This is a genomic window from Kocuria sp. SL71 (assembly GCF_026672465.1).
Classification (GTDB): Bacteria; Actinomycetota; Actinomycetes; order Actinomycetales; family Micrococcaceae; genus Kocuria; species Kocuria palustris.
This window is the reverse complement of record NZ_JAPPRE010000001.1, coordinates 1,997,904-2,053,622: the sequence shown is the minus strand read 5'-3', so window position 1 is coordinate 2,053,622 and position 55,719 is coordinate 1,997,904. Positions and strand designations below refer to the sequence as shown.

At 71.5% G+C, this 55,719-nt stretch carries 51 protein-coding genes, 3 tRNA genes, 1 other RNA gene and 2 pseudogenes (2 of these 57 running past the window's edge); 15 read left to right on the top strand and 42 right to left on the bottom strand.

The annotated features are described in order from the left end of the window. The 9 genes and pseudogenes from OVA15_RS09285 to OVA15_RS09245 all read right to left on the bottom strand — a co-directional run. Positions 1-986: the 5' portion of a glycosyltransferase family 39 protein gene (locus OVA15_RS09285; RefSeq protein WP_268144505.1), read on the bottom strand. Its footprint begins 406 nt before the window's first position; the window shows 986 of its 1,392 coding nt (coding positions 1-986); its start codon is at positions 984-986; its stop codon lies beyond the left edge, outside the window. Between the two features lie 131 nt (positions 987-1,117). Continuing rightward, a complete protein-coding gene (locus OVA15_RS09280; RefSeq protein WP_058872016.1) occupies positions 1,118-1,456 on the bottom strand; it encodes a response regulator transcription factor in 339 nt (112 codons plus the stop codon). A gap of 80 nt (positions 1,457-1,536) precedes the next feature. After that, a complete protein-coding gene (locus OVA15_RS09275) occupies positions 1,537-2,058 on the bottom strand; it encodes a GNAT family N-acetyltransferase (protein WP_268144503.1) in 522 nt (173 codons plus the stop codon). Between the two features lie 176 nt (positions 2,059-2,234). Further along, positions 2,235-4,538, bottom strand: a complete 2,304-nt coding sequence (gene purL, locus OVA15_RS09270) for a phosphoribosylformylglycinamidine synthase subunit PurL (protein ID WP_268144501.1) — start codon at positions 4,536-4,538, stop codon at positions 2,235-2,237. Next, positions 4,535-5,278 (bottom strand): phosphoribosylformylglycinamidine synthase subunit PurQ, encoded by a 744-nt coding sequence (gene purQ / locus OVA15_RS09265; protein WP_082331098.1) that lies wholly within the window; start codon positions 5,276-5,278, stop codon positions 4,535-4,537. The genes purL and purQ overlap by 4 nt, the downstream gene beginning before the upstream one ends. 55 nt (positions 5,279-5,333) lie before the next feature. Continuing rightward, entirely contained in the window at positions 5,334-5,591 is a 258-nt protein-coding gene (locus OVA15_RS09260) for a phosphoribosylformylglycinamidine synthase subunit PurS (protein WP_006213974.1), read from the bottom strand. A gap of 165 nt (positions 5,592-5,756) precedes the next feature. Then, on the bottom strand, positions 5,757-5,900 hold the full coding sequence (locus OVA15_RS09255; protein WP_268144499.1) for a hypothetical protein: 144 nt from the start codon (positions 5,898-5,900) through the stop codon (positions 5,757-5,759). A gap of 244 nt (positions 5,901-6,144) precedes the next feature. Beyond that, positions 6,145-6,414: pseudogene (locus OVA15_RS09250) on the bottom strand (response regulator); the annotation flags it as partial. A 349-nt stretch (positions 6,415-6,763) separates the two neighbouring features. After that, positions 6,764-8,185 (bottom strand): Spo0B domain-containing protein, encoded by a 1,422-nt coding sequence (locus OVA15_RS09245; protein WP_268144497.1) that lies wholly within the window; start codon positions 8,183-8,185, stop codon positions 6,764-6,766. Between the two features lie 194 nt (positions 8,186-8,379). Between OVA15_RS09245 and OVA15_RS09240 the strand changes: the two genes are divergently transcribed. Together OVA15_RS09240 and OVA15_RS09235 are read left to right on the top strand one after the other, a co-directional pair. Then, positions 8,380-9,789, top strand: coding sequence for a CitMHS family transporter (locus OVA15_RS09240; RefSeq protein ID WP_006213970.1), 1,410 nt, complete (start codon positions 8,380-8,382; stop codon positions 9,787-9,789). A gap of 124 nt (positions 9,790-9,913) precedes the next feature. Continuing rightward, positions 9,914-10,381 carry a universal stress protein gene (locus OVA15_RS09235; protein WP_053447962.1) on the top strand — a complete coding sequence of 156 codons (468 nt, stop codon included), beginning with the start codon at positions 9,914-9,916 and terminating at the stop codon, positions 10,379-10,381. A 4-nt stretch (positions 10,382-10,385) separates the two neighbouring features. Here the strand turns inward: OVA15_RS09235 and OVA15_RS09230 are convergent, their stop codons facing one another. From OVA15_RS09230 to ffs, 8 genes are all read right to left on the bottom strand, one after another. After that, positions 10,386-10,742, bottom strand: coding sequence for a Rieske 2Fe-2S domain-containing protein (locus OVA15_RS09230; protein WP_268144495.1), 357 nt, complete (start codon positions 10,740-10,742; stop codon positions 10,386-10,388). Beyond that, on the bottom strand, positions 10,739-11,770 hold the full coding sequence (locus OVA15_RS09225; protein WP_268144493.1) for a 3-methyladenine DNA glycosylase: 1,032 nt from the start codon (positions 11,768-11,770) through the stop codon (positions 10,739-10,741). The genes OVA15_RS09230 and OVA15_RS09225 overlap by 4 nt, the downstream gene beginning before the upstream one ends. 52 nt (positions 11,771-11,822) lie before the next feature. Further along, positions 11,823-13,115: an aspartate kinase gene (locus OVA15_RS09220; protein WP_006213964.1), complete on the bottom strand. Its 1,293-nt coding sequence runs from the start codon at positions 13,113-13,115 to the stop codon at positions 11,823-11,825. Positions 13,116-13,196: 81 nt separating this feature from the next. Continuing rightward, entirely contained in the window at positions 13,197-13,793 is a 597-nt protein-coding gene (recR, locus tag OVA15_RS09215; RefSeq protein ID WP_006213963.1) for a recombination mediator RecR, read from the bottom strand. Between the two features lie 194 nt (positions 13,794-13,987). Then, a complete protein-coding gene (locus OVA15_RS09210) occupies positions 13,988-15,061 on the bottom strand; it encodes a hypothetical protein (protein WP_268144492.1) in 1,074 nt (357 codons plus the stop codon). 68 nt (positions 15,062-15,129) lie between these two features. Continuing rightward, entirely contained in the window at positions 15,130-15,795 is a 666-nt protein-coding gene (locus tag OVA15_RS09205) for a hypothetical protein (protein WP_268144490.1), read from the bottom strand. 40 nt (positions 15,796-15,835) lie between these two features. After that, positions 15,836-17,458: a DNA polymerase III subunit gamma and tau gene (locus OVA15_RS09200; protein ID WP_268144488.1), complete on the bottom strand. Its 1,623-nt coding sequence runs from the start codon at positions 17,456-17,458 to the stop codon at positions 15,836-15,838. An 84-nt stretch (positions 17,459-17,542) separates the two neighbouring features. Continuing rightward, positions 17,543-17,640: signal recognition particle sRNA small type (ffs, locus tag OVA15_RS09195), an RNA gene on the bottom strand. A 130-nt stretch (positions 17,641-17,770) separates the two neighbouring features. Between ffs and OVA15_RS09190 the strand changes: the two genes are divergently transcribed. The 4 genes from OVA15_RS09190 (at position 17,771) to OVA15_RS09175 (ending at position 22,436) form a co-directional block, all read left to right on the top strand. Next, positions 17,771-17,858, top strand: a tRNA-Ser gene (locus OVA15_RS09190). Positions 17,859-18,052: 194 nt separating this feature from the next. Beyond that, the gene (locus OVA15_RS09185) at positions 18,053-19,951 is read left to right on the top strand and encodes an LTA synthase family protein (protein WP_268144486.1); all 1,899 of its coding nucleotides are present in this window, start codon (positions 18,053-18,055) and stop codon (positions 19,949-19,951) included. 407 nt (positions 19,952-20,358) lie between these two features. Further along, positions 20,359-21,636, top strand: coding sequence for a hypothetical protein (locus OVA15_RS09180; RefSeq protein WP_268144484.1), 1,278 nt, complete (start codon positions 20,359-20,361; stop codon positions 21,634-21,636). 323 nt (positions 21,637-21,959) lie between these two features. Further along, positions 21,960-22,436, top strand: coding sequence for a hypothetical protein (locus OVA15_RS09175; RefSeq protein ID WP_268144482.1), 477 nt, complete (start codon positions 21,960-21,962; stop codon positions 22,434-22,436). Here the strand turns inward: OVA15_RS09175 and OVA15_RS09170 are convergent, their stop codons facing one another. From OVA15_RS09170 to OVA15_RS09155, 4 genes are all read right to left on the bottom strand, one after another. Next, on the bottom strand, positions 22,437-23,105 hold the full coding sequence (locus tag OVA15_RS09170; protein ID WP_268144481.1) for a TetR/AcrR family transcriptional regulator: 669 nt from the start codon (positions 23,103-23,105) through the stop codon (positions 22,437-22,439). A gap of 140 nt (positions 23,106-23,245) precedes the next feature. After that, positions 23,246-23,779, bottom strand: coding sequence for a type 1 glutamine amidotransferase domain-containing protein (locus tag OVA15_RS09165; protein ID WP_206390716.1), 534 nt, complete (start codon positions 23,777-23,779; stop codon positions 23,246-23,248). 54 nt (positions 23,780-23,833) lie between these two features. After that, entirely contained in the window at positions 23,834-24,463 is a 630-nt protein-coding gene (locus OVA15_RS09160) for a hypothetical protein (RefSeq protein ID WP_206390715.1), read from the bottom strand. A gap of 293 nt (positions 24,464-24,756) precedes the next feature. Beyond that, entirely contained in the window at positions 24,757-25,590 is an 834-nt protein-coding gene (locus tag OVA15_RS09155; protein WP_053447954.1) for a hydroxymethylpyrimidine/phosphomethylpyrimidine kinase, read from the bottom strand. Positions 25,591-25,830: 240 nt separating this feature from the next. On the opposite strand from OVA15_RS09155, the gene OVA15_RS09150 reads away from it, so the two are divergent. Beyond that, positions 25,831-26,532: a queuosine precursor transporter gene (locus OVA15_RS09150; protein WP_058872027.1), complete on the top strand. Its 702-nt coding sequence runs from the start codon at positions 25,831-25,833 to the stop codon at positions 26,530-26,532. Positions 26,533-26,588: 56 nt separating this feature from the next. On the opposite strand, the gene OVA15_RS09145 is transcribed toward OVA15_RS09150, so the two are convergent. From OVA15_RS09145 to tgt, 3 genes are read right to left on the bottom strand one after another with little or no spacing between them, the layout of a single operon-like run. Continuing rightward, a complete protein-coding gene (locus OVA15_RS09145; protein WP_259870391.1) occupies positions 26,589-27,386 on the bottom strand; it encodes an MBL fold metallo-hydrolase in 798 nt (265 codons plus the stop codon). Further along, positions 27,386-27,892: an SRPBCC family protein gene (locus OVA15_RS09140; RefSeq protein WP_268144473.1), complete on the bottom strand. Its 507-nt coding sequence runs from the start codon at positions 27,890-27,892 to the stop codon at positions 27,386-27,388. The genes OVA15_RS09145 and OVA15_RS09140 overlap by 1 nt, the downstream gene beginning before the upstream one ends. 49 nt (positions 27,893-27,941) lie before the next feature. Next, positions 27,942-29,264 (bottom strand): tRNA guanosine(34) transglycosylase Tgt, encoded by a 1,323-nt coding sequence (gene tgt / locus OVA15_RS09135; protein ID WP_268144472.1) that lies wholly within the window; start codon positions 29,262-29,264, stop codon positions 27,942-27,944. A 179-nt stretch (positions 29,265-29,443) separates the two neighbouring features. Here tgt and OVA15_RS09130 point away from each other — a divergent pair, with 179 nt between their 5' ends. Beyond that, positions 29,444-30,208, top strand: a complete 765-nt coding sequence (locus tag OVA15_RS09130; RefSeq protein WP_268144470.1) for a hypothetical protein — start codon at positions 29,444-29,446, stop codon at positions 30,206-30,208. Next, positions 30,178-30,378: pseudogene (locus tag OVA15_RS13460) on the top strand (FUSC family protein); the annotation flags it as partial. The gene OVA15_RS09130 and the pseudogene OVA15_RS13460, both read left to right, overlap by 31 nt. Positions 30,379-30,621: 243 nt before the next feature. Here the strand turns inward: OVA15_RS13460 and OVA15_RS09125 are convergent. From OVA15_RS09125 to OVA15_RS09115, 3 genes are all read right to left on the bottom strand, one after another. Beyond that, complete coding sequence (locus OVA15_RS09125; RefSeq protein WP_006213947.1) at positions 30,622-31,164, bottom strand: NUDIX hydrolase family protein; 543 nt, start codon at positions 31,162-31,164, stop codon at positions 30,622-30,624. Positions 31,165-31,223: 59 nt separating this feature from the next. Then, positions 31,224-32,450: a glycoside hydrolase family 76 protein gene (locus OVA15_RS09120; RefSeq protein WP_024289721.1), complete on the bottom strand. Its 1,227-nt coding sequence runs from the start codon at positions 32,448-32,450 to the stop codon at positions 31,224-31,226. Between the two features lie 119 nt (positions 32,451-32,569). Beyond that, a complete protein-coding gene (locus tag OVA15_RS09115) occupies positions 32,570-33,499 on the bottom strand; it encodes a pseudouridine synthase (RefSeq protein WP_268144467.1) in 930 nt (309 codons plus the stop codon). A gap of 53 nt (positions 33,500-33,552) precedes the next feature. Between OVA15_RS09115 and idi the strand changes: the two genes are divergently transcribed. After that, positions 33,553-34,098 (top strand): isopentenyl-diphosphate Delta-isomerase, encoded by a 546-nt coding sequence (gene idi, locus OVA15_RS09110; RefSeq protein ID WP_006213944.1) that lies wholly within the window; start codon positions 33,553-33,555, stop codon positions 34,096-34,098. 37 nt (positions 34,099-34,135) lie between these two features. Here idi and OVA15_RS09105 read toward each other — a convergent pair whose 3' ends face one another. The 8 genes from OVA15_RS09105 to tadA all read right to left on the bottom strand — a co-directional run bounded on the left by OVA15_RS09105 (position 34,136) and on the right by tadA (position 45,130). After that, positions 34,136-35,047: a DNA-formamidopyrimidine glycosylase family protein gene (locus tag OVA15_RS09105; protein ID WP_006213943.1), complete on the bottom strand. Its 912-nt coding sequence runs from the start codon at positions 35,045-35,047 to the stop codon at positions 34,136-34,138. After that, positions 35,040-40,088, bottom strand: coding sequence for an ATP-dependent helicase (locus OVA15_RS09100; RefSeq protein WP_268144465.1), 5,049 nt, complete (start codon positions 40,086-40,088; stop codon positions 35,040-35,042). Before OVA15_RS09100 ends, OVA15_RS09105 begins: the two co-directional genes overlap by 8 nt. Then, a complete protein-coding gene (locus OVA15_RS09095; protein WP_268144463.1) occupies positions 40,081-40,287 on the bottom strand; it encodes a DUF4232 domain-containing protein in 207 nt (68 codons plus the stop codon). Before OVA15_RS09095 ends, OVA15_RS09100 begins: the two co-directional genes overlap by 8 nt. Next, positions 40,284-40,934, bottom strand: coding sequence for a DUF4232 domain-containing protein (locus OVA15_RS09090; protein WP_268144461.1), 651 nt, complete (start codon positions 40,932-40,934; stop codon positions 40,284-40,286). The genes OVA15_RS09095 and OVA15_RS09090 overlap by 4 nt, the downstream gene beginning before the upstream one ends. A 155-nt stretch (positions 40,935-41,089) precedes the next feature. Then, on the bottom strand, positions 41,090-43,978 hold the full coding sequence (locus OVA15_RS09085; protein WP_268144459.1) for an FAD-binding and (Fe-S)-binding domain-containing protein: 2,889 nt from the start codon (positions 43,976-43,978) through the stop codon (positions 41,090-41,092). A 16-nt stretch (positions 43,979-43,994) separates the two neighbouring features. Beyond that, complete coding sequence (locus OVA15_RS09080; RefSeq protein WP_268144458.1) at positions 43,995-44,327, bottom strand: 2Fe-2S iron-sulfur cluster-binding protein; 333 nt, start codon at positions 44,325-44,327, stop codon at positions 43,995-43,997. A 188-nt stretch (positions 44,328-44,515) separates the two neighbouring features. Then, a tRNA-Ser gene (locus OVA15_RS09075) sits at positions 44,516-44,602 on the bottom strand. Positions 44,603-44,665: 63 nt separating this feature from the next. Next, a complete protein-coding gene (gene tadA / locus OVA15_RS09070) occupies positions 44,666-45,130 on the bottom strand; it encodes a tRNA adenosine(34) deaminase TadA (protein ID WP_040560504.1) in 465 nt (154 codons plus the stop codon). Between the two features lie 94 nt (positions 45,131-45,224). Between tadA and upp the strand changes: the two genes are divergently transcribed. From upp to OVA15_RS09055, 3 genes are all read left to right on the top strand, one after another. Beyond that, positions 45,225-45,860: a uracil phosphoribosyltransferase gene (gene upp, locus OVA15_RS09065; protein WP_006213935.1), complete on the top strand. Its 636-nt coding sequence runs from the start codon at positions 45,225-45,227 to the stop codon at positions 45,858-45,860. A 490-nt stretch (positions 45,861-46,350) separates the two neighbouring features. Beyond that, the gene (locus OVA15_RS09060; protein ID WP_268144455.1) at positions 46,351-47,139 is read left to right on the top strand and encodes a winged helix-turn-helix domain-containing protein; all 789 of its coding nucleotides are present in this window, start codon (positions 46,351-46,353) and stop codon (positions 47,137-47,139) included. Between the two features lie 117 nt (positions 47,140-47,256). Further along, a complete protein-coding gene (locus OVA15_RS09055; protein ID WP_051452677.1) occupies positions 47,257-47,799 on the top strand; it encodes a SixA phosphatase family protein in 543 nt (180 codons plus the stop codon). A gap of 6 nt (positions 47,800-47,805) precedes the next feature. On the opposite strand, the gene OVA15_RS09050 is transcribed toward OVA15_RS09055, so the two are convergent. After that, on the bottom strand, positions 47,806-48,366 hold the full coding sequence (locus OVA15_RS09050) for a DUF488 domain-containing protein (RefSeq protein ID WP_241180301.1): 561 nt from the start codon (positions 48,364-48,366) through the stop codon (positions 47,806-47,808). A 121-nt stretch (positions 48,367-48,487) separates the two neighbouring features. On the opposite strand from OVA15_RS09050, the gene OVA15_RS09045 reads away from it, so the two are divergent. Beyond that, positions 48,488-49,492, top strand: a complete 1,005-nt coding sequence (locus tag OVA15_RS09045; RefSeq protein WP_268144453.1) for an aldo/keto reductase — start codon at positions 48,488-48,490, stop codon at positions 49,490-49,492. A 153-nt stretch (positions 49,493-49,645) separates the two neighbouring features. Here OVA15_RS09045 and OVA15_RS09040 read toward each other — a convergent pair. The 6 genes from OVA15_RS09040 to OVA15_RS09015 all read right to left on the bottom strand — a co-directional run bounded on the left by OVA15_RS09040 (position 49,646) and on the right by OVA15_RS09015 (position 54,870). Beyond that, positions 49,646-49,718: transfer RNA gene (locus OVA15_RS09040), tRNA-Arg, on the bottom strand. 101 nt (positions 49,719-49,819) lie between these two features. After that, positions 49,820-50,818: a siderophore-interacting protein gene (locus OVA15_RS09035; protein WP_268144451.1), complete on the bottom strand. Its 999-nt coding sequence runs from the start codon at positions 50,816-50,818 to the stop codon at positions 49,820-49,822. 50 nt (positions 50,819-50,868) lie between these two features. Then, complete coding sequence (locus OVA15_RS09030) at positions 50,869-51,669, bottom strand: ABC transporter ATP-binding protein (RefSeq protein ID WP_268144449.1); 801 nt, start codon at positions 51,667-51,669, stop codon at positions 50,869-50,871. Next, on the bottom strand, positions 51,666-52,715 hold the full coding sequence (locus OVA15_RS09025; protein ID WP_024289738.1) for a FecCD family ABC transporter permease: 1,050 nt from the start codon (positions 52,713-52,715) through the stop codon (positions 51,666-51,668). Before OVA15_RS09025 ends, OVA15_RS09030 begins: the two co-directional genes overlap by 4 nt. Beyond that, positions 52,712-53,767: a FecCD family ABC transporter permease gene (locus tag OVA15_RS09020; protein ID WP_268144447.1), complete on the bottom strand. Its 1,056-nt coding sequence runs from the start codon at positions 53,765-53,767 to the stop codon at positions 52,712-52,714. The genes OVA15_RS09025 and OVA15_RS09020 overlap by 4 nt, the downstream gene beginning before the upstream one ends. Next, on the bottom strand, positions 53,764-54,870 hold the full coding sequence (locus tag OVA15_RS09015) for an iron-siderophore ABC transporter substrate-binding protein (protein ID WP_268144445.1): 1,107 nt from the start codon (positions 54,868-54,870) through the stop codon (positions 53,764-53,766). The genes OVA15_RS09020 and OVA15_RS09015 overlap by 4 nt, the downstream gene beginning before the upstream one ends. A gap of 320 nt (positions 54,871-55,190) precedes the next feature. Here OVA15_RS09015 and OVA15_RS09010 point away from each other — a divergent pair, with 320 nt between their 5' ends. After that, a protein-coding gene (locus OVA15_RS09010; protein ID WP_024289741.1) for a phosphoenolpyruvate carboxykinase (GTP) crosses the window boundary here: on the top strand, positions 55,191-55,719 show its 5' portion. It continues 1,331 nt past the right edge of the window; 529 of the gene's 1,860 nt are visible here — the first part of the coding sequence; it begins with the start codon at positions 55,191-55,193; its stop codon lies beyond the right edge, outside the window.

Genomic DNA, 55,719 nt, shown 5'->3' with positions numbered 1-55,719 from the left:
CCCAGCAGGCCCGCGCTCAGCACCGCCGCCGCGGGTCGCCAGCGGATCGTGGCCAGGGACGCCGTCAGGGCCAGGACCAGGAACGGGGTCGCATAGGTGAAGTAGCGCTCCTGGAACAGCTGCTTGCCCATCATCTGGGCCAGCAGAATGCAGGCCATGGGGAACAGGGGAAAGCTCAGCAGCCACAGGACGAGCCGGCGGCCGGGACCGCGCAGGAGGCCCGCGGCCAGGATCAGCGCGATCAGTCCCATGAACCACGGAGCCAGCTCGAGGGCGACGTCGTTCCACGGCTCACCCCGATTCCCAGGACTGATCGGAACGGTGCGCAGGAGAATCCTCTTGATCACACTGCTCACTGTCAGGTCGATCCAGCTGATCTGGCTGCTCTGGGACAGGGCGCTCAGCCCCAGCGGGAGCACCAGACCGGTGGTGCCTCCTGTCGCGATCAGGACCTTCAGGAACGGACGACGTCCCCAGGTCAAGGCTCGCACGAGGTAGAGCACCACCGCGGAGGCGGCGTACATGGAGAATCCGACGGCGGCGGCCTGCAGCACCGCGAAGCCCACCAGCGCCGCCGTGCCTCCGCGGTCGCGGAAGCGCTCGAAGCACCACAGCGCCGCAACGGAGGCGAGGACGGCCATGGCATAGCCGCGGGCTTCCTGGCCTGCCCAGGACAGACCGGGCAGGACGGCGAAGAGCAGACCGGCGATCAGCCCGCTCAGCAGCACCCGGTCCGGGGACCAGCGGTGGGCATAGATCATGGCCACCTGGGTGATCAGGGGGGCGGCGAGCGTCAGGGCCAGCGCCGACGGGGTCCGCATGGCCAGCTCGGAGGTCCCGAACAGCGCCACCCAGGGATGCATGAGGACGTAGTACAGGCCGTGGACGGCGTCGACGTCCTGCAGCAGGCGCAGCAGGGAGCCGAAGGGCCTGTTCGTGGCCGAGATGGTCGCGGCCTCGTCGAACCAGAACTGAGGGACGGTCATGCCCCAGAAGGCGACGGCGGCGGTGAGCACGGTCGCCAGGACGGGCGGCAGCAGCAGCGAGCGGTCTGCGGAGGTCTCGGCGGCGATCTGGGGGGTGGTCCTGCGACTTTTCGCGTTGGGGGCCGACGTGCTCAGATCCAGCCCTCCTCGCGGGCGTGCAGCGCGAGCTGGAACCTGTTGCAGGCCCCGAGCTGCGAGCCCAGCTCCATGAGCATCCGCCGCAGCTCCGCCAGCTCCAGGCCCAGGCGACGGGCCGCGAACTCGTCGTCGGCGCCCTCGGCGAGCAGGTGCAGCAGCTCCTGCTGCTGCGGGGTGGGGAAGATGTCGTCCAAGTCGTCGTGATCGACCGGAGGGTGCGCCTCCTCCTTGCGGCCGCGGTGATTCAGGGCCGAGGTGATCGAGACGACGACCTCGTCCTTCGGCGCTCTTCTCCCGTTGGAGGGATGCAGATCACGCGACAGGGGAGTCATGCCTCACATCATGGACCCGGCGGGGTCCGAATGCCATATCGATGACGACGACCCCGGGCGGACGCGCCGAGCGGCCGAGCTCATGGCTGCGACGGGACATAGCGGTACTCGGCCTCGGTGCCTGCGGATTCGACTGCTGCGAACCCGCTGCGCTCCAGGAACGGTCCCAGGCTGGCGCGGTTGTCCGGGAGGGAGGCGCGGATCGAGGTGACGCGCGGATCCTGCAGGCCCAGCTCCACCAGCTGCGGCAGGGCCTCGGTGGCATAGCCGTGTCCGGTCCGCGACGGCACCAGGAAGCCCTCGATCTCCAGGGCCTCGTCGATGGGCGGTGCGGCCCACCCGGCGATGCCGATGATCAGCCCGGTGCTGCGCTCCACGCAAGCCATAGGGGAGTACCGGGACTCCGTGAAGAAGAACTCGCCCGAATCCTGGACGGCCCGCAGGAGGTCGTGGGCGTCGGGGGTGGGGAACTCCGGATGGAACTGCGGGAGGGGCTCGGATCGGCAGGCCGCCTCGACCTCCTCGCGGGTCAGCGGGCGCAGCTCGAGCCGCTCGGTGGTGATGCTGTGCGCATCCAAGGGGCTGGTGCTCTCGACGGTCACGGCGGCTACCTCCGTTGCCTCGACGGACTCGAGATCTGTCGTCCGGCGTCCGGGACGGACGCGCTGCGACCGGACTCGGAGCGAATCCGTCTCAAGACTGTTTCCTGGGCATGAGTCTACGGCAGCGGCGCCCGGCCGCCCCTTCCCGGGGCGGCCGGGCGCCGCAGGGCACGACCTCAGCCGAAGTGGCGCGGGAGCGTGGCCTCGTGGGCCTCGCGCAGGCGCCCCAGCGGGCCCTCGGCGTGGCCCATGAGGTCCAGGGACTTCGACTGCGCGTCCACCACGCCGATGCGCGCGAACTCGTAGCCGCGCATGGTGCACATGTCCTTGAAGCGCACCTCCTCCGAGCGCGGCACGGACACGACGGCGCGGGCCTGCGACTCGGAGAACAGCATCGTGAAGGCATCCAGGCCGTCGCGCTCGCAGACCTCGCCGAGCCCGATCCGCGCACCGGTGCCGAAGCGCAGGCACATCTCGGACAGGGTCGCGGCCAGGCCGCCCTCGGAGACGTCGTGGGCGGAGTCGACCATGCCGTCGCGGGACATGTTGATCAGCAGCTCGCCCAAAAGGCGCTCGCGCTTGAGGTCGACCTGCGGGGGCTGCCCGCCCAGGTGGCCGCGCACGCGCGCCCACTCGGAGCCGTCGAGCTCATCGGCGGTGGTACCGAGCAGGTAGATCGCCTGGCCGTCTGCGGTGTCATCCCAGCCCGACGGGGTGCGCCGGCGGACGTCGTCGAGCACGCCCATCATGGCGACCACGGGGGTGGGGTGGATGGCCTCGTCGCCGGTCTGGTTGTACAGCGAGACGTTGCCGCCGGTGACCGGCACGCCGATCTCCAGGCAGCCGTCGGCCAGGCCGCGCACGGCCTCGGCGAACTGCCACATGACCTCGGGATCCTCGGGGGAGCCGAAGTTCAGGCAGTCGGAGACGGCCACCGGGCGGGCGCCTGAGGTGGAGACGTTGCGGTAGGCCTCGGCCAGGGCCAGCTGGGCGCCGCGGTACGGGTCCAAGTAGGCGTAGCGGCCGTTGCAGTCGGTGGACAGGGCCACGCCCAGCCCGGTCTGCTCGTCCACGCGGACCACGCCGGCGTCGTCGGGCATGGCCATGGCGGTGTTGCCCTGCACGTAGCGGTCGTACTGATCCGTGATCCATGCCGTGGAGGCCATATTCGGGGAGCTCATCAGCTCCAGGACGGCCTCGCCGAGGGCCTCGCCCTCCGGGCGACCGGTGTCGGCCGAGGAGCCCGTGAAGCGGTCCGCCTGCACGGCGTCCGTGCGCGCGGGGCGCTGCATGGGCCGCTCGTACACGGGGCCCTCGTGGGCCACGGTGCGCGGGTCGACGTCGACGATGACCTCGCCCTGCCAGTCGATGACCAGACGGCCGGTGTCGGTGACCTCGCCGATCCAGGAGTACTCGACCTCCCAGCGCTCGAGCACCTCCTCGAAGGCCGCAGCCTTCTCCGGGGTCACGACAGCCATCATGCGCTCCTGCGACTCCGACATCAGGATCTCGCCCGGGGTCAGCGACGGATCGCGCAGCAGCACCGAGGACAGGTCCACGTGCATGCCGCCGTCGCCGTTGGAGGCCAGCTCGGAGGTCGCGCACGAGATGCCCGCAGCGCCCAGGTCCTGGATGCCCTCGACCAGGCTGTCGCGGAACAGCTCGAGGCAGCACTCGATGAGCACCTTCTCCGCGAACGGGTCGCCCACCTGCACGGCGGGGCGCTTGGACGGCTTGGTGTCGTCGAAGGACTCGGAGGCCAGCACCGAGGCGCCGCCGATGCCGTCGCCGCCGGTGCGCGCGCCGAAGAGCACCACGCGGTTGCCCGCGCCCGAGGCGTTGGCCAGACGCAGGTCCTCGTGGCGCATGACGCCCACGGCCAGGGCGTTGACCAGCGGATTCGCCTGGTAGCAGGCGTCGAACTCGACCTCTCCGCCGATGTTCGGCAGGCCCAGCGAGTTGCCGTAGCCGCCCACGCCGGCCACGATCCCGTGCACCACGCGCTGGGTGTCCGGGTGATCGATCTCGCCGAAGCGCAGCGGATCCATCACGGCCACCGGGCGGGCGCCCATGGAGATGATGTCGCGCACGATGCCGCCCACGCCCGTGGCCGCGCCCTGGTAGGGCTCCACGTACGACGGGTGGTTGTGCGACTCGATCTTGAAGGTCACGGCCCAGCCGTCGCCGATGTCGGTCACGCCGGCGTTCTCGCCCATGCCGACCATCAGGTCCTTGGTCATCTCCTCGGAGACCTTCTCGCCGAACTGGCGCAGGTGGACCTTGGAGGACTTGTAGGAGCAGTGCTCGGACCACATGACCGAGTACATAGCCAGCTCCGCCGCGGTCGGGCGGCGCCCCAGGATCTCGACGACGCGGTCGAACTCGTCCTGCTTGAGCCCGAGCTCGGCCCAGGGCAGCTCGGTGTCGGGGGTGGATGCTGCGTGCTCGACGGTGTCGAGCTGGAACTGCTGCTCGCTCATGCGCGGGAGCCTCCGTTCACGATCGAGGTCAGCGCGGAGACGAAGATGGCCAGGCCATCGGCCCCTCCGCGCATGGGGACGGTGCCTGCGGCCGAGGAGTCCGGTCCGAAGCCGGGCTCGATCGCGTGCTCCGGGTGCGGCATGAGGCCCACGACATTGCCCGCCGCATTGCGGACACCGGCGATGTCGTGGCGCGAGCCGTTGGGATTGCCGTCGAGGTAGCGGAAGACAACGCGGCCCTCCTCCTCGAGCATGCGCAGGGTGTCGTCGTCGCAGACGTACTGGCCGTCCTGGTTCTTCAGCGGGACGACGATCTCCTCGCGGGGCTGGTACAGCGAGGTCCACGGGGTGTCGGTGGACTCCACGCGCAGGCGCTGGTCGCGGCACACGAACTTCAGGTGGTCGTTGCGGATCATGGAGCCCGGCAGCAGGTGGGCCTCGGTGAGGACCTGGAAGCCGTTGCAGATCCCGAGGACCGGCAGACCGCCGTTCGCCGCGTCGATCAGACGGGTCATCAGCGGCGCGAAGCGCGAGATCGCTCCGGCGCGCAGGTAGTCGCCGTAGGAGAAGCCGCCCGGCAGGATCACGGCGTCGACGCCCTGGAGGTCGTCGTCGGCGTGCCACAGGCGCACCGGGGTGCCGCCGGCGATCTCCACGGCGCGCATGGCGTCGCGGTCATCGAGCGTGCCGGGGAAGGTGATGACGCCCACGCGGACGTCGCGCAGGCGCTGATCGGGCATGGCCTGGCCGAGATCGGCCACCAAGGGGGTCTCGAAGGAGTTCTGGGTCACCGGCTCAGACCTCCTCGTCGATGACGGCCACGTTCACGACGTCCTCGATCACCGGGTTGGAGAGCATGGTCGCGGCGGCGTGGCGGGCTGCCTCGAGCTGGTCCTCGGTGACCTCGCCGTCGACCTCGAGCTCGAAGCGCTTGCCCTGGCGGACCCCGGTGAAGCCCTGGATCTCCTGGTGGGCGAACGCCCGGATGATCGCCTTGCCCTGGGGGTCCAGGATCTCCGGCTTGGGCATGACGTCGACAACGATGCGGGCCACGGGCACTCCTCGTGATGCGGGGCTGATGTGCGGTGCTGCCAGGCAGCGGCGGCAGCGAAGGGTGTCGGCTCGCACGGGGGCGGCGCGACGACGGCTGCCGGAACGCTTCCGAGTCTATCCGCGCTGCGCGGACGGGGCGCACGGCGGCGACCGGCGCCTCTCGGCTCAGGCGGGGGCGGCGTAGAGGTGCTCGGGGCGCCCCGCGCTGCCGTAGCGCAGCGACACCGTGACCATGTCCTGCTCGGCCAGCCTGACCAGGTGGCGCTGAGCCGTGGCCCGAGAGACCCCGATCGCCTCGCCCACCTGCACGGCGGGCAGGGGCCCCTGGGCGCGCTGCAGCGCCTCCAGGATGCGGGCGGACGTGCCGCCGGCCCGGCTCTCCGGGGAGGCGCCCGCGCCCCCCGGCGTCGTAGAACCCGCGCAGGGCCCGGTCCAGCCCGGCCTGCGAGAGGCGCTCCTGCTCCCACACCCTGCGCAGACGGGCGTAGCGGCGCAGCAGGCTCGTGAGCTGCTCGGGATCGAACGGCTTGAACAGGCAGGTCAGGGCGCCCGCCGACAGCGCCGCGCGGACCACCTGGGCATCCGTCACCGCGGTGAGCAGGGCGGCATCCACCGAGGTCTCCCGGATCAGCTGGGTCCCGGTGCCGTCGGGCAGGACCTCGTCCGCCAGCAGCAGGTCCACGCCGCCGGCGGCGAGCACCTTCCGGGCGCTGCGCAGATCGCGCACCGGCTCGAGCGCGCGGAACCCGGGGGTCTGCTCGACGTACCGGCAGTGCAGCCGCCCGACGTAGACGTCGTCATCGAGGACCAGGACATCGATCATGGCTGCTCTCCTGTGCTGGTCGATCGGCTCTCGGACTCGCCCGCCGACGGACGCAGCACGCCCGGCAGCAGCAGCCCGAAGGCGGCTCCGCCGAGCTCCGCGTCGCGGGCGGCGGCGACCCACAGCTCCCCCCCGCGGCGCCGGGCGGCCCGGCGGCACAGGGCCAGGCCGATGCCATGGCCGTGGGCCTCGTCCGGCTCCTGTGCTCCGGCCCCGGGGTCTGCGGGGGCGGGTTCCTGTGCCCCCGGGCGGCCGGTGACCCCTTCGGCGAACAGGATGCCGGTGTCCGCCGCCGCGTCCAGGCCCGGGCCCGAGTCGGCGACGGTCGCGTGGAGGTCCCTGCCCCGCGCTACAGGTGGACCTCGACGATGCCCTGCAGCTGCTCGGGGAGGTCCTCGGAGGCGGTCGTGGAGCGCGGAGCGTCCACCACGGCCCGCACGGCGTTGTCGATGAGGTTGCCCAGGATCATCGTGACATCCTCCGGCTCGGCCAGCGGGCTGAGCACGAGCGACTCCGGCGAGACCCGCAGCAGGACGCCGGCCTCCGCGCTGAGCGTCCCCTTGGCCTCCAGCAGCGCTCGCAGATAGGGGTCCTCGAGGGCCTCGATGCCCTCGACCGGGGCGGCGATCGGCCCGGAGCGCAGGATGCGGCGCAGGTAGTCGCCGGCCTCCTCGCCGGCCCCCGTGCCCACCAGCCCCAGCACGGTGTGCAGGCGATTGGCGAACTCGTGGCGCTGGGTCCGCAGCGCCTGGGCCATGGCCGTGACCGACTCCAGCTGCCGGCCCATGGTGAGGATCTGCGTCTCGTCCTGCAGCGTCACCACGGCCCCCATCTCCACCGCTCCGCGGCGCACGGGCACCGTGGTGATCAGCAGGATGCGATCGCCCACGCGGTGCCGCCCGCGCACGGGGCTCAGATCCCCGGCATGGGCTGCGTCGATGGCCCGATGCGCGCCCCGGGCGATCGGCTCGGGGACCGGCCCGTCCTGCTCCGCCCACCCGAGCATGCTGCGAGCGCGCGCATTGGACAGCGTCACGGCCCCGGAGGGCGAGAAGCCGAGCACGCCGTCGTCGAGCCCCTGGAGCACGGCCTCCTGGTGGCGGGCCATGTCCGCGAGCTCCTCGGGGCCCACGCCCAGGGTCGCCCGCTCGAGCCGCCGCACCAGCGCCAGGGAGACCGCAGCGCCGATGCCCAGGGCCGCAGCGGCCACGAGTCCCGCCGCGAGGATCTCGCGGCGGATGTCGGCGCCCTGCACCGAGGAGCTGATCCCCACGGAGACCAGGCCGACCACGCTGCCCTCGTCCTCGCTCGAGTAGACCGGCACCTTGGCACGCACCGTGGAGCCGAGCGTGCCCGTCTGCTGGTACACGTCCTCCTCGCCGGCCAGCGCGCGATCGGGGGAGGTGGACAGGTGCTGGCCGATCTCGGCGGGGTCCGGATGGGAGAGGCGGGTTCCGTGGATGTCGGCGACCACCACGAACTCGACCTGGGCGCGGCGGCGCACCTGCTCGGCCTGGGCCTGCACGGGGCCCTCGCGCAGCACCTCGACGTCCAGACGGTCCTGGGCGGAGGCCTCCGTGACCTCCTGGCGCAGCTGGGGGTCCTCGGCCAGGGTGCGTGCTGTGGACAGCGCATGCGTGGCATTGGTCTGGGCCACGGCGCGCGATCCCAGCCAGGCCGAGGTGGTCGCGGACAGTGCCAGGACCAGCACGATCACGCCCAGCTGCGAGACGAGCACCCGTCGCGCGAAGGATCGGGGCTGTCGCGGCATGGGCCCAGCGTAGTGCGCAGCACACCTGCGAGCACAATGCGCAGAAGGCGGGCAATGAGAAGAACGCGGTCTGTGCGCACAACCGCGCCAGGTCGCCGCGGCGATCCCTACGGTGCAACGAGCATCACATCCGACCCCACTGGGTCGGGCCACACCGAGCGCTGCGCAGCACGCCAGCAGAAGGAGGAGCCCCGGTGACCGTCATCCTCGGCTTCGCCATGATCGTCGTTTTCATGACGCTGATCATGACCAAGAAGCTCTCGCCCATCCTGGCGCTGATCCTGGTCCCCACGATCTTCGGCCTCTTCGCCGGAGCGGGCCTGGGCATCGGCGACATGGTCATGGAGGCCATCGCCTCGATGTCCTCCACGGCGGCGCTGCTGCTGTTCGCCATCATCTACTTCGGCATCATGATCGACGTGGGCCTGTTCGACAGGCTCGTGGACGTCATCCTGCGGCTGGCCGGCCATGACCCGCTGCGCGTGGTCATGGGCACGGCCCTGCTCACCGGCGCGGTCTCCCTGGACGGCGACGGCTCCACGACGTTCATCGTGGTGACCGCTGCCATGCTGCCGATCTACCGCCGGCTCGAGATGTCGCCGGTGGTGCTGACCTGCGTGGCCGGCCTGATCAACGGCACGCTGAACATCGTGCCGTGGGGCGGGCCGACCGCCCGTGCGGCCTCGGCGCTGCAGCTGGACCCCAACGAGATCTTCGCGCCCATGGTCCCATCGCTGATCGTCGGCCTGCTGCTGGCGCTGGGCTTCGCCTGGTTCATGGGGCTCTCCGAGCGGCGCCGCCTCACCGCCGCCGGCGTGCAGTGGGCCCGCGGGGCCGGCGGCTCGGTCGCCGCCGCCTCCGCCGGGTCGACGGGCGGTCCGGCCACCCGCGCCCTCGTCATCAACCAGACGAGCGAGGAGCCCCAGGCAAGCTCGACCGGCACGTCGCTGGCGGAGACCGCCCTGGACCCGAACCGCCCCACGCTGCGTCCGCACCTGCTGTGGTTCAACCTGGCGCTGACCGTCGTGATCATGGTCCTGCTGGTGATCGACATCATGCCCCTGGCCTACCTGTTCATGCTCGGCACCGTCGTGGCCCTGATGGTCAACTTCCGCACGGTGCGCGAGCAGCACGAGGAGCTGGCCTCGCATGCGTCGTCGGTCATCACCGTGGTCGCCATGGTCATGGCCGCCGGCGTGCTGACCGGCGTCATGAGCGGCACCGGCATGGTCGATGACATGGCGCAGTGGCTCGTGGACGTCATCCCCGCCGCCTGGGGGCCGTACCTGGCGGGCATCACGGGAGTGCTGTCGATCCCCATGACGTTCTTCATGAGCAACGACGCCTTCTACTACGGCATCCTCCCGGTGCTCACCGAGACCGCCTCGCACTACGGCATCTCCTCGGCCGACATGGCGCGGGCCTCCATCACGGGCCAGCCCGTGCACCTGCAGTCCCCGCTCGTCCCGGCCATCCTGCTGCTGGTCTCCCTGGCAGGCGTGGAGCTGGGCGATCACCACAAGAAGGTGCTGTGGCGGGCTCTTTGCGTCTCGCTGGCGATGCTCGCGGTGGGCATCCTCGTGGGCGTCATCGCCTTCGGCTGAGCCGCAGCATGGCTCCGGGGCCGCCGCCCGGCCCGAGTCCCATGCTGCGCCCGAGCCCGTGCGGGTCTCGGACGCAGCGTCTTCGCAGGCCCTTCAGGCACATCGCACGAACAGGAGCAGGTCCATGGCAGATCTCTACTCGCGCAGCGCACCGGATGCGCCGCAGCCCTCGCTGAGAGTGTCCTCCTCCGAGGGCATCGACCGGGCCGAGCGCACGGTCGTGCTGGCTCACCGGTCGGACTCCTCCCCGGCGGTCCTGCAGGCGGGCATCGATGCCGCGCAGCATCTGGGGGCCGCGCTGCGAGTGGTGCACTACGCCCACGACATGACGGCGGGGCCGACTGCCGAGCCGGAGATGATCCAGCGCATCAAGGAGCTCTCCCGCCCGATCCTGGAGGCTGGGATCGAGTTCGAGATCCAGCGCGCCGGCGACGGCGTGGCCGATCAGGTGCTCGAGCTCGCTGAGGACCACGCCGCCGCGCTGATCGTGCTGGCGGTGCGGCGCCGCTCGCCGCTGATGAAGCTCTTCCTGGGCTCGAGCGCCCAGCGCATCCTGCTCGAGGCCTCCTGCCCGGTGCTGACGCTGCGCTGAGCGCTCAGCCTCCGGAGGGGTCCTCGATCTCGATCCAGCCCTCGACCAGCTGGTGCGGCACCCGCCGCAGGTCCTTGGCCGGATCCGGAGGGGCCTGCCGCCCGAGAGCCAGGGCCAGGCGGGATCCCTCGAACGTGCCGTCGGGGGAGAAGACCCAGTAGTGATTGGGGCACTCGAAGCTCTCGGCCTGGCCCGAGGCGGCGCGGCAGACGGTCGCGCCCTGGTGCGGGCAGATGTTGTGCAGGACGTGCAGCCCCTGATCGTCGCGCGCCACGAGCAGCGCTGCGCCGCCGGCGCGCAGGGTCACGAAGTCCCCGGGCCGGGCCACGGCGGAGGCCTCGAGCAGGCGGATCGTGGTCATGCGAGCTCTCCTGGGGCGGCGGGCCCGGGGCCGCCGGGTGCGTCGGCGCGGTGCGTGCTGGGCCCCTGCGCCTGCGGAGCCGGCACGTGCTCGCGTGCCGCCAGCAGCCAGGAGGTGGTCTCCAGGAGGCGCTCCCGCAGCGGGGACGCGCGCTGGGCGAAGGAGCGCTGACGGCGCACGTACTCCGCCTTGCCCTCCGGGGTCTCCACGGCGACCACGCCGTAGCCCCATTCCAAGAGGTCGTACGGGGAGGCCTCCATGTCCGTGGCCCGGACCTCCAGCGCGAGCTCGAAGCAGTCGGCGATCAGCTCGGAGGCCACCGCTGGGGCCAGCTTGTACGCCCACTTGTAGAGGTCCATGGTCGCGTGCAGGCAGCCGGGCTGCTCCAGGTCCCGCTGGGTCTCGCGGGTGGGCTGCAGCTCGTTGAGCGGGGCGGCCTCCGGGACGAAGAAGCGGAAGGCGTCGATGTGGGTGCACCGCAGCCGTTCGGCCTGCACCACGGCGTCGGTGCCCTCCGCGCCCAGTCGCAGCGGCAGCTGCTCGTGGCGCACTCCGTGCACGCGGGCGTTGTAGGCCATGGCCCATTCATGCATCCCGAAGCACCCGAACTGCCCGGCTCTCGAGGCCGTGCGCCGCACGAGCATGTCCACGAACTCGACCGCGCGTCCGCGCGATTCCAGGAATGCGGCGACGTCGACGGTCGCAGCACCGTCGTCGGCGCTCAGGCCGAGGGCCTCGGCCTCCGTCGCGGTCACGGTGCGCCAGTAGCGCTGCTCGGCCATCTCCGCGGCGTCCAGCAGCACGACGCCCGGGCCAGGATGCCAGCGCTCCAGGCGGCCGGGGGAGTGCGAATAGTAGGTGAACAGGAAGTCGCCCACCGGGTGCTTGAGCTGCTGGCTGCGGCGCTCGCGGAAAGGCTCCGTCCAGGGGCTGACCCGCTGCAGGTGAGCGGCCTGTCGGGCGTGCCACTGCTGGGGCTCGAGCACCTCCACGGCGCCCAGCAGCCGGCCACGGGCATCAGCGGGCATTCTGGTCCCCGGGGTGCGAGGGCCCGTCGCGGTCACTGCGCAGATGCTGGGCTCAGCGCCCGGTGCCGCCGTAGACGGCGGCGTCCTGCTGGGAGTCCAGACCGAAGGCTGAGTGGACGGCGCGCACGGCCTCGTCCAGGCGGTCGGCGGCGGTCACCACGGAGATCCGCACCTCAGAGGTGGAGATCATGTCGATGTTGATGTCGTGCTCGGCCAGGGCGTCGAAGAACGTGAAGGACACTCCCGGGTTGGACTTCATGCCCGCGCCGACCAGGGAGAGCTTGCCGACCTGGTCGTTGTACTCGAGGCTCGCGTAGCCGATCTTCTCCTCGGCCGCGCGCAGCATGGACATGGCCAGATCGCCCTGGGTCTCCGGGATCGTCACGGACAGGTCCGTGGTCTTCTCGTCCGAGACGGAGACGTTCTGCACGATCATGTCCACGTTGACCTTGGCATCGGCCAGGAGCCGGAAGATGCCGGAGGCGATCCCGGGGCGGTCGGGGACGCCGACGACGGTGATCTTGGCCTGGGTGCGGTCGTGGGCGATTCCTGCGATCAGCGGCTGTTCCAAGGGGATCTCCTGGGTGTGCACAGAGACGGTCGTGTCATCGGGGCTGGGGATGACCCAGGTGCCCTCGTGGTGGGTGAAGGATGAGCGGACGTGCAGCTTCACGCCGAAGCGGCGGGCGTACTCGACGCAGCGCAGGTGCAGGATCTTGGCGCCGTTGGCCGCCATCTCCAGCATCTCCTCGGAGGAGATCTCCTCGAGCTTGTGCGCCTTGGGCGCGATGCGCGGATCCGCGGTGAAGACGCCGTCCACGTCCGAGTAGATCTCGCAGACGTCGGCGTCGAGCGCGGCCGCCAGGGCCACGGCCGTGGTGTCCGAGCCGCCGCGGCCCAGCGTGGTGATGTCCTTGGTGGCCCGGTGCACGCCCTGGAAGCCGGCGACGATCGCGATGTTGCCCTGGTCCAGGGACTCGCGGATGCGCTCGGGATTGACCTCCACGAGCGAGGCCGCCCCGTGGTCGCCGTCCGTGATCATGCCGGCCTGCGAGCCCGTGAAGGACTGGGCCGGTGCGCCGTAGGCGCTCACCGCCATGGCCAGCAGGGACATGGAGATCCGCTCGCCGGAGGTCAGGAGCATGTCCATCTCACGGGCGGGCGGCTTGGGCGCCACCTCGTTGGCCAGGTCGATCAGCTCGTCGGTGGTGTCGCCCATGGCGGAGACCACCACGACGACGTCGTTGCCGGCATCTCGGGTCTCCACCACGCGACGTGCCACTCGACGGATGCTGGCCGCGTCTGCGACCGACGATCCGCCGAACTTCTGCACGATCAGGCTCATATGTTCTGGCACCCCCGGCTGGTTCTGGCTGCTTGTCTGCCGAGGCTCCTCGGCGGCATTCGTCCCAGTCTATCGGCCAGCTCAGCTGACCGCGGTACGGCCCTCGAACGCCCGGCCCAGCGTGACCTCGTCCGCGTACTCCAGGTCTCCGCCCACGGGCAGCCCCGAGGCCAGGCGGGTCACCGTGATGCCCAGGGTCCGCAGCATGCGCGCCAGGTAGGTGGCGGTCGCCTCGCCCTCGAGGTTCGGGTCGGTGGCCAGGACGATCTCCTGGACGGTCTCGTCCGAGAGCCGGGTCATGAGCTCGCGGATCCGCAGCTGATCAGGGCCGACGCCGCCGATCGGATTGATGGAGCCGCCGAGCACGTGGTACAGCCCGCGGAACGCTCGGGTGCGCTCGATGGCCATGACGTCCTTGGACTCCTCGACAACGCAGATGACGGTGCGGTCGCGACGCGGATCGCGGCAGATGCTGCACTGCTCCTGCTCGGAGACGTTGCCGCAGGTTTCGCAGTGCTGGACCCGCTCCTTGACCGCGATCAGGGCATCGGCCAGCGACTGGACGTCCGAGCGCTCGGCATCGAGCAGGAAGAAGGCGATGCGCTGGGCGGACTTGGGGCCCACCCCGGGCAGGCGACCGAGCTCATCGATCAGGTCCTGGACTGCGCCTTCGTACACGGATCACTCATTTCGACGGTTTCGATGGGGCGGGTGCGCTCCAGGAGGGACGACGGAAGCTCAGATGCCGCTCTGATGCGGGATCTCCTCCAGCAGCCGCCCGCCGAGGATGCGCTCGATCAGCGCCCGCGTGCTCTGGTCCGTGTTCTCCACGGCCTCGTCATCCTCGCTGGGCGAGAACGTCGCCTCCGAGTCTAGGTCCGGGGCCGACGACGCAGCCCGGCTCGGCTCGGCGCTGCGCTCAGCGGCGGCGAAATGTGCCGCGTGGCGCTCCCGGAAGCTCTGCTTGCGCGGCGCAGCGGGCGCTGCCGATCCCGATGAAGGCGCTGCGGCTCCGCCTGCTGCGGTGCCCGAGGGAGCGGACGCCGAGCGTGCTCCTGCAGAGGGCGCCACTGCTCCGGCGGGGCATCCTCCTGGGGCGGCTGCTGCGGGGACTGCTCCTCCGATGGAAGGTCCTGCGGCGGCTGCTCCGAGACGGGCTCTGCGGAGTGGCCCGGGGTCTGTGCCGGCGTGCGGAAGGACCCGGGGCGGGCGGAGTCCTGCTGGGAGGTCGGCTCGCCCCGCTCGACGGACGGCGCGAGCGTCTGCGCTGCCGGTCCGCCGGAGGTGTGCTGCGGATCCGTGTCCGCGCCGTGCCCCGCGCCGGAGCCGGCCGCCGCGCGCGACGGTGCCCCGCGGTAGCCGGGGTCCTCGAAGGGCGGCTCCTCTTCGGGGGGAGCCTCATCCGGCCAGGGGATGTCGTCGTACGGGCTGGCGGGCACGATCGGATCCGGCGACGGGTCCTCGCCGCGCCGACGCTGAGCCGACCTCTGTGGCTGCCGCCGGGGTGCAGCCTGGTCCCGGTTCTCGGCCGGCTGGTGGGGAGGGGCCTGTTCGCGCGGTGCTGCCTGCTCCCGGGCCGCTGGCGGCGGCTGGGAGGCTGACGGCTCCTGGGGGTCCTGCGAGGGCGAGAACGGCTCGACGGATTCCGCCCACGCGGCGCGGGCGTCCTGCGTGGACAGCGGTGCGCTCTCGGGCTCCGGCCGAGTCTGCTCCGGGGACTGCGCCGACGGCGGGGCTGAGGCCGCCTCCTGCGACGCCTCAGAGGCCGAGTCCTGGCGGGTGCTCTCCTCCGGTCCGGCCGGTGTCGGGGCAGCTCCCGTGGGAGCCGGATCTGCCGGGGCCTCGGGAACCTCGGGCTCGGTGCCCTGGGCGGGACCATCGGGTCCGGCAGGGGCGGCCTCCACCGGATCCGAGGTGGGGATCGACGCCACAGCCCAGGTCGTCACCTCGGCGGAGTCGTCCTGCTGAGGGGCCGACTGCTCGGCCTCCTCCTGAGGGGCCTCGTCCTGCGGGGTCAGGCTGCCGGGCTGCCGTCGGGGTTCAGCGCGCTGAGACGGCTGCTCGCGCTGGGGCGGTCGCTGACCCTGGGCGGGGAACGGCCGAGGGCCGGTCGCCCGGCCCCCGTCATGCTGCGCTTCCTCCCGGTCATCGCTGGGTCTGCCCCGCGGCTCGCCGCCGTGCTGTGCTGGAGTGCTTCGTCCCGAGCCGCGCTGCTCGGGGCCCTGCTGCCGGACTCGGTCTGCGCGTTCGCGCTCGGGCGGCCCGGACCACCGGGCCCGTTCGAGCTCGGTCCGCCGGGTCCTGCGCCGCGGGGCCCGGCGGAGCCCGGAGCGCCGGGGGCGGATCCGCCCGGACCGGCAGTGCTGGGGCCGACGCCGCCCGGCCCGCTCGAGCCGGACCCCTGCGGAGCTGCGCCTCGAGGTCCGCCGGAGTCATGCCGGGTCCCCCCTCCGGGACCGACGGCCTCCACGCGGCAGGTCACGCCGATGACCTGCTGGATCGCCTGGACCAGGTTCGGCTCGAAGCGCGGGAAGTTCTTGCGGTCGCCCTCGGCATCGAACATCAGCTGCAGGACGGAGCCGTCGAAGGCGATGGGGGTTCCGCGCATGGTGGTCATCCACGAGACGCGATGGATCTCCGCCAGGGCCGAGATGATCTCGGTCCAGGAGCTGCGGATCATGTCGATCTCGCCGCCGCTGGCGGGGCCGCGGGAGGCGGACTCATCCGCGTGCGGCGGACGCTGAGGCGTCTGATCCGGGGCGCCGGCAGGCTGCTGGGGAGCCTGTGGCTGCGCCTCGGCGCGCCGTGGCCCCCGACTGCTGAGACCCTGACAGCTGGGACACCGACTGGGGGCCATCCTGCGCGGGCGCAGAGTTCCCCGAGGATCCGGACGACTCGCCGCGAGTCTCCGGCTGGCGACCGCGGAACTTCCCGAAGCCGCCTTCGGCCGCAGCGAGCGGATCCGATTCCTGCACCTCGGGCTGGGCCGGGGCAGGAGCCTCGGAGGCAGTGTCATGCTCCCCTGCGGGGGTGGAGCCGCTGTGCGCGTCGGTGTCCTCGGCAGCGGGCTGGACAGGCCGGGACGGCTCGGGCTGAGGAGCCGGTGCCTGCTGCGGGGCGCCGGAGGAGGCCTGCTCCTGCGGCACATCCACCAGGGGCCCGGTGGGAGCGCCCGTGCGCCCGATGTTCAGGCGTCGCTCGAGGCGATCCACGCGCACGCCGACTCCGCGGGTGGTGTTCTCCGCCGAGGGCAGCAGCAGCCGGGCGCACAGCAGCTCCAGGTGCAGCTGCGGGGAGGTGGCCCCCACCATCTCGGTCAGCGCCTCGTTGGTGATGTCCGCGCAGCGCGAGAGCTCCGAGGCGCCCATCTGATGCGCCTGATTGCGCAGGCGGGCGATCTGGTCCTCCGGGGTCCCGTGGAGGATGTTGCCCGCGTTCTCCGGCACGGCGTCCACGATCACGAGGTCGCGGAAGCGCTCGAGCAGATCCTCCACGAACCGCCGCGGATCCTGTCCTGTCTGGATCACGCGGTCGACGGCGCGGAACACCGTGGCGGCGTCGCCGGAGGCGAAGGCGTCGACGACGTCGTCGAGAAGGGCCCCATGGGTGTAGCCGAGCAGCGAGCTGGCCAGGTCGTAGCTGATCTGATCCTGGTCGGTGCCGGCCATGAGCTGATCCAGCACGGAGAGGGAGTCGCGCACGGAGCCGCCGCCGGCGCGGACCACCATGGCCTGCACGCCGGGCTCCACGCCCACGCCCTCCTGCTCGCACAGGGCGCTGAGGTAGTCCATGAGCGGCTCGGGCGGGACCAGGCGGAACGGGTAGTGGTGCGTGCGGGAGCGGATGGTCGGCAGGACCTTGTTCGGCTCCGTGGTGGCGAAGATGAACTTGATGTGCTCCGGCGGCTCCTCGACGATCTTCAGCAGCGCGTTGAAGCCGTCGCGCGTGACCATGTGGGCCTCGTCGATGATGAAGATCTTGTACCGGTCCCGGACCGGGGCGAACGTGGCGCGCTCGCGCAGCTGGCGGGCGTCGTCCACGCCGCCGTGGGAGGCGGCGTCCATCTCGATGACGTCCAGGGAGCCGGCGCCGTCGCGGGCCAGATCGCGGCAGGACTCGCACTGCCCGCAGGGCGTGGGCGTGGGGCCCTGAGCGCAGTTGAGGCAGCGCGCCAGGATGCGCGCCGAGGTGGTCTTGCCGCAGCCTCTCGGACCGGAGAACAGGTAGGCGTGGTTCACCTTGTTCTTGCGCAGCGCGGTCATCAGCGGCTCGGTCACATGGGACTGACCGATGACGTCCTCGAACGTCTCAGGGCGGTAGCGGCGGTACAGGGCGGTCGTCACACGGACACTGTAGCGACGGGCTCCGACGTCCTGAGCGGCGGAGTCGGTGCGGTGGATGACTGAGTTCCGGGTGCGATCCGGGCATGAGAAGACCCCTCGCGCACCCGTCAGAGCTCAAGTGCCCTTGCTGCCTTCCGGCCCTGGGGGGAGTTCCTCAAGATGACGCCGCACGAGGGGCTGTCGAAGAGTGTATCGGACCGGTGCGGGCGCTGTGAAACCCTGCCTCCCATCCCGAGGATTTCCGCCGTCGGGTGCGCATGGTCTACGATGGTCCCTGCATGTTCGCGCCCTGCGGTGCGACCGTGCAGCCGAGGAGGATTCGCCTAGCGGCCTATGGCGCACGCCTGGAACGCGTGTTGGGTTAACGCCCTCGGGGGTTCAAATCCCCCATCCTCCGCCACGCGGAAGCCCCTTCGATCAGCACAAGCGCTGACCGAAGGGGCTTTTTCTTCATGCTCGATTCCAGCCGGGCTGACCGCCAGGCCCTGAGCTGCCGAGAAAGCATGTGCGAACGCTCAGATGTGATCCACGCCGTCATCGGGTGTGACGAATCCGGTGAAGATGAACGGAGTCTTTACAGATACCGTGTCCTGCATGAACAGCACGACACCCCCCGAAGACGCCCCCGCCCCCCGCCCTCGCTGGACCGGGATCGTCGGCGGAGCGGTCGTGATGCTCGTGCTGTCGGCGATCTGCGCGTTCATGCTGCAGAGCTCGGCGCGTGTGGAGGACGACACCTTCGGGCACCTCGTGGAGCTGACGTCGCCGTTCGACGTCCTGGTGATCTTCGTGCTGATGTCCTTCGTCTGGCTGCTGATCGGACGGTTCTGGTGGTCGGTCGGCATCGTCACCGCGGCCCTGGCGATCCTGGCGGTGGCCAGCAAGCAGAAGCTGATGATCCGGCAGGAGCCCGTGTTCCCCAGCGACATGGAGTTCGTGGGACAAGCGGGCTTCCTGCTGTCGATGGTCACGGGCCAGATGATCGCGGCGGTGGTGATCGGGCTCGTCGTGCTGGTCCTGGTGATCGTCGTGATCGGGAAGCTGATGTCCCGGTGGTTCCCGCGCCCGCGCCTGCGCCGCTCGGAAGGCGGAGTCCACAAGCGCTACTTGGGGCTGCGCATCCTGGGAGTGATCGTGACCGGTGCCCTGCTGATCCACACGGTGAGCTTCAATTCCGAATCCAACATGTGGCGTGCGCTCTACGACACGAATGGAGAGGACTGGGGCAACTCGAGCCAGCTGTACAACTACCGCGTCCACGGCTTCGTGGGCGGGTTCCTCTACAACATGCCGACCGATCCCATGGATGAGCCCGAGGGCTACGACGAGGCCGCCATGTCCGATCTCTCCGAGCGCTACGAGGGCCGTGCGGAGCAGATCAACGCCGACCGCGACGGCTCGCTCGAGGACACCAACGTGGTGGTCATCCTCTCCGAGTCGTTCTCCGATCCCACGCGCATGGACGGCGTCGAGCTCGACGAGGACCCGATCCCGCAGACCCGCGAGACCATGGAGGAGACCCTGTCCGGGACCATGTACTCCAACTCCTACGGCGGAGGCACCTCCACCATGGAGTTCGAGTCGATGACCGGTGAGCCCGTGGGGCTGTTCCGCCAGCAGGCGAACTCGCCGTACCAGAACTTCGTCAGCGACCTGGACGGATACCCGTCGGCTGCGGGCGCCTTCGAGGAGATGGGCCACGTCTCCGTGGCGATCCACCCCTACAACCTGCACATGTACAAGCGCCCGGCGGTCTACGAGAACTTCGGCTTCGACCGGGTGATCAACGAGGACAATATCCAGGAGGAAGACCACCTGGGGCGCAGCCCGTACATCAGCGACGCCTCGGCCTTCGACGAGGTGCTCCACCAGATGGACACCACCGACGAGCCCGTGTTCACGAACCTGGTGACCATGCAGAACCACGGTCCGTACTTCGACTTCTACGACGACCCGATCGGAGTCGAGGTCGCCGACGGCTCGGACACCGGTCAGCTGAGCCAGTACGCCCGCGGCCTGCACAACACCGACGACGCGATGGCCGAGTTCCTGCAGCAGCTGCGCGAGGGTGACGAGGAGACGATCGTGGTCTTCTACGGCGATCACCTGCCCGGCGTCTACTCGGATGAGCTGCGCGCGCAGAACGACCCGGAGACCAGCCTGCAGACCCCGTACTACGTGTGGAACAGCGAGACGGATCAGACCTCCGAGGGCACCGTGACCACTCCGGCCATGTTCCTGCCCAAGATCTACGAGGTCGCCGACGCTCCCGTCACGCCCTACCTGGCACTGCTCGACGACGTGAACGGGTCCATGCCGGTGATCCAGCGCGAGCGCATGCTGGATCCGCAGGGCGAGGAGCTGGATCCCGAGAACCTGGACGAGACGCGGGCGGATCTGCTCCAGGACCTGAAGCTCGTGCAGTACGACTTCTCGATCGGCGAGAGGTACGTGGTGGATGAGATGTGGCCGGGGGCAGTCCAGCGGCAGTGAGGGGCCGTCCCGGCGGCGGATGATTCGGCATCGGGGTGGGGCCACTTCGGGTCACATCGCAGCCGGGTGGAGTGAGGGGCCTGTTTCCCCTGGTCAGAGGCTTGCAGGGTCCGTCGGGGCTCTGTCCAGCCCATTCCCAGCCACTGGCCAGCGTCCCTGCCCGGACGCGGAAGGGGACCTCTCCCATGCCCACGAACCGATCTCGCGCCCGCCATCGGGCCGCACCTCGAAACCGTCCGCTGCTCCCGGGGGCGCGCAGACTCGCAGCGCTCGCCGCGGCGGCGAGCGTGGCCGTGACCGGCGCGATCGTCGCCGCCCCGGCTGCCACAGCCCAGACCGTCCGCACCGGAGACACCTCCGGGCCCGGCAAGGTCGCCTACCTGCACGGCAATCAGTAGTCCCAGATCATGTGCCGCGGCGGCGCCCTCGTAGGCGCGGTCGACTCCGTCGTGGTGGACCCGATCACCGCCTCCGGCAACCTCCCTGCCGGCTCCTGCAACCTGGCCGACATGCGCGCGGCCAATCCCGGGGTGAAGTTCTACGCCTACCTGGACATCGGCGGCATCTCAGACGCCTCGTCGTGGACTCGGGATCCGTTCCACAGCACCTGCCTGTCCCTGAACCGCGACGGCGCGAACTACACGGTGCGGCCCAACAACTCGCGGGTCGCCGTGGACTCCAATGGCCGCGCGGTCTATCCCGGGTTCTCCCACCTGCGCATCGCGAGCCTCTCGAGCTCCTACAACGCCTCGTGCGCCGACCGGGCCGCGGACATCGTGACCACAGACTCCGTGCGCGGCACCACCGGCGCCGCTCCCACGCAGTTCGACGGGGTCTTCCTGGATGACATGGCGATGTCTCCGGCCCAGGGCCAGAACATGCGCGACATCGGAACGTGGGGCCCGTGGGGCTCCGACGACGGCTACGGCCAGGCGATGCTGCGCACCGTGGCGGCGATCGACGACGAGGTCGCCCGTCGCGACGGCGGCGCCAAGATCGCAGGCAACCTCGGGGTCTACGCGGACTACCCGAACCAGCAGGCGCTGGCCAAGCAGCTCGGCTCATCGCGGGATCTGGACTGGATCTTCCGGGAGTCCACCATCGGCGGCGCGAACGGCTCGTCCATGGGCGCCTGGCACGTGACCCAGCAGAACGGCGCCCTGATGGGGCAGGTCGCGGCCCTGGGCACGCCCGTGGTGATGCACAACTTCGCGGTCAACGCCACGACGACTCCTGCAGCCAGCGGGGGCGTCGGGGGAAGCTGCCTGCTCGACTCCACACCGAACGCCGGCGCGCTGCAGGCCGCGGTGGACACCCGACGGGCTCGCGACATGTCGATGGTCCTGGCGACCACGCTGATGTCGCGCACGGGCCCCGGCCAGCTGCAGACGGCCGTCGCCGAGGCGCAGACGACCTGCCGAGAGACCCGGGATTCCGGCAAGCAGTTCCGGGAGAGCATCTTCTGGTACTCCCTCGACGAGGACCGCTCGGAGACCGCCGATCTGCGCTATGCCGTGAACTGGAAGGGCCTGTATGCCGTGGGCGACACACAATTTGCCTACGACCGGCACGTGCACTCCCGCAAGCTCAACGACGGCCGCTGGGTGCGGATCAACTTCCTGAACTACGGCGTCACGGTCAATGGGCACTACATCCCGCCGCGCACCGGTGTGCTGACGCGCTGAGCCGCGTCGTCCGTCCACGGCCTGAGCCGGCCTTCTGGCGGCAGATCCCGGTCCTGGGCATCGAACTCGGTGCCCAGGACCGGGATCTGCTGCTGTTCGGGAACTGATCGGGCTTCGCCGCAGGCCTCCAAGCGGCGGTGCTGCGCTCGCAGCCTCCCGTGAGTCGGGGCCTCGTGAAGAGCCGAGGCGACGGGAGACGAGCAGAGGGAACGGCGAGCGCTTTGGAGTGGAAGTCACTGGTCAGCGGAAAGCTGGACAGCCTGGATCTGCAGCTGCGGCTGCCTCACGACGGGGATGTCGTGGTGAGGAGGGGAGCTTCTGGCATGCCCTCCGTCGTGGTCGCCTCGCCCGCGCTGGCAGACGGGTGCCAGCTCGTGGGGCACATCCAGGCAGAGGCCCGCGGAGACGTCAATCCTCCGGAGCTCGGGCACTTCCTGGGGGTCTGCGCTGCGGCCGACGAGGCGAACTCCCCGGAGCCGTCGGAGGCGCAGGTCGCCCCGGAGTGGGTCGTGCATCTGAAGCGGCTCTACCACGGGGTGCTGAAGGGCCATGAGGAGCGCCTGCTGGTGAGCACAAGCCACCCGCAGCCCGGAAGGACCGAGCTCGGCGCGCGGAAGCTGCCGCTGGCTGAGAAGTTCCTGCCAGATGACCAGCAGTGGCTGGCCAAGGGCTATACGGATGGCTGGGGCCTGGGCATCCGCTCGCAGAAGCGCGAACTGGACCGCGCCGAGGACATGGCGGCGCCCTTCGTCAGGATCCTGAGCGAGTGGTACCGGGTCGAGACCGTCCAGGTGAGCTGATCAGCTGGCCAGGCTCAGAGCGGGGGCCGGCTCGCTCAGGCGGACGGGGGAGCCCTCGTCGTCGAAGCGGGCACCCAGCCCGCGCAGGATGAAGGTGACCGTGGCGCGGACGTGGCGCTCGTGGGCGGCGCGGTCCTCCTCCGAGTTGGCCTCCCGGTCGGCCGTGGAGGCCAGGGAGCCGTGGACCAGGCGGCCCATCTCCGGGAGGTCGCCGTCCGGCAGCCAGCCGTCGGCGACGGCCTCGCGGAGGATGTCGATGAGCACGAGTCGCAGAGAGCCCACGTGGGCGCCGAGCTTCTGGAAGTCCTCCGGGGAGAGCACCGTGCGCATGGCCGGCCCCGGGGGGATGTGACGGCGCGAGAGGTCGTCGAGCTGGGCGCGGACGTACACGCCGAGCTTGTCCACGGGATTCTCGACCAGGGCGAGCTCGGCGTGCAGCTCGCGCATGAAGCGATCGGTCTCGTCCATGGTGAAGGCGATGAGCAGCTCGCCCATGTCCGCGAAGTAGTTGTAGACGGCCGTGCGGCCGATGCCGGCGTTGCGGGCCACATGGGTCATGGTGAGCCCGGTCAGGCCCTGCTGGTACAGCAGCTGGCCGAAGGACTCGAGGATGGCGTGCTTGGTGTGCTCGCGCTGCTCGGCGTTGGTGGCCGCTTGGATCTTGGGCATGCTGACACCTTACTACCAGATGTCGCCAAAAGACCCCTGAGTGAGGCGAGACTTACTTGGAATCTCCTGGGCATGAGCTGACAGGGAGGCGCCCCGCCTGCTCCGAGCGGAGCGGGCGGGGCGCAGTACTGCGCGAAGGCTCAGGACAGGGCCTGGGCGATCTCGCGGTTGAAGGCCTCCAGGTCGCCGGGATCGCGCGAGGTGATCAGGTTGCCGTCGACGACGACCTCCTCGTCGACCCAGTCGGCCCCGGCGTTCTTGAGGTCCACCTCGGTGGATGCGAACGAGGTCAGGCGGCGGCCCTTGGCCAGGCCCGCCTGGGCCAGGATCCACGGGGCGTGGCAGATCGCGGCCACGGGCTTGTCCGCGGCGAAGAACGCCTTGACCAGCTCCACCGAGTCCTCGTCCAGACGGAGGGCGTCGGCGTTGAGGGTGCCGCCGGGCAGCACCAGCATGTCGAAGTCCTCGACCCGCGCCTGGCCGACCGGGAGGTCGACGTCGAAGGTGTCGGCGTGGTCCCAGTCGCTCTGCATGGCCTGGAGGGTGCCCTCCGAGGGCGAGATGAGCGTGGTGGTCGCACCGGCCTCGTCGAGGGCCTGGCGGGGGCTGGTCAGCTCGACCTGCTCCACGCCGCGAGTCAGCAGGAAGGCCACCTTCTTATCGGAGACTGCCATGTCGTGCTCCTCTCATTCAGGTTCGTGTACGGCGACGGATTCTTCCGTGCCGCGTCATCCCCCATAACCCGCAGTCTGCGGAGCGTATTCCTTGTGAGAAGTGCCGGGCTGCATCGTCTCGGCAGTGGTCGGCTGTTCGGGCCGGGCTGCGGGCAGGAGGGTCACGGCCGCCAGTGCGATCACCCCGGAGATCAGCTTGTCCGCCACGAAGGTGAAGAGGTTGCCCGTCAGCGCTGCACCGAGGGTCGGCAGGCCCCGGGCCGGGGTACGCGTCATCCCCCAGCGGCGGGCGCCGTATCCCCAGACCAGTGCGCCCGCGATGTTCACCGGCATGAGGGCCAGTGACGTCTCCGGGCCCACGAGCATGATCGGCACGACCCATCGGCGGCGCACCTGCGGGCTGCTGGGTGCCGCAGCAGGCGGAGTCTGCGCAGCGGAGGCCTGCTCCGAGTTCTCGTCGGACGACAGCGGGGAGGTGGCCTGCTCTGGGCCTGAATCGGCGGCGGCAGGGACCTCTGGCGGCGGGGCCGGCTGCTGGGTCTCGCTGCTCGGCGGCAGCTCGGACTCCTGGCGGGGTCGTGCCCTCCGGGCCCGACGAGCCCACGCGGCACCCTGGTGCTCATCCTCTTCCAGGGCCGCGGCGATCTCCCCGACCAGCGACGCGTCCAGCCGGGTGCGGCCCATGCGGAAGGCGTCGTACGCGGTCGTGCGCGCGACTCGGGCGGACGACGTCGTCGATCGACTCGCGAGGCGCGGGGCCTGTTGTCGGATCCATTGCGCCTCCTCGCCTCGATCTGCGTCCGCCGTCCAGGACCTTCTGATCCTCAGTCGGGTTCGCATCGGGATTCCGGAGCTCATGACCCCGCGGAAGTGTCCGGGAGCTGCTCGGAGGCGAAAGCCGGCCCCGCACTGCATCGACTGCAGTGCGGGGCCGCGATTGTCATATGCCCTGAATGGAATGTGTAGGGCGCTGCTGCTCAGGCGCGCTCGGCGGCCAGCCCGCCCTGCCATAGGGAGTCGAACGGGGCGTGGGAGCTCACGCGCTGGCGGATGCCGGCCGAGACGAACTCCTTGGCGGCCTGGGCCGCCTCCAGCGGGGACACGCCCTTGGCCAGCTCGGCGGTGATCGCCGCGGCCAGGGTGCAGCCGGCTCCGGCGACGGCGACGTCGCCGACCTTCGGCGAGGACAGGACCTCGGTCGTGGTGCCGTCGTAGAACACGTCCACGGCGTCCGGACCCTCCAGGCGCACGCCGCCCTTGGCGAGCACGGCGGCCCCGGAACGCTCGTGGATGCGCTTGGCGGCCTCCTCCAGCTGCTCGACGGTCGTGATGTCGTCCATTCCGGACAGCGAGATCGACTCGAAGTGGTTGGGCGTCACGAACGTGGCCTTCGGCAGGATCTGGGCGGTCAGCGCCTTGTCCGTGTCGAGTGCGGCACCGGGCTCCTGGCCCTTGCAGATCAGCACCGGGTCCAGGACCAGGTGCGGGGTCTTCAGGGACTCGAGGGCCTGGGCGACGACGTCGATGGTCTGCGGCGAGCCGAGCATGCCGATCTTGACGGCGCTGAGGTCGTAGGCCGAGGAGGCGGCGTCGAGCTGATCGGCGATCACCTGCGGATCCACCGGGGAGAAGCGGTGGCCCCAGTCGTTGCGGGGGTCGAAGGACACGATGCAGGTCAGCGCCAGCGAGCCGAAGACGCCAAGCTCCTGGAAGGTCTTGAGATCCGCCTGGGCGCCGGCGCCGCCGGTGGCCTCGTTGCCGGCGATCGTGAGCGCGAACGGGGGAGTCTGAGCAGCGGGTGCAGAAGTCATGGCTCGATTCTGCTCCTGCTGGGCGGGTGGCACCAACATGGCCGTCGTGGGCGGTCATCGCGGCCTGTATCCTGGCGCGGTCGAGACGGTTCGACGCGCTGGGTGGCAGGCAGCGCGTCCGTCGGCCCTGCGCAGCCCCAGGCTCCTGCAGGTCGTGCCGCGCTCGGATCCACGCGCGACGGAGACGGCATCAGCCCGCTCCGCTCGGCGCTGACAACCCCTCCCCAGGAGCCCTGCCGCATGACCAGCGACCCCCGCACGCCGTCGTCGTCCCCGATGACCGCGGCCCAGTACGCCCGCCGCCCCCGCAGCCTGTTCGACCTGTTCGTGGCCGCGACCGCCGTGATCCTGGTGCTGTCCAACATCGGCGCCACCAAGGGCGTGCAGATAGGCCCCATCATCACCGACGGCGGCTTCTTCCTCTTCCCGCTGGCCTACGTGGTGGGCGATGTGGTCTCCGAGGTCTGGGGCTTCCGCGCAGCGCGGCGCTCCACGCTGATGGCCTTCGCCGCCGGCGCCTTCGCGAGCCTGTGCTTCTGGATCATCATCGCGCTGCCGGCCGCACCGTTCTACGAGGGCCAGGGGGCCTTCGCGCAGACCCTGGGCCCGGTGCCGCTGATCGTCCTTGCCTCCCTGCTGGGCTTCCTGGTGGGGCAGCTGCTCAACGCGTACGTGCTGGTCAAGGTCAAGCAGCGCACCCGGGAGCGGCACCTGTGGGCGCGGCTGATGGCCTCCACGCTGGTCGGCGAGCTCGTGGACACGATCATCTTCTGCGCGATCGCCGCCCCCGTGATCGGCATCGAGACGCCGGGGCAGTTCCTGAACTACGTGCTCGTCGGCTACGTCTGGAAGTGCCTGATCGAGGTCGTCATGCTCCCGGTCACCTACGCCGTGGTGGCGCGCGTCAAGAAGATCGAGGACTACGGCGCCGTGACCGCCTGAGGCCTGCTGGCTCCTCGCCATCGCACGCAGAGGCCGCTCGACGACGACGGCGGGGTTCAGTCCCGCTGCAGATGCGCCAGCTGAGCCTCGATCGAGCGGCGGGCCGCGGGGCGGACCTGGGCGGGGACCTCCGGGTAGATGCGCTCGGCGAGCTCGTCGGCGGAGACCCCCTGGGCTGTCGCGCTCATGGACTCGAGGGCTGCGCGGACCTCGTCCAGGCGCTCCAGCCGATGGTCGCGCAGCTCCCGGCAGGTCTTGGCCAGATCCGGCAGCGGCTCACCATGGGCGGGAAGACCCAAGCCACCGGCGGCCTCGAGCCGATCGAGCGAGGCCAGGTAGTCGCCCAGCGTCCCGTCCGGATGATCGAGCATGGTGGTGCCGCGGCCCAGGACGGTGTCGCCCGTGAGGATGGGGGCGATCGCGGCACCATCGGTCAGCGCGGCGTCGTCGAGGATCCGGAAGCTCAGGGAGTCGGAGGTGTGCCCCGGCGTGGCCAGCACCTCGATCGAGACCCCGGCGGCGGTGAGACGCTCGCCGTCGCGCAGCGGCTGCCCATGGCGGCAGTGCTCCGGCAGCGCGGCCCGCACGGGCGCTGCGGTCAGCTTGCGCAGGGAATCGATCGCCTCGGTGTGATCATCGTGGCGGTGCGTGATCAGCACCAGCTCCACGGGCCCCGCCGCGGCGAGAGCCTGCACGTGCTCCGGTAGGTCGGGGCCGGGATCCACCACGACGACGCCGTCGGAGCCCGGCGCGCGCAGCAGCAGGCTGTTCGTGCCCTCGAGCGTCATGGGCCCGGGGTTCTCGGCGCGCAGCACGGAGACCAGGCGGGTCAGCCGACGGATCTGAGGGCTCATCAGGACTCCCGGGAATCCAGCAGCGCGCGCAGTCGATCGAGCGAGGAGTCCCAGGCGCCCTTGGCGGTCGCGTGGACCTCCTTCGGCAGCGGCCCCTGCAGCAGCTCGATCCGGGTCCCGCCGTCGACGGGCACGAGCTCGATGCGCAGCAGGATCAGATGCTCGGTGGGCTCGCCATCGGGCCCCGGCAGCGCCTCCTGGATCTCGAGCATCTCCTCCGGCACGATCGCCGCGTGCCGGCCGTGGGAGGGGGCGCCCATCTGGGGGTCGTCGTCCATGACCATGGCGAAGCGGCGGATGCCGCCCGGCCGCGGATCCAGCTCGAGGGACTCGGGGTGGACGCTCCAGCCCTGCGGCCCGTACCAGCGCGGCAGCAGCTCGGGGTCCATGAGGGCCTGGTAGATCCGCGACGACGGGTGCGGCAGGACCCTATGCAGGCGCCAGCGCTGCTCGGCGGGGACGCGATCCAGGTCGGAGCTGGGGCGGTCGCTGGGGTTCTCGGTCATCTGTGCCTCCTTGTGGCTCACGTGCTCGGGTCGCAGGCGTGGGCGCGGCTCACGGGTGGTCGCCGCTGTAGTAGTCGGCCAGGGTCGCGTCCCGGTAGGCCAGGTACGACCCGTCCTCCATCGCCTCGCGGGCGCGGTCCACCAGCCGGATGGTGAAGCGCTCATTGTGGATCGAGGCCAGCGTGGCCGCCACCCGCTCCTTGGCCTTGAACAGGTGGTGCACGTAGGCGCGGGTGTAGTGCGTGCAGGTGTAGCAGTCGCAGTCCTCGTCGATGGGGCGGAAGTCCCGCTTGAAGCGCGCCGCCGGGAGGTTGAACCGGCCCTTGGGGTGGTAGCAGGCCCCGGTGCGGGCCACGCGGGTGGGGGAGACGCAGTCGAACGTGTCCGCCCCTGCCTCCAGCGCCACGAAGATGTCGTCCGGCTCGGAGATGCCCAGCAGGTGCCGCGGTCGGTCCTCGGGCAGCTCCTCGGCGCACCAGCCCACGATCGTGCCGAGGTTCTTCTTCTCCAGCGCCCCGCCGATGCCGTAGCCGTCGAAGTCCATGGCTCCCAGGTCGCGGCTGGCCTGTCGGCGCAGGTCCTCGTACTGGGCGCCCTGGATCACGCCGAACAGCGCCTGGTACGGCCGGTGCTGCCGAGCCTGCGTGAGCCGTTCGTGCTCCTCGAGGCAGCGCAGGGCCCACAGCCGGGTCCGCTCGAGGGCGCGCTCCTGGTAGCCACGGGAATTGTGCAGGGTGGTCAGCTCGTCGAAGGCGAACATGATGTCCGCGCCGATCCCGTGCTGGACCTGCATGGAGACCTCAGGGGTGAACCGGTGCTTGTCGCCGTTGAGGTGCGAGATGAACGTGACGCCGTCGTCGTCCACGTTCGCCAGGCGCTCCTTGCCCTCGGCCACGTCGTCATCGCCCACGGGGCCCTTGGGGGAGGGGCCATCCATGTCGATCACCTTCTTGAACCCGGAGCCCAGGGACATGACCTGGAAGCCGCCGGAGTCGGTGAAGGTGGGGCCGTCCCAGTTCATGAAGCGGCCGAGCCCGCCGGCCTCGTCGAGCAGATCGTGACCGGGGCGCAGGTACAGGTGGTAGGCATTGGCCAGCAGCGCCTGCGCGCCGAGCTCCTTCATGGCCTCCGGCAGCACGGCCTTGACGGTCGCGGCGGTGGCCACGGGGATGAAGGCGGGCGTGCGGATGGTGCCGTGTGGTGTGGTGATCTCCCCGGTGCGGCCCAGCCACGGGGGCTCGGGGTCGCCGTGCGGATCGGTCCGCGGGGGCTGGGCGACGGTCTCGGTCAGCCGAGTGCGCACCCGGAAGGAGAAGCTGTCCCGCCCGGAGAGCGGGTGGGGCTTGGGCGCGGGGGTCTGCTCGGAGTCCATCCGTCCATTGTCCCCGATGCAGCGGCCCGAGCCGGTCCGCCCGGGGCGGGGCTAGCATCGACTGCGGCCCTCGAGCCTCATCGCATCCCCTCCCGCCGCTCGAGCGCGGATGCCCCAGTCCCTCATCGGAGCGCTTCCCGCCCAGGGCAGCCCCGACTCTTCCGCAGGAAGGAGCCCGCGTGTCCGGATCGTCCACCGTCCGCCAGCTGTTCGAGGTGGGCCCCTCCCGCCGGGACCACGTGCCTGCGGTGCGCATCGCCCTGGCCGTGGGGATCCCTCTCGTGCTGCTGATGCTCCTGGGGCGCCCGGACCTGACGATCTACGCGGCCTTCGGCGCCTTCACCTCGATCTACGCCCGGCACGAGCCGCTGCGCCAGCGCCTGGGCCATGAGCTGCAGGCGGGCGCGCTGGTCACGGTCTCGGTGGCCATCGGCGCGCTGCTGTCCTGGTTCGGCGCGCCGGAGCCCCTGGTCCTGGGCATCACCTCCGTGGTCGCCGCGATCGGCGCGGTGCTGGCGGCGGCCTGGAACCTGAAGCCCGCCGGGTCGGTGTTCTTCATCTTCGCCACCGGCGCGATCGGCTCCCTGGGGCCCGATGCCGTGGCGCACCCGCTGCTGGCGATCGCGATCGCAGCCGGCTCCGCCGCCTTCTCCGTCCTGCTGGCGTGGATCTGGTCCCTGGTGGGCGAGGGGCGCGAGGGGAAGTCACCGCCCCCGGCGCCGGTGGTGCGCTTGACCCGCGGCCAGCTGGCCGCGCACGGCGGGCGCTTCCTGGTGGCCACGGGACTGGCCGCCGTGGTGGCCCTGATCGTCTCCCAGGCCGCCGGGCTCAGCCACGTCTACTGGGCGCAGGTTGCCGCCGCCCGATCGCGGCGCCCACGCACCTGGCGCGGCTGCAGCGCGGCGTCCACCGCATGGTCGGCACGCTGGGCGGCGTGGGCGTGACCGCGTTCGTGCTGGCCTTCGATCTGGGCCCGTGGCAGATGCTGGTCCTGGTGATCCTCTTCCAGCTGCTCGCCGAGCTGTTCGTGGGCCGCAACTACTCGCTGGCACTGCTGTTCATCACGCCGCTGGCGCTGCTGATGACGCAGCTGGCGCATCCGGTCCCGGCCGCGCCGCTGCTGCAGGCCCGCGCGGTGGAGACCGTGCTGGGCGCGCTGTGCGGCATGGTCGTGATCTACTTCTGGCGCAACAGCGAGGAGCGCCGAGCAGACACGCAGGCCATGCCGCGGATCATCGCCGCCTCGCAGGCGGACCGCCGCGGCGGCCCGGCGGACGCGGACCTCGACGGCGCGGCCGCGGGTGAGGACGACGACGGGCGCAGCGCTCCTCGCAGGACCGCTCGCGCTGAAGGCCGCTCAGCGGCCCCAGCCGACGTGCGCCAGGGCCTGCTCGATCAGCCGGCCCCGGCCGCCGGCGAACTCCGCCTGGATGTCGGCGCTGAGCGCCTCCTCGGGGGTGACCCAGGACAGCTGCAGCGCGTCCTCGCGCGGCTGGCACTCGCCGCGCACGGGCACCACGTAGTTCAGCGCGACCGCGTGCTGGCGGTTGTCCGTGAAGCCCGTCTCCGACGGATGCGGGAAGTACTCAGTGACCGCGAAGGGGACAGTCGAGGGCGGGACCATGGGCATGACCAGCGGCCCGAGATCCTTCTCCAGGTGCCGCAGCAGCGCCCCGCGGATCGTCTCGCGGTACAGGACGCGCCCCGAGACCACGGCGCGCTCCAGCTCGCCGACGTCATTGGGCTGCAGCAGCAGGCCCACCTCCGAGACGCAGCCCACGGGATCCAGCTGCACGGGGATCGCCTGGACGTAGACGATCGGCAGGCGGGCACGGGCCTCGCGGAGGTCTTCCTCGGACAGCCAGCCGGGATTCGGGTCCGGTGTGCGTATGGAGCTCATGGGATCTGTCTACCTCAGCCGTCGGGTCTCGTGGTGGGTCGGTGCCGGGGTTTCCGCGATCAGCGGAGGCTGCGCTCCAGGCGGGCCGCGGCCTCCAGGATCATCCAGGACTGGATCTGCGTGGACAGATCCACCGGGGCGCCCACGCGCTGGGTCTGATCCGCGTCCTTGAGGGGGTCGGAGGAGAAGATCGCGCGCACGCGCCGGGGCTCCGGGCGGGCGTTGGGGTCGTGGGGGTCCATGCCGGGATCGAACTCGCGACGGCCGTCCCAGAGGGCGTCGGCGGTGTCGAGGACCAGGCGCCGTGCGGTGAGGCGGGAAGCCTCGGGCAGCTGGGGGTCCTCGGCGGCCTCCGCCAGGTTCCGCACCAGGATGCCGGTGAACAGCCCGCCGTCGCCGGTGCCGTGCGTGGACAGGCTCCGACGCCGCCGACCGGAAGCACTGGTGGAGTCGCGCCCGAAGTGCGATTCGGCGCCGGCGATGATCTGTCCCGCCCACTCCAGCCAGGACCGAGCCCGATCCCGGGGCACGACGGCGGCATGCTCCAGGCATGCCGCCAGCACGGGGCCGGAGTTGTAGGAGTAGACGGCGTCGTCGCGCTGCGTGGTCTCCTTGCCGGAGCCGGCGGCCAGCAGCTTGATCCCGTCCCAGAACACGCCGCGCTGGGCGTCCCAGAGGTTCTCACGCAGCCAGCTCAGCAGCCGTTCGGCGGAGTCGTCGGAGGCGGTGCGCGCAGCGATCAGGGCCGCCGGGCCCGTGGTCGCGGCATTCTTGTAGGTGCGCTCGCGGCTCCAGAACATGCCGCCGCCGAGGTCGTCGGTGTGCGCCGAGCGGATCTGGGACAGCAGGAGGCTCCCGGCCCGCAGGACGTCGCCGGAGGAGGCGCCGCAGACCTGATCGAGCTGGCGCAGGCGGCCCAGGGCCAGCATGAGCCAGGACATGTCGTCGAAGAAGCTGTTGATCACGACCGACCCGCCCGAGCGCACGGCGATGCCGCGCAGCAGCTGATGCGCGCGCTTGCGCAGCGGCTCCGGGTCCCCTCCCGAGGAGGCCTCCCGCAGGGCGGCATCCACGAGGGCGTCGAGCAGGTGCGCCTGCCACCAGTAGTGCCAGGTCAGGTTGGTCCGCGACGGCCCCGGGAAGGTGATCGCAGCCAGCCAGGTCCCGGGGATGCCGAGGGCCCGCTGCCCGAACAGCTCCTGCACCGAGCGGGCGGCCAGAGCTGCGCGCACGGCGCGGTCGTCGACGGCATCGGCGAGGATCGAGGCGGCGGGGTCGTGGCTCATGGCTCTCCTGTGCGTGGGGGTCGTGCGCTGCCGTCGAAAGTGCTGCGGGCTGTCGCGGACGGCTGGCCCTCAGCCTAGCGATCCGCCCCGACGCCCCCCCCGCGATCTCCGAGGCGGCATCAGCGGGGGAGGGTCTTCAGGCGGCGACGGCTCCTCAGCTCCAGGGCCTGCCCGGTCACCGGGTGGGTGAGTCGCAGGGTGCGCGCGAGCAGCTGGAGCGGACGCGAGACGTCGCCCGGCTCCCGGGGAAGCACCTGCGGGTAGAGCGGATCCCAGCGGATGGGCGTCCCGAGCGCTGCCAGGTGGACCCGCAGCTGGTGGGTCTGCCCGGTCAAGGGGTGCAGGCGCAGGTGGGCCCAGCGGCCGTCGTCGTCCTCGAAGGCGCTCAGCGGATCGAGGTGCGTCACGGCATTGGGCTCGCCGGGGACCTCGGCGGCCTGCAGGACCCCGCGCTGCTTGAGCAGCCGGCTGCTGCGCCGATCCGGCAGGTCCTCGAGCACCAGACCGCCCAGGCGGGCTACCGCTTCGTACGACTTCTCGGTGCGACGGTCCTGGAACTGGCGCTGCACGGCCCCGCGCGCCCGGGGATCGCGGATCAGCAGCAGCACGCCGGCGGTGTCCCGGTCCAGGCGATGCGCCGGAACCAGGTCGTCCTCGCCGCGGCGGCGACGCAGCACGCTCAGCGCCGTCTGCGCGATGAACCCTCCCCGCGGTGTGGACGGCAGCCCGTGCGGCTTGTCGACCGCCAGCAGCCATTCGTCCTCGTAGAGGACCGGCATGTCATGGGGCAGCTCGGGCTCCACCGGAAGCTCGCGGTGGTACCAGACCCGCTGACCGGCGCACGGGGCGTCGGCGGGCAGCGGGGCGCCGCGGTCGTCGACGATCTCGCCGCCCGACAGCAGCCGCTCGAGCTGCGCACGCGAGGCGGGGAAGCGCAGCAGCAGGTGCTCGCCGGCCGTGCAGCTGCGGTCGTCCGGGAGCCGGACCGAGACCGGATCGATGCCATCGCGCGGGGAGAGCGGTCTGGGACGTGCGCGGCGGCGGGACATGGGGGCATCCTGGCAGACTCGGGGCAACGACGACGTGAGGAAGTGCGATCACCATGACCACCCCCAGGCGGCCCGAGCAGGTCGTGCTGCTGGACACCGCGCGCCTGCCGATCGGCACGGCGCTGAAATCCGAGGTCCACACCGCGGACACCCCTCTGCACCTGGCCTTCTCCTGCTGGGTCCTGGACGACGACGGGCGGGTGCTGCTCACCCGTCGTGCCCTGAGCAAGCGGACCTGGCCGGGCGTGTGGACGAACAGCTTCTGCGGCCACCCGGGACCGGGCGAATCCATGGCTGCGGCGCTGCGCCGCCGGGCCGAGCAGGAGCTGGGACTCGAGCTGACCGAGCTGCGGGAGGTCGTGCCGGAGTTCGCCTACTGGGCGCGCGATGCCTCGGGCGTGGTCGAGAACGAGTTCTGCCCGGTGTGGACCGCCCGGGCCGAGTCCTCGCCCGTGCCGAATCCCGAGGAGGTCGCGGAGTCCCTCTGGGTCGATCCCGCCGAGCTGCTGCGGGCCAGCCGGGCCGTGCCGCAGCTGCTGAGCCCCTGGCTCAACGAGGAGCTCTCCCAGCCCGGGCTGCTCGCCGCCCTCGACTGCTGAGGAGCCCAGCCCGGGATGGATCTCGGCTGTCCGGGTCTCAGCGCTGGCAGCGCGGGCAGAGGTAGAAGGGGCGCTCGCGGGCCGGCGCCTGCAGGCCGGTGCGGGGATCGCGCTGACCGGCGGCATCGTCCCAGGTCCGCTTGAGGATCGGCGTCCCGCAGCGTCGGCACGGCCGGCGCTCACGGCCGTAGACCCACAGCTGCCTGCCGGGCCGCGGATCGCCCGTGGTGACTCGGGGGCCGCTGTCGCGGTTGCGCAGCAGCAGCTCGTGCGCATCCTCGACGATCGCCTGCAGATCCGGAACATCGGCCACGGGCGTCTGCGGAGCCAGGCGGTGCAGGAACAGCAGCTCGCAGCGGTAGATGCTGCCGATCCCTGCCAGCCTCGACTGATCCATGAGCGCTGCGGCGATCGGGCGATCGGGGCGCTCCAGCAGACGGCGCACCGCCTCCTGCAGGTGCTGCGCGGACCACTGCGGTGCCAGGAGGTCCGGGCCCAGGTGCCCCACGAGCCGGTCCTCCTGCTCCCGGGCCACGATCACGAGCTGCTGGACGGAGGACGCGGTGGCCCGGGTCCCCGCGGTCTCGAGCACGGCACGGATCGTGTGCTTCGGCCGGGCGCGGCGCTGCGATCGCGCGCTCGAGGCGCCGGGCCGACGACGGCCGGGGGAGTCCGATCCCGCCGCGAGAGGGTCGAGGTCCTCGATCTCCCATCGGCCCTCCATCATCAGATGCGAGTGCAGCGTGACCGCGCGGGCACCGGTGCTCGGATCGGGCCCGATGCGGATCAGCAGGTGCTTGCCGCGCGAGACCGCCTCCTGGACGGTGCGCCCGGACAGATCGACGGTGGCCAGCGCGGGGACCCGGAGGTCGCTGCGCAGCAGCTGCCGCCCCGCCAGCCCGGAATGCAGGGCAGCGGCCGCGCGCCAGACGGAATCCCCCTCAGGCACGGCGGATCCGCAGGCCCTTGGGCGTGGTCGAGAACCCGGCGGCGACCAGGGACTCGCGCACCGCGGTCTCCAGCGCGCCGTGCCCGAGGGCGGGCATGCCGTTGACGCGCTCGACCGTGAGCTTCTCGGCGGCCCCTGCGCGCACCACGTCGGCGATCGGCGGGCCGATCATCCGCAGCCGCTCGGGGTCGTCGTCGAAGACCAGGGCGGTGCGCCCGCCGCGCTCCAGGTAGAGCACCGGATCGCCGTCCACGAGCGCGAGGATCGACCCCGCCTTGCGTCCCGGCCGGTGCCGCGCCGCCGTGGTGGACTCGGTGCTGTCGTGCGAGTCGATCGTCTCCGGCCAGGGCAGCGTGGCGCCGAACGGGTTCGCAGGGTCGGTCGCGGCCAGCGCCAGCACGACGGGCTCGCGAGGCTCGGTGCGCGCCTGCTCGTCGTCGGCGAAGCCGCGCAGCCGATCCACGGTGCCCGACTGCGCGAACTGCGCGGCCCCCAGACCCTCGATGAAGTAGCCGCGCCGTGCGTGACCGGCCTCTTCGACGGCAGCCAGGACCTTGTACACGGCGGAGAACCCGCCTGCGATGTCCTCGGCCTCCACCGCCCCGCGGGTCACCACGCCGTAGCGGTCCAGCAGCAGCTCGGCCGAGGCGCTCGCGCGCAGCGTGGGCTCGAGCGGCTCGGGGTCCAGCAGCGACCACCGCCCGGACAGCCCGGTGGGATCGCCCGCCTCCGCGGGCCCTGGGGTGCGCTCGGATGACGGCCGCGACAGCCCCGCGTCCCGGGCCCGCAGTCGGGCTGCTCCGCGTCTGCCTGCGGTGCGTCCTCGTGGGGTGCGCGGCTTCTGCCGGTGAGCGGCGGAGCCGCCCGCGACCAGGGAGCGCACCGGGGCGAACGTGTCATTGGTGACCAGCCCGGCCCACACGAGCTCCCACAGGGCGCGGGTGAGGGCAGGCATGTCCAGCCCGGGGATCTGCGAACGATCGTTCTGCTCGAGCACGGCGCTGCGCAGCTGGTGGCCGAACCGCGCGCCGCCATCGCCCATGACGGCCAGCAGCGCGGCCTGGACGGCGTCGTCGATCCCGGCGGCGCGGGCGCGCAGATCCGCTCGCGGAGGCAGGCTGAGCTGCTGCGACTCGGCCAGGTGGAGACTGATCCAGCCGTCGTCGCCGGCCAGCGAGCCCGCCCCGGACCACACGATCTCCCCGGAGGCCAGCAGCTCGTCGAGCAGCTCGGGCCGGTAGTCCTCGAGGCGCTGACGGAGCACGAGCGGCTCCAGCGCCGAGGCCGGCACCGCCACCCCCGCGAGCTGATCCACGACGCTGAGCAGGCCGTCCGCCCCGCGCAGGCGATGCCCCGGCCCGACCGACTGCCACGAGGGCAGGAAGCGGGCGTAGACCTCCGGGGCCACCGGCTCGACCTGCTGGCGCAGCGCGGCCAGCGAGCGTCGCCGGATCCGGTGCAGCACGTCCTTGTCGCACCATTCTGAGCGCGGCCCGCGGTGGTGTTCCTCCTGCCGGTCGGGGCGGAACTCGCCCTCCAGGACGCGGCGCGCAGCGCCCAGGCGCTCGAGGGTCCCGGCGACGACGGCCGGGCCCAGGCCGGTGCCCCGGGAGGCCTCGGCCACGGTGAACGGCCCGTGAGTGCGGGCGAAGCGCGCCACGAGGTCCTCGACCGGATTCTCGACCGGCTCCAGGAAGCTGAGCGGCACCCCGTGCGGGATCGGTGTGCCCAGTGCGTCGCGCAGCCGGGCGGCATCCTCGACCGCGGCGAGCACCTGCTGGCCCTCGCGCAGCAGCCAGAAGGCGCGACGCCTGCGCACCAGCTCCTCCGCCCACGCAGAGGCCTGCTCGGGGCTGACGGAGGGCTCGGAGGAGTCGTCCGAGTCCTCGACGGAGGCGTCCGCTCCGGTCGAAGCGGCCGGCCCGCCCGACTCCGGGCGCAGCCGAGCCGCGGCCTCCTCGAGGCTCAGCGGCCCGAGCAGCCGCAGCAGATCGGCCAGCCCCTCCATGCCCCGCAGTCGCCGGGAGGGGGTCAGGTGCTGCAGCTGGGCCTCGGTCTGGGCGATGACCTCGGCGTCGAGCAGCTCGCGCAGCTGGGCCCGGCCCAGCAGCTCGGAGAGCAGGGCGGTGTCCAGGGACAGGATCGCGGCCTTGCGCTCGGCCAGCGGGGAGTCGCCCTCGTAGATGAACTGCCCCAGGTAGCCGAAGAGCAGGGTGCGGGCGAACGGCGAGGGCGTCTCGGTGGTCACCTCGACCATGCGCAGGCTGCGCCGGTCGATCTGGCGGTGCAGCTCCTGCAGGGCGGGGACGTCGTAGACATCCTGGAGGCACTCGCGCACCGTCTCCAGCACGATCGGGAACTGGGGGTGCTTGCGGGCGACGTCGAGCAGCTGGGCCGAGCGCTGGCGCTGCTGCCACAGGGGCGTGCGTCGTCCGGGATCCCGGCGCGGCAGCAGCAGCGCGCGGGCCGCGCACTCGCGGAAGCGGGAGGCGAACAGCGCCGAGGACCCCACCCGCTCGGTCACGATCTGCTCGAGCTCCTCCGGGTCGAAGAGGAACAGCTCGGCGCCCGGCGGCTGGTCGTCGGTGGCCGGCAGTCGCAGGACGATGCCGTCGTCGGAGGCCTGCGCGGAGCTGTCCAGACCCCAGCGCTCCTCGAGCCGCGCCCCGACGGCCAGCGCCCACGGCGCGTGCACGGGCAGCCCGTAGGGGGAGTGCAGGACCACGCGCCAGTCCCCGAGCTCGTCGTGGAATCGCTCGATGACCAGCGTGCGGTCTGAGGGCACGTGCCCGACGGCCTCGCGCATCTCCGTGAGGTAGCGGTGGAGGTTGTCCTGCGCCCAGGTGTCCAAGCCGTCGGCGGCCAGCCGCTCGCGCAGCGCGGCCTCCGCAGCACCCGAGGCCTCGCGCAGGAAGCGGCCCTGCGCTCGACCGAGCTCGACGGGCCGCCCGATGCCGTCGCCGTGCCAGAACGGCAGCTTGCCCGCCTGCCCCGGTGCCGGGGTGACGAGCACTCGGTCATGGGTGATCTCCGCGATCCGCCACGACGAGGCGCCCAGGGCGATCACATCGCCGGTGCGGGACTCGTAGACCATCTCCTCGTCGAGCTCGCCCACCCGCTTGGGCGAGGAATCGTCCTGCCCGGCCAGGTGCACGGGGAACAGCCCGCGGTCGGGGATCGTGCCACCGGAGGTCACGGCCAGGCGCTGGGCCCCGGGGCGGCCGGTGAGCGTGCCCTCGTCCCGGTCCCAGACCACGCGCGGGCGCAGCTCCGCGAACTCGTCCGACGGGTAGCGCCCGGAGACCAGGTCCAGCACCGAGTCGAACGCGCTGCGCGGCAGTCCCAGGAACGGCGCGGCCCGGCGCACGGTGTCCCACCAGTCCTCGACGGGCACGGTCTCGGTGGCGCACACCGCGATCGTCTGCTGAGCCAGGATGTCCAGCGGATTCGACGGGATGTGCAGCGGCTCGACCCGCCCGGCCAGCATCTGCTCCACGGTCACGGCCGCGTCCAGCAGATCGCCGCGGTGCTTGGGGAACATCCGCCCGATCGAGATCTCGCCGACCTGGTGGCCGGCGCGGCCCACGCGCTGCAGCCCCGAGGCCGCGGACGGCGGGGACTCGATCTGCACCACCAGGTCCACGAGCCCCATGTCGATGCCGAGCTCGAGCGAGCTGGTGGCCACCACGCAGCGCAGGACACCGGACTTGAGGTCCTCCTCGATCAGGGCGCGCTGATCCTTGGAGACCGAGCCGTGGTGGGCTCGGGCCAGCAGGGGCGCTGCGCCTTCGTAGCGGTTGTGCTGCCGCTCGATCCCGCTGGGGTGGGTCGCCTGGCCGTCATCATCCGGTGCGTGCTCCAGCCGGAACGCGTGGATCTCGTTGAGGCGGGCGGTGAGCTTCTCGGCCAGGCCTCGGGAGTTGGCGAAGACGATCGTGGAGCGATGCGCCTCGACCAGATCGACCACCCGCTCCTCCACGTGCGGCCAGATGGAGGCGACGTTCGCCGGCTCGTCGGCGTCGTAGTTGGACTCCAGCAGCGAGCTCGATGCGGCGGGACCGCCCAGCACCGTCATGTCCGGGATGGGCACGCTGATCTCCAGGTCCCAGCGCTTGGTCGACTCCGGGCGCACGACGGCCACCGGCTCCCGCCCGCCCAGGAAGCGCGTGACCGTCTCGACCGGGTCGACGGTGGCCGAGAGCCCGATGCGCTGGGCCGGGCGCTCGAGAAGGTCGTCCAGGCGCTCGAGCGACACCGACAGATGCGCGCCGCGCTTGGTGCCTGCCACGGCGTGGACCTCATCCAGGATCACGGTCTCCACACCGCGCAGGGACTCGCGGGCCTTGGAGGTGAGCATCAGGTACAGCGATTCGGGCGTGGTGATCAGGATATCCGGCGGGGAGGCCAGCAGCGCGCGCCGCACGGCCTGAGGGGTGTCCCCGGAGCGCACGCCGGTGGAGATCTCGGGCGGCTCCAGCCCCATCCGGCGGGCGGTCTGCGTGATCCCGATCAGGGGCGAGCGCAGGTTGCGCTCCACGTCCACGCCGAGCGCCTTGAGCGGGGAGATGTACAGGACGCGCGTGGTGGCCCTTCGCTTGGACGAGGCGCTCGAGGCCTTCCTGCGCAGGTCGGATCCGGAACGATCGTTCGCAGCAGCAGCTTCGGAGGACGCTTCGGCTGAGGCGGCTGAGGCGGCTGAGGCAGCCGGCGCACCTGGGGCGGCTGAGCCGGAGCGGGGCCCAGCGGGCTGCGGCACGGCCGCTTGCGTGATCAGCCGGTCGATCGCCCAGAGGAAGGCGGCCAGGGTCTTGCCGGAACCGGTGGGAGCGACCACGAGGGCGTGCTCGCCTCCGGCGATCGCCTTCCACGCGCCTTCCTGGGCGGCGGTGGGCGTGGAGAAGGCGCCCGTGAACCAGTCGCGGGCAGCCGGCGAGAACGCCTCGAGCGACGAGCCCGGCGCGGGGCGTCCGTCCGAGGGCTCCTCGTCTGCGGGGAGCCCTCGGACCTGGGCAGGTGCTGCGCGCTCGGAGGGCTCAGGCACCGAAGCCCTTCACCTGCAGCTGCCCGATCTTGGGGTTGCCGCAGGCCTGGGTCGAATGGGCGATGCTCAGCGCCTCCGTGCTGCCCGGCGGGTAGACGATCAGCGCGGAGGTCTCGTGCGGGTTGCAGACCTGGCCGTAGGAGCCGGCTCCCGTCTCCTGCAGGCCCGCCGAGGCGGACAGGCCCGGCTCCACGGTCACGGGGGCCCGGCCTCCGGCGCGCGCGAGGCCGGGATGCCGATGGGCTGTCCCGCGGCGTCCGCGTAGGAGACGCCCGGATAGCCGGACAGGACGCACGGCTGCGAGCCGGTGTTGGTGAGCACAAGTTGGTAATGCACGGCGCCCATCCCGGCATCCACCGGCTGCAGCGATCCCGACAGGGAGGAGGCGTCGCACGCACCGGCGGCAGCGGGCTGTGCGGCGGCGCTGCCCTGCTCGGCCTGGGCGCCCTGTCCGGTGTCCTGCTGCCCGGTCGCCTGCTCGGCGCCCTGCTGCGCCGAGGATCCGTCGGCCTCTGCCGAATCCTCCGCGGCAGGGGCCTCCTGCGCGGTCTCCTCCCCGGCAGCGGTCTGCTCGGCGGAGTCGCTGGCTGCGGCCGAATCGTCTGCTGACGGCTCGGAGGGCTCCGTCGAGGGGGAGGCCGAGGGGTCCGCGGCGGACTCGGAGGACGTGGACTGCGAGGCGGAGGAGGAGGAGGCAGAGGGCTGCGCCGAAGCGCTCTGCGAGGCCGAGCCGGACGGGCTGTCGGCGGCGTCCTGGTCGTCGCCCGAGCCGCCGCAGGCGCTCAGGGCGAGCAGCGCGGCCAGGGAGAGCGCGCTGAGCGCGAGGGGGCGGGTGCGAGTCGACATGAGGAGCCTCCTGCTGAGGTGTCGCGGGTCCGAGCCGACGTGGTTCGGGCCTCTATGGAGCCATCGTAGGCCGGGCCCCGACAGCACAGCGGGCGGCCCCGGCAATCGCGACCATGCCGGTGCGGCTCCCGAGGCGCAGGTGCGCCGCAGGGGCGTCAGCGCGCCTCGGGCAGCGCCGAGCGCATGACCTCGGCCAGGGTCCGGCCGGAGGCGTCGGTCCCCTCGCGGATCTGGGTACGGCAGGAGAAGCCGTCGGCCACCACCAGGGGGTCGGGCCCCGCCGCGCGGATCTTGGGGAACAGCTCGCGCTCGCCCAGGGTTCGGGAGACCTCCAAGTGGCCGGGTTCGAAGCCGTAGTTCCCGGCCAGACCGCAGCAGCCGCCGCCGACCATGTCCACGTCCACGCCCAGGCGCTGCAGGACCTCGAGCTCGGCGTCGTAGCCGATCATCGACTTCTGGTGGCAGTGCACCTGGCACACGGCGTCGCGGGGGCCGTCGTCGTCGAGGGTCCCGAACGGCCAGTCCCCTCCCTCGGCGAGGTGGCGCGCGGTGAACTGCCCCAGGGTGAGCGTGCGCTGGGCGAGCAGGGCGGCGCGGGGGTCGTCGGGCAGCAGCTCCGTGATCTCGTCCTGAAGCATCACCGTGCAGGAGGGCTCGAGCCCGATCACGGGGTATCCGGCCTCCAGCAGCGGCTCCATGACACCCAGGGTGCGGGTGACCTCTCGCTTGAGGGCCTCGAGCTGGCCGGTCGAGTGCCAGGTCATGCCGCAGCAGACGTTGCCGCCGGGCATGAGCACGCGGTAGCCCATGGCCTCGAGGACCTCCACGGCGGCCTTGCCGGGCCCGTCGTCCATGAAGTTGGTCCAGGAGTCCGGCCACAGCACCACCGACGGCCGCCCGTCCGGCGCGTCGCCGGGCCGGGTCGAGAACCACTTGGTCAGCGGCTGGTCGGCGAAGCGGATCATGTCCCGCTGCGCCTCCACGCCGCCCAGGCGCATGACAGTCTTCTGCAGCGGCCGCACCCGCATGGCCGTGTTGACCAGCGACGGAGCGCCGGGCACCAGGTTCATCAGGCGCACGAGCACGGGCAGCCAGCCCATGGTCAGATGGGCCATGGGGCGTCGCCTGCGGCCCACGAAGCTGCGGATGCCCTCGCCGTAGTGGTGGTGCAGGAACTCGGACTTGTAGGTGGCCACGTCCACGTTGACCGGGCACTCGGCCACGCAGGCCTTGCAGGACAGGCAGCCGTCGAGGGCCTCGAGGGTCTCCTCGGCCTTCCAGCCGTCCTTGAGGTGCTCCCCGCGCAGCATCTCCGCCAGGGAGCGCATGCGCCCGCGGGTCGAGTGGACCTCGTCCCGGGTGGCCTGGAACGACGGGCACATGGCGCCGACATCCGAGCGGCAGGCGCCCACGCCCACGCATCGATTGACCGCGCCTGCGAACGAGCCGTTGTCGTGGCTGAAGGCGTGCACGGGCTTCAGGTCGAAGGTGCGCGCCCCGGGGCCGGGGCGGATGCCCTGGTCGATCGGCTCGGGGTCCACGAGCACGCCGGGGTTGAAGAATCCTGCGGGATCGAACGCGCGCTTGAAGGCGGCGAAGGCCCGCAGGGCCTCGGGGGAGTAGATGATGCCCAGCAGCTCGGAGCGGGCCCGGCCGTCGCCGTGCTCGCCGGAGACCGAGCCGCCGTAGTGCCGCACGAGCTGCGAGGCCCGCTCGATGAACTCGCGGTAGCGGGCCACCCCGGCCTCGGTGCCGAAGTCGAACGAGATGCGGATGTGCACGCAGCCCTCGCCGAAGTGCCCGAACGGGATGCCGCGCAGCTCGAGCTCGTCGAGCAGCGCATAGAGATCGCGCAGGTAGTCGCCGAGGTTCTCGGGCGGCACGGCGGAGTCCTCCCAGCCGGGCCAGGCCTCGCCGCCGTCCGGCAGGCGGGTGACGATCCCTGCCGAGGCCTCGCGGATCCGCCACAGGCTGCGGGTGCGCGCAGGATCCACCACGACGACGGCCCCCTGGACCTCGGCGCGGCCCGAGGACTCCACGATCCCCTCGAGCTGCTGGGCTCGGGCCTGGGCCGCCTCCACGGTCTCGCCGCCGACCTCGCAGTACAGCCAGCCCCCGCCCGGGGGCAGCTCGGACCCGGCGGTCTCGTTGCCGGGGCGCGAGCGCAGGGCGTCCAGCAGGTCCCCGCCCATGCCCTCGATCGTGGTCACCCCGCGCACGCGCAGCGCCGGGGCTGCGTGGGCCGCGGCGATCGCGTCCGCGAAGCTGAGCACCGCCAGGGCGGTGGCCGCCGGCTTGCGCACGAGCTTCACGGTCATCCGCGTGATGAGCCCGCAGGTGCCCTCGGTGCCGGCGAAGGCCTTGGCGACGTCGAAGCCGTTCTCCTCGAGCAGGTAGTGCAGGCCGTAGCCCGAGACCTGGCGGGGGAACTGGCCGAGCTCGGTGCGCAGCATGGCCCGGTGCTCATCGCGCAGCGCGCTCAGGGTACGGGTCAGGGCGGGCCCTGAGGTCCCGCCGGCGCGCAGCTCGACTTCTCTGCCGTCGGCCAGCATGACGGTCACCGCCACGAGGTTCTCGGCCGCCGTGCCCCATGCCACCGAATGCGATCCGCAGGCGTTGTTGCCGACCATCCCGCCCACGGTGCAGCGCGCGTGCGTGGAGGGGTCCGGCCCGTAGGTCAGCCCGTGCTCGGCAGCCGCGGCGCGGAGGTCGTCGCAGATCACACCGGGCTCGATGTCCGCGGTCTCGGCCTGCGGATCGATCGACAGGACCCGGTTGAAATGCCGCGAGGTGTCGATGACCAGGCCGTCGCCGATCGAGTTGCCGGCCACGGAGGTGCCGCCGCCGCGGCTGATCACGGACCAGCCGCGCTCATGGGCCAGCGCCAGCAGGTCGCGGATCTGGCCGACCGTGCGCGGCTCCGCCACGGCGGCGGGGAGGCGACGGTAGATCGAGGCGTCCGAGACGTAGGCGGCGCGGGTCGTGAGGTCCTCGCGCAGCAGGCTCGCCGCGCGAGCCAGCTGATCCTCCGGGGCAGTGGTCATAGTGAGGGTCTCCCGCTCACCACTCCGGGGCGATGGTGATCTCGGCACCCTCGAGCGACTCGGACCACTCGACCTGGCAGGTCAGGCGGGAGTCGTCGTGGCGGGTGTCGTCGAGCATGTCCAGCAGGTCCTCCTCCTCATCTCCGATGGGGGAGTTCTCCTGCGTGGTCGCGAACGCGCCGTCCAGGTAGCAGTGGCACGTGGAGCACGAGGCGTTGCCGCCGCAGGTGGCGAGGATGGGGAACTTGTGGCGCGTGAGCGCCTCCATCAAGGACTCGTGGGACTTCCACTCGACGCCCTCGGTGCGGGCGCCCTCGCGGTCGGTCACGTTCACGGTGATGCTGCTCAAGGCTCTTCTCCTGGCGGCACGACGGGCCGCGTCGATCTCTGGGACTGTCCTCCAGTCTAGGCCCGGGGCCGACATCTCGGAGGCCGCGGGCCGGTGCGGGCAGGATGTGGGCGCAGGTGCGGCCCGAAAATGCCTGAAGGGCCCTGCTTCCCCGAGACCTCGGGGAAGCAGGGCCCTTCAGCTCTGCGCGGTGGCGGAGGGATTTGAACCCTCGTTGGCTTTTACACCAAACATCATTTCGAGTGATGCACCTTCGGCCGCTCGGACACGCCACCAGGCCCAAGATCATACTGGCGGGTGGGCGGTGCGCAAAATCGGCGGGGCCGGGTCGGGGCCGCTCAGTCGCGATGGGCCCGGAAGAACTCGGTGAGCAGTGCGGAGCACTCGCGGGCGAGCACGCCGCCGTGGACCTCGCTCCAGTGGTTGAGCTGCCGGTGGCGCACCACATCCAGGACCGAGCCGCAGGCGCCGGCCTTGGGGTCCCAGGCCCCGAGCACGATCCGCGGGATGCGTGCGAGCACCGCCGCCCCGGCGCACATGGTGCACGGCTCGAGCGTGACCACCAGGGTGCAGTCGTCCAGTCGCCAGCGCCCCAGCTCCTCGGCGGCCTCGCGCATGGCCAGGACCTCGGCGTGGGCCGTGGGGTCGTGGTGGGCCTCGCGCTCATTGCGTCCGCGCCCGATGGCGCGGCCGTCGGGATCCAGCACGACGGCTCCGATGGGGACGTCGCCCGTGGACAGCGCCAGGCGCGCCTGCTCGAGGGCCTGGCGCATCCAGGCCTCGTGGACTCGAGTGCTGTGCATCGGGGGCAGTGCCACGGGCGGGACTCCTCCTCGGGTGCGCTCCGGCGCCTTCTGCGTCTGCGCCGCGGACGCGGCTGAATGCTAATTTTGCGTCATGCGCCTCACAGTTCTCGACCATCCGCTGGTCTCGCACAAGCTCACCGTTCTGCGCGATCGGGAGACCTCGTCCCCCGTGTTCCGCCAGCTCGTGGAGGAGCTCGTCACGCTGATCGCCTACGAGGCCACGCGCGAGGTGCGGGTGGAGCCCATCGAGGTCCGCACCCCCGTGAGCACCACGACCGGCACGGCGCTGAGTACGCCGCGACCGCTCGTGGTCCCGATCCTGCGCGCCGGTCTGGGCATGCTCGAGGGCATGACCCGTCTGGTGCCCACGGCGGAGGTCGGCTTCCTGGGCATGGCCCGCAATGAGCAGACCCTGGACATCGTCACGTATGCCGAGCGGCTGCCGGATGATCTCACCGGCCGACAGGTCTACGTCCTCGATCCCATGCTCGCCACCGGAGGCACTCTGATCGAGGCCATCCGCTTCCTGCGCCGGCGCGGGGCTCAGGACATCACCTGCCTGTGCCTTCTCGCGGCGCCCGAGGGGCTTGCCGCCATGGAGCAGGAGCTGGGCGACGACGACGTCCACGTGGTCCTCGCGACCGTCGACGAGCGCCTGGATGAGAACTCCTACATCGTCCCCGGTCTGGGGGATGCCGGCGATCGCCTGTACGGCGTCGTCGACTGATTCCCTGCGCCCGCCGCCCGGCGGCACCTGGGGTGATGCCCCAAACGCCCCTCGATGCCGAGCATCGAGGGGCGTCTCATTATCTGAGACTCGGTTGCCGATGTGGCAATAGGTCTTGACAGAGAGGGGTGGGTGAAAACACGAATACCGGTGAGTAAGTTGGCGCGAATGTCTCCCCCGGTCGCGCCGGAAGGCTGAAGTTGCTCCAGGAAACGCGCCAGACGGGGGTTGCGGGCGCACATAGGTGCGTTTACAAGTTATTAATCTCGGATAGTGAGACACAAGTCGGTATGTGTCTTGCGCAGAAGCTTGGAGCTGGCTGAGTATGGAGCCATTGCAGGAGCGCGCGACGCCGCCTGCCGGTCTCTCCGGCAGGTCAGCCGGGTCAGGGGAGAGAGCCTCTCGGTGCGGCGTCGGGCGTGCAGGCCCGGTCGAGACTCGGCCCGGCAGCGGCCCGTGGCAGGGTCGTTTCACAGCATGAGGAGCAGTCATGGCCGGAGCACCCGGGTATGTCCACATCTCGCAGCGAGCACGCACCGCCGCCGCGAGCCAGATGGCCGCCGGAGCAGGGGGCGCGGCGCCCAGGCGCCGTCGCCCCGGCGCCGTGGAGGCGGGCGGTGCGCCCCAACAGGTGCGCGCCGATCGACGGCTGAACCCCCAGGATCCGGGCGTGAGCTCGGAGGCCCGCGGCTTCGTCCTGTACGTCGGCCTGGGCGAGGCCAAGGCGGCCGCCAACGGCACCACGCTGGTGGAGATCGTGCAGCAGCTGCGTCGGTCGGTGGCCCAGATCGCCCCGGAGGCGGAAAGCTACGCGGCCGTGGCGCTGGCCCAGGCCGGTGCCCCGGGCGGGGACCTGCAGGTCGTGCGCAACGCCCTCGGCGATCCGACCGCGGTCGAGCCCGCCGCGGAGGCTGCCACGGCCCCGGTCTCGGCTCGCGACACCCGCACCACCCAGTCGGTCGGCGTGCTGATCGACCTCTCGCGCCGCGAGGTCATGCTGGACGGGTCGGTGCTGAACCTGACCTACAAGGAGTTCGAGCTGCTGAACTACCTCGTGGAGAACGGCAGCCGCACCGTGGGGCGCACCGAGCTGATCTCGAGCCTCTGGTCGGATGCCGACGAGACCCCCAACGAGCGCACCATCGACGTCCACATCCGGCGCCTGCGCTCCAAGCTGGGTCGCCTGGCCAACACGGTGCGCACGGTCCGCGGCCAGGGCTACCGGTTCTACGACCACCCCGAGGTCATCGTCTGGGCCGCGCCCGAGTACTCCATCTGAGTCGCGGCCGCATCCCTCGAGCCCCCTCGAGCCCCCTCGAGCCCCGTCCTGCCGGATCAGGACGGGGCTCGACTTCTGCCCGAGGCCTCCTCCCGCGGTGCGTGAGACCATGAGCCCATGACGAGCACCTCGGAGACCACGGGCCCGGACGAGCGCACTCTGATCCTCATGCGCCATGCTCAGGCGGACGCCGGGTGGGGCGTGGCGGACTTCGACCGCCCGCTGGGCAAGCAGGGTCAGGCTGAGGCGCCGGAGGCGGGGCAGTGGCTGCTCGACAGCGGCGAGCTGCCGGAGATGGTCCTGTGCTCGTCCGCGCTGCGCACCAGGCAGACCTGCACCTGGGTCTCGAGCGTGCTGGGCGATCGGGCGCCCACCGCGAGCCTGTCCGACCGGCTCTACGAGGCCTCCGATCGGCAGGTCCTCGCGGAGATCTGCGCGACTCCCGAGCGGGTCCGCAGCCTCCTGGTGATCTGCCACCAGCCCGCGGTGCAGGAGGTCGCCATGCGCCTGGCCGCCCCGGATTCGGACATGGATTCGGTCATGGACCTCTCGGCGGGCTTCCCCACCGCGGGGCTGGCCGTCTTCCGGCTGCAGAAGCCGTGGGCCGAGCTCGACGGCGCCGACGCCCGCCTGGTCGGCTTCCGCTCGCCCCGCGGCTGATTGGCCTCAGTCGCAGTCCTCGGCGATCGGCGGGTAGGTGACCACGCCGTCGTCGGAGACCTCCGCGTGAGCGCCCCACATCCCCAGCTCGTGCAGCCGCGGCTCGGCCGTGGTGGACAGATGGCGCACGGTCCAGCCCCGCGCTGTGAGCGTGTTGGCGATCAGGGTCCGATGGCAGCGCCACGGCATCGGCTCTGCGCACATGATCGCCGTGGGGAGCCTGCGCGCGATCTCCACGAGCTGGGCGATGCCGTCCTCGTAGTCGTCGGTGAGCGTGTAGTCCGCGTAGTTCTTGAAGCTGCGGTTCTGCCAGCCGGCATTGAGCTCCTGAGGGATCTCGGGCTGCTTGCGCCGCCGGCCGGTCAGCTCCTGGAGGTGGTGGTACTCGATGCCCGCCTCGCCCAGCCACTCGGGCATCGCGTCCCTGCTGAACTGCGGGCTGCGCCGCGAGCCGGGCTGCGCCCTCACATCTGCGATCGCGCCGATGCCTGCGCTGTCCAGTGCCTCCAGGAAGACCCCCTGCTCGCAGACCCAGTGCCCGATGGTCCAGATCTCGTCGCAGCTCATGGGCCCACTGTAGGAGCCGCCGCTGCGCTGCAGCGGCGGCTCGGTCGTCGGGGACGTAGCGTGGGTCTTCGAGCAGCGGCGCACGACGACGGCTCCGCTTCCTGCACGGATGAGAAAGAGGATGAGCATGCGACAGGTGAGCTTCCCCGCGACCGGCGATCAGGTGGGGGTCGTGGGCTTCGGCGCCATGGGCCTGAGCTGGGCCTATGACCGGCAGGAGCTGTCCGAGGCGGCCAAGAGGGACGTCCTGCGCGCTGCCGTGGACGGCGGCATGGACTTCATCGACACGGCCACGCTCTACGGCGGCGGCGCCAACGAGGAGATCGTGGGGGCCGCGCTGCACGACCGGCGGGATGAGATCTTCCTGTGCTCCAAGGCCGTGCTGCTCGCCGAGCAGCTGGAGCCGCCCAGGACCGGACGCTGCGGGCGCCCGGACTACCTCCGCCAGGCGATCGACGACAGCCTGCGACGTCTGCGCACCGACGTCCTCGACCTGTACTACGTCCACCGCCTGGACCCGGAGGTCCCGCTCGAGGACACCTGGGGCGCGATGGCCGAGATGGTCCACGCCGGCAAGGTGCGCTCGATCGGGATGTCGGAGGTGACCGTCGAGCAGCTCGAGCGAGCCCAGCCGATCCATCCGGTGGCCGCCGTGCAGTCCGAGTACTCGCTGTGGACCCGCGACCCGGACGGCTCCGGAGTCGTCTCCGACGGCGATCCCGCCGGGGATGTCATCTCCTGGTGCCGCGACCACGATGCCGCCTTCGTGCCGTTCTCGCCGGTGGGGCGCGGCTACTTCTCCGGTGCGCTGACCGGCAGGACGTTCTCGGACAACGACTTCCGCGCCCGCAACTCCCGGTTCACGCCGGAGGCGCGCGCCGCCAACGATCAGCTGATCCTGCCGGTGCTCGAGGAGATCGCCCGCAAGCACGGCGTCTCGAAGACCGCGGTGTCGATCGCCTGGTCGCTGCTGCCCGAGCGGCAGGGAGGCTCGGTCATCACCATTCCGGGCACCACGAACCTGGAGCACCTGGCCGAGAACGCGCGCGCCGCCGAGATCGAGTTCGACGACGAGGACGTGGCAGCCCTCAACGGCATGCCCGCTCCCGCGCAGCCCCGCTACTGAGCGTCGCGCACCGAGGGGACGCATCCGACGCGTTTCGAGGCCTAGAAGCCGTCGGACGCGTCCCCTCGGCGGGGAGGGCGCAACGACGGGCGGGTCGGGATGCGAAAAGGCCCCGCCGGGCGTGCTGCCTGGCGGGGCCTCTGTCTCGTGAAGTGCGCCACGAGGGATTCGAACCCCCAACCTTCTGATCCGTAGTCAGATGCTCTATCCGTTGAGCTAGTGGCGCCCGGCCCTTGCGAGCCGTGTCCTGCTGAACGGTCTCCCGTCCTGCGAACGAAGTAAGACTGTACTCGCCCGCTGCGCTCGCGCGCAAATCGGCAGCGGCTCTCAGGACTCGGCGCGGCCCTGCCGCCAGTAGCCCATGAAGGACAGGGCGGAGCGGTCGATCCCGGCGCCGTCCACGCACATGCGGCGCCAGGCCTTGATGCTGGCAGCCTCGCCTGCCAGGAACACATAGGTGCCCTCGGAGGAGGCCTCGGCCAGGGACCACTCGCGCTCGGCCGGCTCGGGCGTCTCGGCGTGCTGCGGCCGGCTCGGGCGCTGCCCGGCCAGGGCCTCGTCGACGATGCTCGTCTCGAGCCCCAGCAGCTCGCCCAGTGCGCGGGCGCCGGGCTCCCTGAGCCGTGTCTCGGGATCGCGCGTCAGCATGTGCAGGCTCAGTCCGTGCTGTCCATCGGGCGGGGTGCGGGGGAGGGACCTGTCGGGGTAGGAGGAGACGTCGTGGTCGTCCGGGACCTCGATGATCACGTCGGCGCGCAGGTCGGGACGGTCGCGGTGGAGCTGCTCGGCGATCGACAGCAGCGCCGGCGCGGCGGTCTCGTCACCGACCGCGATGACCCGCTCGGCCTGCCCCGGGGCCCAGGAGCTCCACAGCGGCTCCTCGGGACCGGGGACCAGCAGGCACGCCGTGGAGCCGATCGAGGCGCGCGAGAACCACAGGCCACCGGGGCCGGCGTCGTGATCATGGAGGGCCACGTCGATCGCGATCTCGGGCACCCGCTGTCCGTCCAGGTCGATCCAGCGGCAGCTGCGTGCGGTGTACGTGCGCAGCCAGCCGCGCTGCTCGGCGGGAAGGGCGAACCACTCGGGAAGGCCCTGGCTCAGGTCGGGGTGCTCGGCCTCGCGCCCGGGCGGCGGGATCAGCAGCTTGAGGTAGGCATCGGCGCAGGTGATCTCGGGACCCTCGCCGATCAGCGCGGGCGAGGCGCCGAGCAGGTCCGCTCCGGCCATCCGGACGCGGCGGAAGGTCGGGGAGAGGTCCTCCACCGAGGTCACGGACACCAGCGCGGAGATGGTCTGGGGGCCTTGTGCGGACGTGCGGGTCATGGGGCCTCCTGGGGGCGGTGTGCGGTGCGAACGGGTGCCGGGCGGGCCGATCAGACGACGACCTGGGCCCGCGGCAGGATCACGGGATGGCCCTCCATAGGATCGGGCATGACATCGGCATGCAGGCCGAAGACGTCGTGCAGCCGCTGCTGGGTGAAGACCTCCTCCGGCGTTCCCGCGGCCACGATCCGTCCGCCGGCCATGGCGATGACGCGGTCGGCCACGCGCGCGGCCAGGTTCAGCTCGTGCAGCACGGCGATCACGGTGGTGCGGGTGCCGTCCGGTCGGCGCAGGCCGTGCAGCAGATCCAGCAGTTCGACCTGATGGGCCAGGTCGAGGGCGGCGGTCGGCTCATCGAGCAGCACCACGGGAGTGTCCTGCGCCAGCACCAGTGCGATCCAGGCGCGCTGGCGCTGACCTCCCGACAGCTCGTCCACCCGGCGGTCGGCGAAGTCCTGCAGGCTGAGCATGGACAGGGCCCGGGCCACGGCCTCGTCGTCGCCGGCTGCCGGGGAGCCCCACCACTGCCGGTGGGGATGGCGGCCGCGGGCCACCAGCTCGGCCACGGTCAGGCCCTCGGGCACCACGGGAGTCTGCGGCAGCAGTGCCACATCGCGGGCGTAGCCCTTGGAGCGGACCTGGGAGAGCTCGGTGCCCTGGAAGGAGATCGTCCCGGAGCTGGGGGCCAGCTGACGGGACAGCCCCTTGAGCAGGGTGGACTTGCCGCAGCCGTTCGAGCCGATCAGCACCGTGGTCTCGTGCGGGCGGATCTGCAGATCCACGTCCTGCACGGCCAAGCGCTGGCCGTAGGCCAGGCTGAGCCCGCGGATGTCGAAGACCGGTTCGCTCATGAGCGCGCTCCTCTCCTCTGCTGGACCAGCAGCCACAGCATGACGGGGGCGCCCACGGCGCCCGTGATGACACCGGCGGGGAGCCGGGCGTCGCCGAAGGCTTCGGCGCCGATCATGTCCGCTGCGACCACGATCAGCGCGCCGACGGCCCCGCTGACGAGCAGCGAGACCCGCCCGCGATGCAGGGCCGCGGCGATCGGGGTGGACAGCAGGGCCACGAACGCCAGCGGGCCGCTGGTCGCGGTGGCGACGGCGGCGAGCAGGACTCCCAGTCCGAGTGCGGCGGCGCTCGTGAGGGCTGGGCGGGCGCCGAGGGCCGAGGCCAGCTCGCTGCCCAGCTCCGCGGGCTCCATGGCGCGGTGGAGGGCCAGCGCGGCCGGGATGCCGACCGCGAGCACGATGGCCACGACGAGGATGCGGTCCCAGGTCGCGAGGTTCAGCGAGCCCGTGGTCCAGGTGGCGGCGTCCTGCGCGCTCTGCAGCGACAGCCGCGCCATCACGAACGAGACGACCGCCCCGCCCAGAGCGGCGATGCCGATGCCCGCGAGCAGGAATCGCTCGCCCACGATGCCCACGGCCCCGCCGCCTCCGCGACCGCCCAGAGAGGTCGACACGAGGGCGATCAGCGCGGCGGCGGCGAACGCGCCGAGCAGCGCGGTCACGATCATGCTGGCTCCGCGCATGCCCAGGAACGCCATGCCCATCACGGCACCGGCGGCAGCGCCCTGCGAGATGCCGAGGATGTCCGGGCTGGCCAGGGGATTGCGCAGCACGCGGCGGAACAGTGCTCCGGCGAAGCCGAAGCAGATGCCCACGCCGGCGCCCAGCAGGGCCCGCGGCAGCTTGTCCTGCATCACGATGAACGTGGCGCCGGGGATGCGCTCACCGCCCAGGATCCGGAAGAAGTCCGGGATGGTGACGGTGTAGCCGCCGAGCAGCACGCGCACGGCCAGCATGATGAGCACCGCGAGGTACATGATCGCGATCAGGCGGCCCGTGCGGCGGGACTCGCGGCGGCGCATGGCGGTGATCTCCGAGGCGTTCACAGCGACACCCCCTTGCCGCGGCGCAGCAGCACCAGCAGGACGGGCACGCCCAGGACGACGGTCATGATGCCCACGTAGACCTCCTGGGGCGGTGCGATGACGCGGCCGATGACATCGGCCAGCAGCAGCAGCGCAGGGCCCAGCAGCAGGGACAGGACCACGATCCAGCGGTAGTCCCCGCCCACCAGACGGCGGATCGCATGCGGGATCAGCAGGCCCACGAAGGAGATGGGGCCGGCGGCTGCGGTGGCGGATCCGGCCAGGAGGACGACGCCGAGGAAGACGATCAGGCGCTGCAGGCGCAGGTCCACGCCGAGCCCGTGGGCGAAGTCGTCGCCCAGCGCCATGGCGTTGAGCCCTGAGGAGCCGAAGATCACCAGGGCCAGGCCCACCGCGATCAGCGGCAGCGCCGCGGAGAGGTCGGCGGCATCGGCGCGCGAGACGGAGCCGATGTTCCAGTAGCGGAAGCGGTCGAGGATGTCCGAGTGCGTCAGGACGATCGCTGAGGTCAGCGCGATGAATCCGGCGTTCACGGCGGCCCCGGACAGGGTCAGGCCCACCGGTGTGGGGGATGTGCCGCCGATCTGGCTCAGTCCGAAGACGAGCGCGGCGGCGACGAGGGTGCCCGCCAGGGAGGCGGCGCCCATCTCCCAGCTGGTGGCGGCGCCGAACCAGCCGAGGCCGATCACGATGCCCGCCGAGGCGCCGGCGTTCAGGCCCAGGAGGCCGGGGTCGCCCAGCGGGTTGCGGCTCACGCCCTGCAGCCCGGCGCCGGCGACGGCCAGCGCCGCTCCGACGAGGATCGCGGTCAGCGTCCGCGGGACCCGGCTCAGGACGACGGCGGTCTCGATGTCCGCGGTCGCACCGGAGTCCTGGCCCATGACCATTCCCGGAATGCGCAGGAGGACCTCCGACACGACCGCCGGGTCGACGGAGCGGCTGCCCAGGAACAGGGAGGCCAGCCCGGCCCCCGCCACGAGGACGAGGGCCGCGACCAGCGCGGTCCAGGGAGCCGCCCCGGCGACCCGGGGGCTCGTGCCGGCATGGCTCATGCGCTCGGGGATGCCTCTGCGTCCGCGCTGCCGCCCTCGAGGGTGGCGACGATCTGGGGCAGGACGGTCTCCAGGGCCCAGGGGAGGCTCAGCGGGGAGATCGCCGAGACGGACAGCGTCTCCTGCGCGTCGACCTGCAGCATGAGCTTGCCGTCGGCGACGGCCGGGATCTTGTTGAGCAGGTCATCGGACTCGATGGCCTGACGCACGTCCTCGGACATGGCCCACGAGATCAGGATGTCGGAGTCCAGCTCATCGGCGCGCTCCGGCGACCAGGTGATGAAGAACGACTCCGGGTCCTCGCCCTCCTCCTCGGCGACGACGGGGGCCTGCTCCATCTCGAGCGAGGACAGGAAGCGGGGGCGGTTGTCGATCGAGGTGTAGATCGAGATCTCGTCCTCGGCCTCCGGATCGACGGTGCCGTAGATGAAGGTCTTGCCCGAGAGCACCGAGTTGGCCTCGACGGCGTCGGCCAGCTGCCCCTCGAGGTCCGAGACGAGGTCGTCGGCCTGATCGTCCAGGCCCAGGGCCTCGCCCACGCCGCGGGTGGTGTCCTGCCAGGAGGTGCCGAAGGGCTGGGTGCCCTCCGGGTAGGCCACCGTGGGGGCGATCTCCGAGAGCTTGTCGTAGTCCTCCTGCGTCAGCCCGGAGTAGACGCCGAGGATGACATCCGGGTTCAGCGCCGCGATGGCGTCGAAGTCGATGCCGTCGGTCTCGGAGTACTGCTCGGGAGCCTCGCCGCCGACCTCCTCGAGCTTGTCGTCGAACCAGTCGGTCGAGCCGTTCTCGTTGCCGCCGAAGTCGATGGTCGGCATGCCGACCGGGACCACGCCCAGCGCCAGCGCGGCATCCTGGTTGGCCCAGGACACGGTGGCCACGCGCTCGGGGGCCGACTCGATCTCGGTCTCGCCGAAGGCGTGCTTGATGGTGCGGGGGAACTCGCCGCGCTCGTCGGAGCCGCCGGACGAGGAGTCGTCCGAGGAGCCGCCGTCGCCGGTCTGGCAGCCGGCGAGGGCGACGGCGCCGAGGCCGGTCAGGCCGGCGAGTGCCGAGCGCCGGCTGAAGCTGAGGCGGGAGAGCGCGGAGGGATTCGAATCGGACACGTGGAGCTCCTGTGGTGTGGAAGGCGGAAAGGGCGAATCCGACCGCCCGTTCAGCGCCGCATCGACGGCGGCAGGGCGCTGACCTCGTCCAGTTAAGGTAAGGCTTAGCTACCGGCGCTCGAGCATATGCCGCGCCGGTCGAGGCGGCAAGGCGGCGGTGATCTGTCACACGGCGCGTCGTGCAGTGCGTTGCGTAGACTGGGAGCACACCCGCAAGCGGCTGCTTCCGCGCGGACGCCAATGACGGCGCTCGCGCATCTCGACGATGAGATCCCCGGGGGCAGTGCGCGCAGCACCGGCCTCAACGAGGAGACACGTCCATGGCTCAGCAGCCCACCGACAACACCGCCGGACTGACGGCCGAGACCCGGGCCGCCCTGGATTCGCCGCCCACCACCCACGAGGGCCTGATCTCGTGGGTCCGCGAGATCGCCGAGCTCACCACCCCTGATCGCATCCACTGGGCCGACGGCTCGGAGCAGGAGTGGAAGCAGCTCACGGACGAGATGGTCGATCACGGCACTCTCGTGCGCCTGGACGAGTCCCAGTTCCCCAACTCCTTCGCCGCCTTCTCCGACCCGGACGACGTCGCCCGCGTGGAGGAGCGGACCTTCATCTGCACCAAGTCCGAGTCCGGGGCCGGACCCACGAACAACTGGCGCGACCCCTTGGAGATGAAGGAGACCCTGCGCGGTCGCTTCGCCGGCTCCATGAAGGGCCGCACCCTCTACGTCATCCCGTTCGTCATGGGCCACCTCGATGCGAAGCAGCCCATGTTCGGCGTCGAGATCACCGACTCCGCCTACGTGGTGTGCTCCATGCGCATCATGGCGACCATCGGCGACGACG

Bases quoted from the DNA above. Each gene is read 5' to 3' on its own strand.
- OVA15_RS09280 (WP_058872016.1), bottom strand. From the start codon at position 1,456: ATGACTCCCCTGTCGCGTGATCTGCATCCCTCCAACGGGAGAAGAGCG.
- purL (WP_268144501.1), bottom strand. From the start codon at position 4,538: ATGAGCGAGCAGCAGTTCCAGCTCGACACCGTCGAGCACGCAGCATCC.
- purQ (WP_082331098.1), bottom strand. From the start codon at position 5,278: ATGCCCGATCAGCGCCTGCGCGACGTCCGCGTGGGCGTCATCACCTTC.
- OVA15_RS09245 (WP_268144497.1), bottom strand. From the start codon at position 8,185: ATGCCGCGACAGCCCCGATCCTTCGCGCGACGGGTGCTCGTCTCGCAG.
- OVA15_RS09235 (WP_053447962.1), top strand. From the start codon at position 9,914: ATGGCAGATCTCTACTCGCGCAGCGCACCGGATGCGCCGCAGCCCTCG.
- OVA15_RS09230 (WP_268144495.1), bottom strand. From the start codon at position 10,742: ATGACCACGATCCGCCTGCTCGAGGCCTCCGCCGTGGCCCGGCCCGGG.
- OVA15_RS09225 (WP_268144493.1), bottom strand. From the start codon at position 11,770: ATGCCCGCTGATGCCCGTGGCCGGCTGCTGGGCGCCGTGGAGGTGCTC.
- OVA15_RS09220 (WP_006213964.1), bottom strand. From the start codon at position 13,115: ATGAGCCTGATCGTGCAGAAGTTCGGCGGATCGTCGGTCGCAGACGCG.
- OVA15_RS09205 (WP_268144490.1), bottom strand. From the start codon at position 15,795: ATGATCCGCAGCTCCTGGACCGAGATCATCTCGGCCCTGGCGGAGATC.
- OVA15_RS09185 (WP_268144486.1), top strand. From the start codon at position 18,053: ATGAACAGCACGACACCCCCCGAAGACGCCCCCGCCCCCCGCCCTCGC.
- OVA15_RS09180 (WP_268144484.1), top strand. From the start codon at position 20,359: ATGTGCCGCGGCGGCGCCCTCGTAGGCGCGGTCGACTCCGTCGTGGTG.
- OVA15_RS09175 (WP_268144482.1), top strand. From the start codon at position 21,960: ATGCCCTCCGTCGTGGTCGCCTCGCCCGCGCTGGCAGACGGGTGCCAG.
- OVA15_RS09170 (WP_268144481.1), bottom strand. From the start codon at position 23,105: ATGCCCAAGATCCAAGCGGCCACCAACGCCGAGCAGCGCGAGCACACC.
- OVA15_RS09165 (WP_206390716.1), bottom strand. From the start codon at position 23,779: ATGGCAGTCTCCGATAAGAAGGTGGCCTTCCTGCTGACTCGCGGCGTG.
- OVA15_RS09160 (WP_206390715.1), bottom strand. From the start codon at position 24,463: ATGGGCCGCACCCGGCTGGACGCGTCGCTGGTCGGGGAGATCGCCGCG.
- OVA15_RS09155 (WP_053447954.1), bottom strand. From the start codon at position 25,590: ATGACTTCTGCACCCGCTGCTCAGACTCCCCCGTTCGCGCTCACGATC.
- OVA15_RS09150 (WP_058872027.1), top strand. From the start codon at position 25,831: ATGACCAGCGACCCCCGCACGCCGTCGTCGTCCCCGATGACCGCGGCC.
- OVA15_RS09145 (WP_259870391.1), bottom strand. From the start codon at position 27,386: ATGAGCCCTCAGATCCGTCGGCTGACCCGCCTGGTCTCCGTGCTGCGC.
- OVA15_RS09140 (WP_268144473.1), bottom strand. From the start codon at position 27,892: ATGACCGAGAACCCCAGCGACCGCCCCAGCTCCGACCTGGATCGCGTC.
- tgt (WP_268144472.1), bottom strand. From the start codon at position 29,264: ATGGACTCCGAGCAGACCCCCGCGCCCAAGCCCCACCCGCTCTCCGGG.
- OVA15_RS09125 (WP_006213947.1), bottom strand. From the start codon at position 31,164: ATGAGCTCCATACGCACACCGGACCCGAATCCCGGCTGGCTGTCCGAG.
- OVA15_RS09120 (WP_024289721.1), bottom strand. From the start codon at position 32,450: ATGAGCCACGACCCCGCCGCCTCGATCCTCGCCGATGCCGTCGACGAC.
- OVA15_RS09115 (WP_268144467.1), bottom strand. From the start codon at position 33,499: ATGTCCCGCCGCCGCGCACGTCCCAGACCGCTCTCCCCGCGCGATGGC.
- idi (WP_006213944.1), top strand. From the start codon at position 33,553: ATGACCACCCCCAGGCGGCCCGAGCAGGTCGTGCTGCTGGACACCGCG.
- OVA15_RS09090 (WP_268144461.1), bottom strand. From the start codon at position 40,934: ATGTCGACTCGCACCCGCCCCCTCGCGCTCAGCGCGCTCTCCCTGGCC.
- OVA15_RS09085 (WP_268144459.1), bottom strand. From the start codon at position 43,978: ATGACCACTGCCCCGGAGGATCAGCTGGCTCGCGCGGCGAGCCTGCTG.
- tadA (WP_040560504.1), bottom strand. From the start codon at position 45,130: ATGCACAGCACTCGAGTCCACGAGGCCTGGATGCGCCAGGCCCTCGAG.
- upp (WP_006213935.1), top strand. From the start codon at position 45,225: ATGCGCCTCACAGTTCTCGACCATCCGCTGGTCTCGCACAAGCTCACC.
- OVA15_RS09060 (WP_268144455.1), top strand. From the start codon at position 46,351: ATGGCCGGAGCACCCGGGTATGTCCACATCTCGCAGCGAGCACGCACC.
- OVA15_RS09055 (WP_051452677.1), top strand. From the start codon at position 47,257: ATGACGAGCACCTCGGAGACCACGGGCCCGGACGAGCGCACTCTGATC.
- OVA15_RS09050 (WP_241180301.1), bottom strand. From the start codon at position 48,366: ATGAGCTGCGACGAGATCTGGACCATCGGGCACTGGGTCTGCGAGCAG.
- OVA15_RS09045 (WP_268144453.1), top strand. From the start codon at position 48,488: ATGAGCATGCGACAGGTGAGCTTCCCCGCGACCGGCGATCAGGTGGGG.
- OVA15_RS09035 (WP_268144451.1), bottom strand. From the start codon at position 50,818: ATGACCCGCACGTCCGCACAAGGCCCCCAGACCATCTCCGCGCTGGTG.
- OVA15_RS09030 (WP_268144449.1), bottom strand. From the start codon at position 51,669: ATGAGCGAACCGGTCTTCGACATCCGCGGGCTCAGCCTGGCCTACGGC.
- OVA15_RS09020 (WP_268144447.1), bottom strand. From the start codon at position 53,767: ATGAGCCATGCCGGCACGAGCCCCCGGGTCGCCGGGGCGGCTCCCTGG.